The sequence below is a fragment of the Streptomyces sp. NPDC032721 genome, assembly GCF_055579625.1.
Map to the genome: position 1 here is coordinate 47,799 of NZ_JBVIMX010000014.1, position 55,393 is coordinate 103,191.

Annotated in this window: 52 protein-coding genes, 1 pseudogene and 1 riboswitch (1 of these 54 running past the window's edge); of the genes and pseudogenes, 30 read left to right on the forward strand and 23 right to left on the reverse strand. The window is 72.5% G+C overall.

Translation table 11 applies throughout. The features are described 5' to 3' along the window. Positions 1-250: 250 nt before the first annotated feature. From ACZ5PB_RS27675 to ACZ5PB_RS27700, 6 genes are all read right to left on the reverse strand, one after another. On the reverse strand, positions 251-466 hold the full coding sequence (locus ACZ5PB_RS27675) for a hypothetical protein (RefSeq protein WP_468694670.1): 216 nt from the start codon (positions 464-466) through the stop codon (positions 251-253). 154 nt (positions 467-620) lie between these two features. Further along, on the reverse strand, positions 621-1,133 hold the full coding sequence (locus ACZ5PB_RS27680; RefSeq protein ID WP_468694672.1) for an Asp23/Gls24 family envelope stress response protein: 513 nt from the start codon (positions 1,131-1,133) through the stop codon (positions 621-623). Positions 1,134-1,371: 238 nt separating this feature from the next. Beyond that, positions 1,372-2,163 carry an enoyl-CoA hydratase/isomerase family protein gene (locus ACZ5PB_RS27685; RefSeq protein ID WP_468694673.1) on the reverse strand — a complete coding sequence of 264 codons (792 nt, stop codon included), beginning with the start codon at positions 2,161-2,163 and terminating at the stop codon, positions 1,372-1,374. Positions 2,164-2,378: 215 nt separating this feature from the next. After that, positions 2,379-2,597 (reverse strand): helix-turn-helix domain-containing protein, encoded by a 219-nt coding sequence (locus ACZ5PB_RS27690; protein ID WP_019060653.1) that lies wholly within the window; start codon positions 2,595-2,597, stop codon positions 2,379-2,381. Between the two features lie 393 nt (positions 2,598-2,990). Beyond that, positions 2,991-4,589, reverse strand: coding sequence for an ABC-F family ATP-binding cassette domain-containing protein (locus ACZ5PB_RS27695; protein ID WP_468694675.1), 1,599 nt, complete (start codon positions 4,587-4,589; stop codon positions 2,991-2,993). Positions 4,590-4,689: 100 nt separating this feature from the next. Continuing rightward, complete coding sequence (locus ACZ5PB_RS27700; RefSeq protein ID WP_468694676.1) at positions 4,690-5,445, reverse strand: hypothetical protein; 756 nt, start codon at positions 5,443-5,445, stop codon at positions 4,690-4,692. Positions 5,446-5,645: 200 nt separating this feature from the next. Between ACZ5PB_RS27700 and ypfJ the strand changes: the two genes are divergently transcribed. Further along, a complete protein-coding gene (gene ypfJ, locus ACZ5PB_RS27705; RefSeq protein WP_468694678.1) occupies positions 5,646-6,536 on the forward strand; it encodes a KPN_02809 family neutral zinc metallopeptidase in 891 nt (296 codons plus the stop codon). A gap of 116 nt (positions 6,537-6,652) precedes the next feature. Next, positions 6,653-7,066 carry a VOC family protein gene (locus ACZ5PB_RS27710; RefSeq protein WP_468694679.1) on the forward strand — a complete coding sequence of 138 codons (414 nt, stop codon included), beginning with the start codon at positions 6,653-6,655 and terminating at the stop codon, positions 7,064-7,066. 52 nt (positions 7,067-7,118) lie between these two features. On the opposite strand, the gene ACZ5PB_RS27715 is transcribed toward ACZ5PB_RS27710, so the two are convergent. From ACZ5PB_RS27715 to ACZ5PB_RS27725, 3 genes are all read right to left on the reverse strand, one after another. Then, positions 7,119-8,516 carry a hypothetical protein gene (locus ACZ5PB_RS27715; RefSeq protein WP_468694681.1) on the reverse strand — a complete coding sequence of 466 codons (1,398 nt, stop codon included), beginning with the start codon at positions 8,514-8,516 and terminating at the stop codon, positions 7,119-7,121. Between the two features lie 116 nt (positions 8,517-8,632). Then, entirely contained in the window at positions 8,633-9,760 is a 1,128-nt protein-coding gene (locus ACZ5PB_RS27720; protein WP_468694683.1) for an alpha/beta hydrolase, read from the reverse strand. 85 nt (positions 9,761-9,845) lie between these two features. Then, complete coding sequence (locus tag ACZ5PB_RS27725; RefSeq protein ID WP_468694917.1) at positions 9,846-10,526, reverse strand: class II aldolase/adducin family protein; 681 nt, start codon at positions 10,524-10,526, stop codon at positions 9,846-9,848. Positions 10,527-10,769: 243 nt separating this feature from the next. Between ACZ5PB_RS27725 and ACZ5PB_RS27730 the strand changes: the two genes are divergently transcribed. The 8 genes from ACZ5PB_RS27730 (at position 10,770) to ACZ5PB_RS27765 (ending at position 20,183) form a co-directional block, all read left to right on the forward strand. Continuing rightward, positions 10,770-11,573, forward strand: a complete 804-nt coding sequence (locus ACZ5PB_RS27730; protein ID WP_468694685.1) for a lysozyme — start codon at positions 10,770-10,772, stop codon at positions 11,571-11,573. Between the two features lie 157 nt (positions 11,574-11,730). Continuing rightward, a complete protein-coding gene (locus ACZ5PB_RS27735) occupies positions 11,731-13,011 on the forward strand; it encodes an inorganic phosphate transporter (RefSeq protein WP_468694686.1) in 1,281 nt (426 codons plus the stop codon). 12 nt (positions 13,012-13,023) lie between these two features. After that, entirely contained in the window at positions 13,024-13,245 is a 222-nt protein-coding gene (locus tag ACZ5PB_RS27740; protein WP_468694687.1) for a hypothetical protein, read from the forward strand. 106 nt (positions 13,246-13,351) lie between these two features. Continuing rightward, positions 13,352-13,501: riboswitch (cobalamin riboswitch) on the forward strand. Positions 13,502-13,534: 33 nt separating this feature from the next. Beyond that, positions 13,535-14,518: a cobalamin biosynthesis protein gene (locus ACZ5PB_RS27745; RefSeq protein ID WP_468694688.1), complete on the forward strand. Its 984-nt coding sequence runs from the start codon at positions 13,535-13,537 to the stop codon at positions 14,516-14,518. Beyond that, positions 14,515-16,062: a cobyric acid synthase gene (locus ACZ5PB_RS27750; RefSeq protein ID WP_468694690.1), complete on the forward strand. Its 1,548-nt coding sequence runs from the start codon at positions 14,515-14,517 to the stop codon at positions 16,060-16,062. The genes ACZ5PB_RS27745 and ACZ5PB_RS27750 overlap by 4 nt, the downstream gene beginning before the upstream one ends. Positions 16,063-16,150: 88 nt before the next feature. Continuing rightward, entirely contained in the window at positions 16,151-18,235 is a 2,085-nt protein-coding gene (locus ACZ5PB_RS27755; protein ID WP_468694692.1) for a putative cobaltochelatase, read from the forward strand. Further along, positions 18,235-18,834, forward strand: a complete 600-nt coding sequence (gene cobO / locus ACZ5PB_RS27760) for a cob(I)yrinic acid a,c-diamide adenosyltransferase (protein WP_468694693.1) — start codon at positions 18,235-18,237, stop codon at positions 18,832-18,834. The genes ACZ5PB_RS27755 and cobO overlap by 1 nt, the downstream gene beginning before the upstream one ends. Continuing rightward, positions 18,828-20,183, forward strand: coding sequence for a cobyrinate a,c-diamide synthase (locus ACZ5PB_RS27765; RefSeq protein ID WP_468694694.1), 1,356 nt, complete (start codon positions 18,828-18,830; stop codon positions 20,181-20,183). Before cobO ends, ACZ5PB_RS27765 begins: the two co-directional genes overlap by 7 nt. 65 nt (positions 20,184-20,248) lie before the next feature. Here ACZ5PB_RS27765 and ACZ5PB_RS27770 read toward each other — a convergent pair whose 3' ends face one another. Further along, positions 20,249-20,983 (reverse strand): ZIP family metal transporter, encoded by a 735-nt coding sequence (locus ACZ5PB_RS27770; protein ID WP_468694696.1) that lies wholly within the window; start codon positions 20,981-20,983, stop codon positions 20,249-20,251. Positions 20,984-21,096: 113 nt separating this feature from the next. On the opposite strand from ACZ5PB_RS27770, the pseudogene ACZ5PB_RS27775 reads away from it, so the two are divergent. Together ACZ5PB_RS27775 and cobC are read left to right on the forward strand one after the other, a co-directional pair. Then, a pseudogene (locus tag ACZ5PB_RS27775) lies at positions 21,097-21,537 on the forward strand (cobalamin biosynthesis protein); the annotation flags it as partial. Beyond that, positions 21,537-22,655 carry an Rv2231c family pyridoxal phosphate-dependent protein CobC gene (gene cobC / locus ACZ5PB_RS27780; RefSeq protein ID WP_468694697.1) on the forward strand — a complete coding sequence of 373 codons (1,119 nt, stop codon included), beginning with the start codon at positions 21,537-21,539 and terminating at the stop codon, positions 22,653-22,655. The pseudogene ACZ5PB_RS27775 and the gene cobC, both read left to right, overlap by 1 nt. A gap of 65 nt (positions 22,656-22,720) precedes the next feature. Here cobC and ACZ5PB_RS27785 read toward each other — a convergent pair whose 3' ends face one another. Beyond that, positions 22,721-23,200, reverse strand: a complete 480-nt coding sequence (locus tag ACZ5PB_RS27785; protein ID WP_468694699.1) for a MarR family winged helix-turn-helix transcriptional regulator — start codon at positions 23,198-23,200, stop codon at positions 22,721-22,723. Between the two features lie 139 nt (positions 23,201-23,339). On the opposite strand from ACZ5PB_RS27785, the gene ACZ5PB_RS27790 reads away from it, so the two are divergent. After that, positions 23,340-24,416, forward strand: a complete 1,077-nt coding sequence (locus ACZ5PB_RS27790) for an alkene reductase (protein WP_468694700.1) — start codon at positions 23,340-23,342, stop codon at positions 24,414-24,416. Between the two features lie 68 nt (positions 24,417-24,484). Here the strand turns inward: ACZ5PB_RS27790 and thpD are convergent, their stop codons facing one another. The 5 genes from thpD to ACZ5PB_RS27815 all read right to left on the reverse strand — a co-directional run bounded on the left by thpD (position 24,485) and on the right by ACZ5PB_RS27815 (position 29,205). Beyond that, on the reverse strand, positions 24,485-25,399 hold the full coding sequence (gene thpD / locus ACZ5PB_RS27795) for an ectoine hydroxylase (protein ID WP_468694702.1): 915 nt from the start codon (positions 25,397-25,399) through the stop codon (positions 24,485-24,487). A 3-nt stretch (positions 25,400-25,402) separates the two neighbouring features. Continuing rightward, a complete protein-coding gene (locus tag ACZ5PB_RS27800; RefSeq protein ID WP_362415251.1) occupies positions 25,403-25,801 on the reverse strand; it encodes an ectoine synthase in 399 nt (132 codons plus the stop codon). Between the two features lie 51 nt (positions 25,802-25,852). Beyond that, positions 25,853-27,121 carry a diaminobutyrate--2-oxoglutarate transaminase gene (gene ectB / locus ACZ5PB_RS27805; protein WP_468694705.1) on the reverse strand — a complete coding sequence of 423 codons (1,269 nt, stop codon included), beginning with the start codon at positions 27,119-27,121 and terminating at the stop codon, positions 25,853-25,855. A gap of 74 nt (positions 27,122-27,195) precedes the next feature. After that, positions 27,196-27,750, reverse strand: coding sequence for a diaminobutyrate acetyltransferase (gene ectA, locus ACZ5PB_RS27810; RefSeq protein WP_468694706.1), 555 nt, complete (start codon positions 27,748-27,750; stop codon positions 27,196-27,198). 348 nt (positions 27,751-28,098) lie between these two features. Beyond that, a complete protein-coding gene (locus ACZ5PB_RS27815) occupies positions 28,099-29,205 on the reverse strand; it encodes a pyridoxal-phosphate-dependent aminotransferase family protein (protein WP_468694707.1) in 1,107 nt (368 codons plus the stop codon). Positions 29,206-29,312: 107 nt separating this feature from the next. Between ACZ5PB_RS27815 and ACZ5PB_RS27820 the strand changes: the two genes are divergently transcribed. Both ACZ5PB_RS27820 and ACZ5PB_RS27825 read left to right on the forward strand, forming a co-directional pair. Then, on the forward strand, positions 29,313-30,401 hold the full coding sequence (locus ACZ5PB_RS27820; protein ID WP_468694709.1) for an amidohydrolase family protein: 1,089 nt from the start codon (positions 29,313-29,315) through the stop codon (positions 30,399-30,401). Positions 30,402-30,695: 294 nt separating this feature from the next. After that, positions 30,696-31,661 carry an SCO1860 family LAETG-anchored protein gene (locus ACZ5PB_RS27825; protein WP_468694710.1) on the forward strand — a complete coding sequence of 322 codons (966 nt, stop codon included), beginning with the start codon at positions 30,696-30,698 and terminating at the stop codon, positions 31,659-31,661. 193 nt (positions 31,662-31,854) lie between these two features. Here the strand turns inward: ACZ5PB_RS27825 and ACZ5PB_RS27830 are convergent, their stop codons facing one another. Together ACZ5PB_RS27830 and ACZ5PB_RS27835 are read right to left on the reverse strand one after the other, a co-directional pair. After that, the gene (locus ACZ5PB_RS27830; RefSeq protein ID WP_468694711.1) at positions 31,855-32,913 is read right to left on the reverse strand and encodes an aminotransferase class V-fold PLP-dependent enzyme; all 1,059 of its coding nucleotides are present in this window, start codon (positions 32,911-32,913) and stop codon (positions 31,855-31,857) included. Between the two features lie 47 nt (positions 32,914-32,960). Further along, positions 32,961-33,674, reverse strand: coding sequence for a DsbA family oxidoreductase (locus ACZ5PB_RS27835; protein ID WP_468694920.1), 714 nt, complete (start codon positions 33,672-33,674; stop codon positions 32,961-32,963). 174 nt (positions 33,675-33,848) lie between these two features. On the opposite strand from ACZ5PB_RS27835, the gene ACZ5PB_RS27840 reads away from it, so the two are divergent. The 4 genes from ACZ5PB_RS27840 (at position 33,849) to ACZ5PB_RS27855 (ending at position 38,523) form a co-directional block, all read left to right on the forward strand. Continuing rightward, positions 33,849-34,874, forward strand: a complete 1,026-nt coding sequence (locus ACZ5PB_RS27840) for a hypothetical protein (protein ID WP_468694713.1) — start codon at positions 33,849-33,851, stop codon at positions 34,872-34,874. Continuing rightward, positions 34,871-36,259: a sensor histidine kinase gene (locus tag ACZ5PB_RS27845; protein WP_468694714.1), complete on the forward strand. Its 1,389-nt coding sequence runs from the start codon at positions 34,871-34,873 to the stop codon at positions 36,257-36,259. The genes ACZ5PB_RS27840 and ACZ5PB_RS27845 overlap by 4 nt, the downstream gene beginning before the upstream one ends. Further along, entirely contained in the window at positions 36,256-36,936 is a 681-nt protein-coding gene (locus ACZ5PB_RS27850) for a response regulator transcription factor (RefSeq protein WP_468694716.1), read from the forward strand. Before ACZ5PB_RS27845 ends, ACZ5PB_RS27850 begins: the two co-directional genes overlap by 4 nt. Positions 36,937-37,062: 126 nt before the next feature. Continuing rightward, the gene (locus ACZ5PB_RS27855; RefSeq protein WP_468694717.1) at positions 37,063-38,523 is read left to right on the forward strand and encodes a peptidoglycan D,D-transpeptidase FtsI family protein; all 1,461 of its coding nucleotides are present in this window, start codon (positions 37,063-37,065) and stop codon (positions 38,521-38,523) included. A gap of 54 nt (positions 38,524-38,577) precedes the next feature. Here ACZ5PB_RS27855 and ACZ5PB_RS27860 read toward each other — a convergent pair whose 3' ends face one another. Both ACZ5PB_RS27860 and ACZ5PB_RS27865 read right to left on the reverse strand, forming a co-directional pair. Then, positions 38,578-39,930 (reverse strand): S28 family serine protease, encoded by a 1,353-nt coding sequence (locus tag ACZ5PB_RS27860; RefSeq protein WP_468694719.1) that lies wholly within the window; start codon positions 39,928-39,930, stop codon positions 38,578-38,580. A 112-nt stretch (positions 39,931-40,042) separates the two neighbouring features. Then, on the reverse strand, positions 40,043-40,660 hold the full coding sequence (locus ACZ5PB_RS27865; RefSeq protein ID WP_468694721.1) for a TIGR03086 family metal-binding protein: 618 nt from the start codon (positions 40,658-40,660) through the stop codon (positions 40,043-40,045). A 132-nt stretch (positions 40,661-40,792) separates the two neighbouring features. Here ACZ5PB_RS27865 and ACZ5PB_RS27870 point away from each other — a divergent pair, with 132 nt between their 5' ends. The 5 genes from ACZ5PB_RS27870 (at position 40,793) to ACZ5PB_RS27890 (ending at position 44,321) form a co-directional block, all read left to right on the forward strand. Next, on the forward strand, positions 40,793-41,497 hold the full coding sequence (locus ACZ5PB_RS27870; RefSeq protein WP_468694723.1) for an N-acyl homoserine lactonase family protein: 705 nt from the start codon (positions 40,793-40,795) through the stop codon (positions 41,495-41,497). Positions 41,498-41,617: 120 nt separating this feature from the next. Then, positions 41,618-42,424: an NAD-dependent epimerase/dehydratase family protein gene (locus ACZ5PB_RS27875; protein WP_468694725.1), complete on the forward strand. Its 807-nt coding sequence runs from the start codon at positions 41,618-41,620 to the stop codon at positions 42,422-42,424. Between the two features lie 70 nt (positions 42,425-42,494). Further along, positions 42,495-42,713, forward strand: coding sequence for a hypothetical protein (locus tag ACZ5PB_RS27880; RefSeq protein ID WP_468694726.1), 219 nt, complete (start codon positions 42,495-42,497; stop codon positions 42,711-42,713). A gap of 91 nt (positions 42,714-42,804) precedes the next feature. Then, complete coding sequence (locus ACZ5PB_RS27885; protein WP_468694728.1) at positions 42,805-44,037, forward strand: TerD family protein; 1,233 nt, start codon at positions 42,805-42,807, stop codon at positions 44,035-44,037. Between the two features lie 101 nt (positions 44,038-44,138). Further along, entirely contained in the window at positions 44,139-44,321 is a 183-nt protein-coding gene (locus tag ACZ5PB_RS27890; protein ID WP_468694730.1) for a hypothetical protein, read from the forward strand. Between the two features lie 109 nt (positions 44,322-44,430). Here ACZ5PB_RS27890 and ACZ5PB_RS27895 read toward each other — a convergent pair whose 3' ends face one another. Together ACZ5PB_RS27895 and ACZ5PB_RS27900 are read right to left on the reverse strand one after the other, a co-directional pair. Then, complete coding sequence (locus tag ACZ5PB_RS27895; protein WP_185025425.1) at positions 44,431-44,658, reverse strand: hypothetical protein; 228 nt, start codon at positions 44,656-44,658, stop codon at positions 44,431-44,433. Positions 44,659-44,743: 85 nt separating this feature from the next. Continuing rightward, a complete protein-coding gene (locus ACZ5PB_RS27900) occupies positions 44,744-46,381 on the reverse strand; it encodes a TROVE domain-containing protein (protein ID WP_468694731.1) in 1,638 nt (545 codons plus the stop codon). A gap of 678 nt (positions 46,382-47,059) precedes the next feature. On the opposite strand from ACZ5PB_RS27900, the gene ACZ5PB_RS27905 reads away from it, so the two are divergent. From ACZ5PB_RS27905 to ACZ5PB_RS27930, 6 genes are all read left to right on the forward strand, one after another. Further along, positions 47,060-49,405, forward strand: coding sequence for a protein kinase domain-containing protein (locus ACZ5PB_RS27905; protein WP_468694732.1), 2,346 nt, complete (start codon positions 47,060-47,062; stop codon positions 49,403-49,405). A 43-nt stretch (positions 49,406-49,448) separates the two neighbouring features. Next, on the forward strand, positions 49,449-51,785 hold the full coding sequence (locus tag ACZ5PB_RS27910) for a protein kinase domain-containing protein (RefSeq protein ID WP_468694733.1): 2,337 nt from the start codon (positions 49,449-49,451) through the stop codon (positions 51,783-51,785). A 116-nt stretch (positions 51,786-51,901) separates the two neighbouring features. Next, the gene (locus ACZ5PB_RS27915) at positions 51,902-52,705 is read left to right on the forward strand and encodes an SDR family NAD(P)-dependent oxidoreductase (RefSeq protein WP_468694735.1); all 804 of its coding nucleotides are present in this window, start codon (positions 51,902-51,904) and stop codon (positions 52,703-52,705) included. A 157-nt stretch (positions 52,706-52,862) separates the two neighbouring features. Further along, entirely contained in the window at positions 52,863-53,114 is a 252-nt protein-coding gene (locus ACZ5PB_RS27920; RefSeq protein ID WP_468694737.1) for a hypothetical protein, read from the forward strand. A gap of 169 nt (positions 53,115-53,283) precedes the next feature. Then, on the forward strand, positions 53,284-54,444 hold the full coding sequence (locus tag ACZ5PB_RS27925) for a chymotrypsin family serine protease (RefSeq protein WP_468694739.1): 1,161 nt from the start codon (positions 53,284-53,286) through the stop codon (positions 54,442-54,444). Between the two features lie 34 nt (positions 54,445-54,478). After that, entirely contained in the window at positions 54,479-54,940 is a 462-nt protein-coding gene (locus tag ACZ5PB_RS27930) for a hypothetical protein (RefSeq protein WP_468694741.1), read from the forward strand. Positions 54,941-55,010: 70 nt separating this feature from the next. Here the strand turns inward: ACZ5PB_RS27930 and ACZ5PB_RS27935 are convergent, their stop codons facing one another. Continuing rightward, a protein-coding gene (locus ACZ5PB_RS27935) for a hypothetical protein (protein ID WP_468694742.1) crosses the window boundary here: on the reverse strand, positions 55,011-55,393 show its 3' portion. Its footprint extends 1,096 nt past the window's final position; the window shows 383 of its 1,479 coding nt (coding positions 1,097-1,479); its start codon lies off the right edge, out of view; its stop codon occupies positions 55,011-55,013.

A 55,393-nucleotide genomic window follows, 5' to 3' on the forward strand; every position in this document is an offset into this window, starting at 1 on the left:
CTACCCCTGCAGGAGGGGAGGGAGGTTGCGTCTCCCCCCTTTCCTTGCTCCATTTTGCAACGCGGGCCCCCCTGTTCTTTTGCCCCCCCTCCCCCCTTGGGCGGCCCCCCGAGCGCCTCGCGGACCGCCTGTTCGGCGATCTTCGTGACGACCCGGTCCGCGATCCGCAGCGCGCCCCGTTCGCCGGGCGGCACGGCGGCGCGGGCCGCCGCCGCCCCGGAAACCGCCTCACCGGCGGCCACCACGGGGGTCACCGCGGCCGGGGCCTGGACCGGGGCCGCTCGTCACGGTCGCGCCCGCGCGGGCGGAAGAGGTCACCGGGATCCAGATCGCCCTCCAGGTACCGGCCGACCAGGAACCCGATCAGACCGAGCGCGGCGACGATCACGAATGCTCCGAACCCGCCGAAGTACCCGGCGAATCCCAGCGCGATGCCGACCCCGAGGCCGACCACGGACAGACTCATCGAACCGTCCTCACTCTCGTCGTTGCGAAGTAGGTGGTACGCCGTTGGCCCGCGTGCGGGCGGCCGGCCGCGCGGCATCCGTCGTCCGCCGCCCGCCACGGGCCGATCCGCCGCGTGCCGCCGGATGCCGGGCCGGTGCGCCCGGAGGCCGGGGTCACTGGAGCCTCGGCTCCGGCTCGTCCTCTTCCTCGTCGGGCAGCTTCACGTCGCCGACCGCGATGTTGACCTCGACGACCTCCAGGCCCGTCATCCGCTCGACGGCGGAGATCACGTTCTCCCGTACCGCACGTGCGACATCGGCGATGGAGACGCCGTACTCGACGACGATGTCCAGGTCGAGTGCCGTCTGCACCTCGCCGACCTCGGCCTTCACGCCCCGGCTGACGGACTTGGTGCCACCGCCGCCCGGCACCCGGTCGCGGACCGCGCCGAAGGTGCGGGAGAGGCCGCCGCCCATCGCGTGGACGCCGAGCACTTCGCGGGCCGCCATCCCGGCGATCTTCTCGACCACGCCGTCCGCGATGGTGGTCTTGCCGCGGGAGCCGGGATCACCGCCGCCGCGCTGTGGACTGCTCGCGCCGGAGGCGGCGGCGTTCCGTCCGCCGCCGGCAACTTCCTTGTCCAGGCCACCGGGCCGGGGGGAGTTCTGTCGTTCGGTGTCAGCCATCGCCGTTCGTCCCTTTCCTGGGGGTACGCGGTACTGGACTCCGTTGCCACATTAAGTCGGATTACCCGATGTCGCGCCGGGGATGCGGCCGGGCGGGCGAGCTCTGCCGGGCAGGCCGCGGGCACCACGACGACACGGCGCCCCCCGGGCCGCGGGTCCGTGCCGGACGGGCGGTTGCCGGGGAGCGCCGTGCGCTGTGCCGAGGTGTGGGGTTGTCGCGCTGCCTGCGCGGGGTGGGTCAGTCGGAGAGGCCCGCGAGGTCCCGCAGCCGGCGGCCCTGTGCCGCGCGCTCGGCGACGCGCTGGTCCTCGTAGCTGCGGCCGGAGGCACCCTGGAGCAGCGCCTTGGTCTCGATGACCGCGTCGCGCGGCGCCGCGAGCAGGGCGGCGGTCAGGTCGCGCACCGCACCGTCGAGTTCGTCGTTCGGTACGACGAGGTTGGCGAGGCCCGTGCGCTCGGCCTCCGGCGCGTGGACGAACCGCCCGGTGGCGCAGATCTCCAGCGCGCGGGCGTAGCCGACGAGACCCACGAGGGGGTGCGTGCCGGTGAGGTCGGGCACCAGACCGAGGCTGGTCTCGCGCATGGCGAACTGCACGTCCTCGGCGACGACCCGCAGGTCACAGGCGAGGGCGAGCTGGAAACCGGCCCCGATGGCATGGCCCTGCACTGCGGCGATGCTGATCAGGTCCGGGCGCCGCCACCAGGTGAATGCCTCCTGGTACACGGCGATCTCCGCGTCGAGGTCCGCTTCGGAACCACGCGCGAGGTCGAGGAAGGACGGCTCACCGTCGAAGCCCTCCGGAGTGAACGCCTGCCGGTCGAGGCCGGCGGAGAAGGATTTGCCCTCTCCGCGCAGCACGACCACCCGGACATTCCCGGGCAAAGCCTTCCCGGCCGCCGTCAACGCCCGCCACAGAGCGGGAGATTGGGCGTTGCGCTTGGCCGGGTTGGCCAGGGTCACCGTGGCTACGGCGTCCTCGACGGTGAGTTGCACGCCGTCTTTGTCGAGTACGGGGTCGAGCGAAGCCATGGGGTGCCTCCGGGTTCGGTTACGTATGCCGTCACCAGCTAAGTGACTGCACAGTAACCACCCGGCCGGCCGCGCGAACGACCGGCCCCACACACTGCGACCACGCAACTGCCCGCGTAAGCGCGTACAGGAAGAGCCGTACGCCTCATGCGGTATGGGTAATGCACGTAATGCAGGTAATGCGCGAAATGCCGGTGGATCCGTGGACGCGACGGTCAGGCCGAGGCCTTCTTGCCGCGCGTCGCCCCGCCGCGTCCCCGCAGCGTGACGCCGGATTCACTGAGCATCCGGTGGACGAATCCGTAGGAGCGGCCGGTTTCTTCGGCCAACGCCCGGATGCTCGCACCGGAGTCGTACTTCTTCTTCAGGTCTGCCGCGAGCTTGTCGCGCGCGGCGCCGGTTACCCGGCTGCCCTTCTTCAGAGTCTCGGCCACCCGTGCCTCCTCAAGGAAGTGCGCTCTGGACTTCTCATGATCACCCCTTGCGGGCTTCCTGGCCACCCATTCGGCAAGGTCCGTACAACAAGGTTCCCCGTGGAGGAAGTGCGAACCGGGCCCTGAATGCCGGATTCCGCGTGTCCTTCGCCATACCGGAATCCGGTGACCCCCGGGAATGACCAGGTCAGCGCCGTAAAACGATCAGTGGTGCGCGAAGGGCCCGCCCCGGTGCGGGGCGGGCCCTTCGATGTCGTGCGGCGCGCCGGGGTACGAGAGGCACTCACTCAGATGAAGGATCACGCGTAGGCCGAATGATCCAGCCGAAGTGGATCAGAGAGCCGATCGAACGGGGCATCTTCCGGGGCCATGGCCAGGGTCTTTGCCGCCGGACTATGCCAGGGCCACCAGGTCCGCGTAGTCCGGACCCCACAGGTCCTCGACGCCGTCGGGCAGCAGAATGATCCGCTCCGGCTCCAGCGCGTGGACGGCGCCCTCGTCGTGGGTGACGAGGATGACGGCGCCCTTGTACGTACGGAGCGCGCCGAGGATCTCCTCGCGGCTCGCGGGGTCGAGGTTGTTGGTGGGCTCGTCGAGGAGCAGGACGTTCGCGGAGGAGACGACCAGCGTGGCCAGGGCCAGTCGGGTCTTCTCGCCGCCGGAGAGGACCCCGGCCGGCTTGTCGACGTCGTCGCCGGAGAAGAGGAACGAGCCGAGCGTCTTGCGCACCTCGACCAGGTCCAGGTCGGGGGCGGAGGAGCGCATGTTCTCCAGGACGGTGCGCTCCGGGTCGAGCGTCTCGTGCTCCTGCGCGTAGTAGCCCATCTTCAGGCCGTGGCCCTCGATGACCTCGCCGGTGTCGGGCTTCTCGGCCCCGGCGAGCAGCCGCAGCAGGGTCGTCTTGCCCGCGCCGTTGAGGCCGAGGATGACGACCCGGGAGCCCTTGTCGACGGCCAGGTCGACGTCGGTGAAGATCTCCAGCGAGCCGTACGACTTGGACAGGCCCTCGGCCATCAGCGGGGTCTTGCCGCAGGGCGCGGGCTCCGGGAAGCGCAGCTTGGCTACCTTGTCGGAGACCCGGACCGCGTCCAGACCGGCGAGCAGGCGGTCGGCGCGCTTGGCCATGTTCTGGGCGGCGACGGTCTTGGTGGCCTTGGCGCGCATCTTGTCGGCCTGCGAGTTGAGGGCCGCGGCTTTCTTCTCTGCGTTCTGCCGCTCGCGCTTGCGGCGCTTCTCGTCGGCCTCGCGCTGCTGCTGGTAGAGCTTCCAGCCCATGTTGTAGACGTCGATGGCGGCGCGGTTGGCGTCCAGGTAGAAGACCTTGTTGACGACCGTCTCGACCAGCTCCACGTCGTGGGAGATGACGATGAAGCCGCCGCGGTAGGTCTTCAGGTAGTCGCGCAGCCAGACGATGGAGTCCGCGTCGAGGTGGTTGGTCGGCTCGTCGAGGAGCAGGGTGTCGGCGTCCGAGAAGAGGATCCGGGCGAGCTCGACGCGGCGGCGCTGACCGCCGGAGAGGGTGTGCAGCGGCTGGCCGAGCACCCGGTCGGGCAGACCGAGCGCGGCGGCGATGGTGGCGGCCTCGGCCTCGGCGGCGTATCCGCCCTTGGTGAGGAACTCCGTCTCCAGGCGCTCGTACTTCTTCATCGCCTTCTCGCGGGTGGCGCCCTGCCCGGTGGACATCTTCTGCTCGTTCTCGCGCATCTTGCGCAGTACGGAGTCGAGGTCGCGGGCGGACAGGATGCGGTCCTTGGCGAGGACGTCCATGTCGCCGGTGCGCGGGTCCTGCGGGAGGTAGCCGACCTCGCCGGAGCGGGTGATGGTGCCGCCGGCGGGGGTGCCTTCGCCCGCGAGGCACTTGGTGAGGGTGGTCTTGCCCGCTCCGTTGCGGCCGACGAGGCCGATGCGGTCGCCCTTGGCGATGCGGAAGGACGCGTTCTCGATGAGGATGCGGGCGCCGGCGCGCAGCTCGATGCCGGAGGCGGTGATCACGGAAGTACTCCTGTGCGGGTCTGACGACGGAAGAGTGGGGGTGGGCGGACTACTGCTTCGACGCCGCTAATGCGCAAGGAGAAGAGCCATACGGCCCAGTCTAACGGGCCCGGGCAAGCCGAATTCGGGGTGTGCCGGTGCCTGCCGCGCGGTGCCCGGCCGTCCGCCCCTCGCCGAGCGGGGTGCGGTCCGGGGTGACGCGGCCGAGGCGGTCGACGGCGATCAGCTGCTCCGTCCAGGCGACGGGCTCCGCGCAGGGCTGGGCGACGAGGAGGGTGTACGACGCCCCGAAGGTCCTGCGGACCGTCCCGGGGGCGGCGAAGGAGCAGCCCGGGCGGGCCGGCAGCACCCAGCGGAGGTCGCCGTCGGCGGTGCGGTAGCCCGCGATGTGGCGCGGGGTGACGACGGCGAGCACGGCGGCGGCCGGGTCCAGCGGCTGGAGCACGCCGGTGGCGCGGCCGTCGAAGCCGGGGATGGCACGGTGCCAGCGGACCGCGCGGCCGTCGGCGCGGACGGTGTCGGTGAACAGTCCGTCGTCCCAGAGGACGAAGGCGTGACCGGGCGCGGGGCGGACGGCGAGCGGGCGGCGCCCCGTCCGGGTGTACGTCCAGCGGATGCGTCCGTTCGTCCTGTCGTACGCCTCGACGGCAGCGCCCCGGATCCGCAGCGGCGGGTCGGGGGCGGCACCCGGTGCGTGCGTGCCGAGGCGGTCGCCGTAGGGGGTGGGGCGGGCCTGGTGGGCGGCGGTGAGCAGCGGGACGGCAAGGGCCGCGGCGAGGACCGGGAGCAGCAGCCGGGCCGGGCGGGACGGGCGGCGGGGCAGGCGGAACGGGCGGCGGGGCGTGCGGCGGGACATGCAGCGGAACGTATCGGCGCCGGGGACGGGGAGGCGGCGGGAGGCAGGGCGACACGGCGGGGCGGGACGCGGCCGGTCCCCCGTTCGGCGGCACACCCGCGAAGCGGGCAAAGGGCGTATCGGGAGGAATTGGCCGATACTCGGCGCAAAGCGGTGGATTCCCGTCGCAGTCAGCACCAGCAGAGGGTGGGTGTGGCCCCGTGCAGTTCGACGACGACGCCAATCTGGACTCATCGGAGGTCCGGGACGTACGCGGCAGCCGCATTCCCGGCGGAAAGGCCACGATCGGCGGAGGCATCGTCGGCTTCATCGCGCTGATCATGGGCGTGCTGTTCGGGGTGGGCCCGGAGCAGCTGGGGCTCTCCTCGGGCGAGGAGGAACCGGCCGTGTCGGCGTCCTCGCAGGCCCAGGTGCAGCAGTCCTGCCGCACGGGCCGGGACGCGAACACCAAGGACGACTGCCGGATCCTCGGCGTGGTCAACAGCGTGCAGGACTTCTGGCGGCAGGAGTTCGCGCGGCGGGGCGCGAGGTACGAGGGCGCGAGGACGGTGTTCTTCACCGACCGGGTCAACACGGCGTGCGGCGCGGCGTCCTCGGCGGTCGGCCCCTTCTACTGCCCCGGCGACAAGCAGGTCTATCTGGACCTGGGCTTCTTCAACGAGCTGCGGACCAAGTTCGGGTCCAGCGGCGGGCCCTTCGCGCAGGCGTACGTGGTGGCGCACGAGTACGGGCACCACATCCAGAACCGGATGGGCACGCTGTCCCGGTCGCAGGACGGCCGGCAGGGCGCGAACAGCAACGCGGTGCGCGTCGAGCTCCAGGCGGACTGCTACGCCGGGGTGTGGGCCAGGCACGCGACCCGTACGCCGGACGAGAAGACCGGGAAGCCGCTGATCACCCAGCTGACGGAGGCGGACATCCGGGACGGTCTCGACGCGGCGGCGGCGGTCGGTGACGACCGGATCCAGGAGAAGTTCCAGGGGCGGGTGACACCGGAGTCCTGGACGCACGGGTCGGCGGCGCAGCGGCAGCAGTGGTTCTACACCGGCTTCAAGTCTGGCGACATGGCGCAGTGCAACACCTTCCGCTGAGCCCGCATCCCCCTCTTTTTCGGCGTTCGCGCAGGTCAGGGCGATTGTCAGTGCCGGCTGCAAGACTTGTGTCGTGGGTCACAGCGGTGGCTCGTACGAGTGAAGGGATGAGCGGCATGAGCAACGCACCGAGCATGTACCCGACGTTCCTGTACAAGGACGCCCAGGCCGCGATCGCCGCCCTCACGGAGGCCTTCGGCTTCGTGAAGGGCGCGGTGTACGAGAGCGACGACGGCCTCGTCCAGCACGCCGAGCTCAGTTACGGCAACGGCACGGTGATGCTGGGCAGCAAGGGCCGGGGCGGCGTTTTCGACCAGGCGATGGCGGGTGCGGGACCCTCGGGCGTGTTCGTGGTGGTCGCGGACGTGGACGCCCACCACCGGCACACCGTGGAGCACGGCGCGGCGCACGGGGTGAAGGTCCTGATGCCGCCGACGGACCAGGACTACGGCGCCCGGGACTACATGGCGCAGGACGCCGAGGGCAACATCTGGTCCTTCGGGACGTATGTACCGGAGGCGCACGGCTGAGCCCCCGGCGGCGGGCGGGACCGGCCGCGGCGCACGGCTGAGCCCCCGCCGGTCAGGCTCCGCCGGTGTGCACCTGGAACGCGGCGCGGCGCACGGCCTTCGCGAGGGCCGGGTCCGGGTGGGCGGCGGCGAGTGCGACCAGTACCTGCACGGTGCGCGGGTGGCCGACCGCGCGGACCGCGTCGAGCAGGGCGGGGACGGTGCCCTGGACCGCCGATTCCAGGTGGCGGACCAGGAGTTCGCTCTCGCCGTGGTCGGCGACGGCGGCGGCGGTGTCGACCCAGAGCCAGGTCGACTCGTCGCGGGTGAGCCGGTCGTGGGCGTCCTCGGGGTCGATGCCCTCGTGCTCGGCGAGCCAGAGCAGGGCGTAGGGGCGCAGGGCCACCTCGTCGGCGGCGGCGCGCACCTCGGCCTCCGCGGGGGCGCCGACGACGCGGAGCGCCTCGAAGGCGAGGCCGCGCAGGAGGGCGTCCTCGCCGCGGGCGACCTCAAGGAGTTCCAGGACGGCGGTGCCGATGGTGCGGGCGGCCAGCCAGGCCCGGTACTCGGCGCGGGCGGGGCCGGGGGTGAGCCGGGCGCAGCCGGCCAGCATGGCGTCGGCGGACTGCTCGATGTTCCCGGCGGGGCTCTGCGCGGCGACGCAGATCTGCTCCAGCTTGACCCAGACCGCCCAGCTGCCGAGCGGGGTCAGGGTGGCCTGCCCTTCGCCGAGGGTCAGGGCGCCGACGGAGGCGAGGCCCGCGAGGGCCCAGTCCAGGAGCGAGGAGAGCGGGACGGGGGTGACGTGCGGGGTGGACTGGGCGGGGATGCCGTGCAGGTGCGGCGGCACCTCGCAGCGCTCCTCGTGCAGTTCGGCGACGCGCTGTTCCAGCAGGTCGAGCAGGGCGGGGACCAGGACGGGGCCCGCCGAGAGCTGAAGGAGGGAGAGCACCTGGGGGACGGACTCCACGACCTCCGCGACGGTGACCGGGGTGATGCCCTCGGGTGCCGGGTGGACGATCGACCAGGCGTCGAAGAGGGCGACCCAGCCGCGCAGCACGGCGGCGTCGTCGCGGTCCCAGGCGCGCAGCCGCCAGCCCGGGCGGGCGTTGGCGCCGTGGATCTCGACGAGTCCGGCGAGGCGGGCGCGGTCCCAGCCCGCACGGACCTGGGCCTCGGTCAGGCGCAGCGCTTCGGCGGCGCGCTCGGCGGAGGCGTCGGAGAGGGTGCCGGCCTGGCCGGGGCGGGGTGCCGCCCCACGGGCGCGCTCGGTGTCGGCCCAGCGGGCGACACGGGCCGCGTCGGCAAGGACGGCCCTGGCGTGACGTGCCAGTTCCGCCTGGGCGGGGGTGCCCTCGGGAGGGCGGGGTGCCGGGCGGGTACGCCGGTTCGTCACGGCACGGCGGGCTGTGGCGAGGGGTCGCGGGCGGACAAGTCGGAGCCTGGAGTCGCGCGGTGTACGGGACGTCACGTGGAGCAGTGTCTCCGCTCACCGCCCGAAAGCCCAAACGGAACCGCTCCCCCCGCCGCCTGACGGGATGACGGCGGGGAGTGTGACAGGGACTACGGCGGCGGCTGTGGCGCGGATTACATCAAGGGAGTGAGGAAGCGGCGGAGGGCTTCCTCGTAGCCGGCCGGGTCCGCGTTCCACATGGCGGCGTGGGAGGCGTCCGGGACCGTGTGCAGGGTGACCAGGTCGGGGCGGGCGTCCGCGAGGGCCCGGGAGGGGGCCCACGGGGCGACCGTGTCACCGGGGCCGTGGAAGATCAGGGCGGGCACGCGGAGGCCGTCCGGGGCGGCGGCCTCGCGCAGCCGGTCGCCGTGCGGTCCCGTGCTGCCCTGGGCGGCGCGGACCGCGAGCGGCAGGATCGCCGCCGGGGTGCCGCGTGCCGAGGCGAGGGAGCGGACGGTGGCTTCCCAGTCGAGGACCGGGGAGTCGAGGATCAGTCCGCGCACCAGGTGGCGGACGGCCGAGGAGGTCGCCGTGTGCAGGGCCATCGCGGCGCCGGTGGACCAGCCGTAGAGGATGACCCGCTCGGCGCCCTGCCGTACGGCGTGGCGGATCGCGGAGTCGAGGTCGCGCCACTCGGAGTCCCCGAGGTGGCCGAGGCCGTCCGGGGAGCGGGGTGCGCCGGGGTCGCCCCGGTAGGCGAGGTCGAGCACCGGCAGCCGGTAGCGGTGCAGGAGGCCCATCACGTTGAGGGGGTGTTCGCGGGTGGCGCCCAGGCCGTGGGCGGTGATCACCCAGGTGTTGCGGCTGCCCGGCACGAACCAGGCGGGCAGCGCGCCGAGTTCGCCCATGATCTCGACGTCCTGGAAGTCGAGGCCCAGGGCGGTGCCCGGGTCGCCGGTGTGGACGTACGGGGTCAGACGGACCTTGGCGCCCGGTTCGAGGGAGCCCCGGTCGACCCGGTCCAGGCGGCGTACGACCGTGTGCGCCTCGTGCGGTGCGGCCTCCAGGACGGGGCCGACGACCGCGTGGACGCCCTCGCCCTCCAGTCCGTACACACCGGGCCGCAGCGTGGCCAGGCCCCGGGTCAGGGTGACCTGTCCGGGGGCCGTGGCGTGCACGGTGACGCGGGGGTCGCTGGGCAACGGCCGGCCGGGCGATGCCTTGAGTGCGGCGTCGCCGGCGTACCGGGCCGCTGCGACCGCAGCGGCGCCGATGCCGATCAGAGTGGTGACGGCCGCTGCCGTCGCTTTAGCCGGGTGCACCGCTTCAGTGTCCGTACAGCGGGCGGCGACGGCCAGTGGGCGGGGGCCGGTGGAGGCATGCCAGGCGCCCCGGCCGCACCGCCGTTCACCCCTGTTGGCCGTAGCCCCGCAGCCGCTCCTTGACCTCGTCGAGCTGGAAGTCCGACAGCAGGCTCGGAGAATGGCCGGGAACGGTCGATGCGGTGATCCACAGCCGGCACATCCACTCCAGTTGGGCCGTGCGGTCGTACGCCTGGTCGAGGGTGTCGCCGTAGGTGAGGGTGCCGTGGTTCCTCATGAGGCAGCCGGTGCGCTCACGCAGTGCCCGCAGCACATTCTCGGCCAACTCCTCGGTCCCGTACGTCGCATAGGGCGCCGTGCGCACCTGACCCCCCAGGGCTGCCGCCATGTAGTGGACCAGCGGCAGCCGGTCGACCAGGGTGGAGACGGCGGTGGCGTGCACGGCGTGGGTGTGCACGATCGCGACCGCCGGGGTGTTCCGGTACACGGCGAGGTGCAGGGGGAGTTCGCTGGTCGGGGTGAGCTCGCCGAGCACCTGCCGACCGTCCAGGTCGACACCGACGGCGTCGGCGGGGCCGAGCCTGTCGTAGGGGACGCCGCTCGGGGTGACCAGCACCAGTGCGCCGGTCCGGACCGAGACGTTGCCCGAGGTGCCGACGACCAGGCCGTCCGCCACCGACCGCCGGGCGGTGTCCACCAGGTCCCGCCAGGCGCGGGCCACCGCGTCCCGGGTTCCGGGCGCCCCGGCACCGCCGGTCGTGCCCATTCCGGTCGTGCCCGTTCCGTACGCCGCGTCCGCCGCATCGCTCGTCATGGGCCGCATCCTGCCAGCCGGGCCCCGGACCCGGCCCGGCCCCGGCGCACTGTAGCCCGGAGGCAAAAGCTCCGTAAGCCCTCGGGCCCCTCGCCTCCCACCCGTGCCGGAATTGGCCGGAGATCGACCGGCTTCTGACGATCTTCCAGTAGCGTCTGCCCAGATTTGTCATGCACGTAGCCATCGGGGGGAAACATGGCCCGTGATCACAAACCGTCCCTTCACCACGCCTCGCGCCAGGCCCTGCGGCACGCCCGCGTCCGGGCCCGCGCACTGTCCGCCGCCGCGGGTGCCACCGCCGTACTGACCCTGGGGACGACGGTCCTCCTCGGCGGTACGGAGGCGGCCGCCGCGGCCAAGCCGCGCGGGCACGACGTCTCCAGCCACCAGAAGAACGTCGACTGGCGGAAGGCCAGGAAGAAGGGCGCGACCTTCGTCTACGTCAAGGCCACCGAGTCCCACACCTACCGCAACCCCTACTTCGGCCGGCAGTACAACGGTTCTCGCCGGGCCGGCATCGCGCGCGGCGCGTACCACTTCGCGCTGCCGCACCAGTCGTCCGGGCGGACCCAGGCGTCCTTCTTCGTACGCAACGGAGGGGGCTGGCGGGCCGACGGGTGGACTCTGCCGCCGGCCGTCGACCTGGAGAACAACCCGTACGGCAAGACCAACGGGAAGAACCGCTGCTACGGGCTGAAGCCGGACCGGATGGTGTCCTGGATCAGGTCCTTCAGCGACGAGGTGCGCCGCAGGACCGGGCGCCGCCCGGTCATCTACACGACCACCCTGTGGTGGAACGAGTGCACCGGGAAGAGCCGGGCGTTCGGCGGGAACCACGCGCTGTGGCTGGCGCGGTACAACTCCTCGCCCGGGCCGCTGCCGGCCGGCTGGTCGTACTGGACCTTCTGGCAGTTCAACAACGCCCGGGGTTCACTTCCGGGTGACCAGAATCTCTTCAACGGGTCGCTCGGGCGGCTGAGCGCGTTCACGCGCCGTTGACGACCCTTTGGTGGCCCGGCCCCGCTGCCGTTCCGGTGAGAACCGGAACGGCAGTGCCGCGTTCCGGGTCACCGCAACGCCCTTCCCAGTTCACCTTCCGTTCACTCGGGTTACCTACGTTCCAACAGCCACTGACCTCAAACGATTGCCTGGGTAAATGGAACACATCACGCTCCTTCTCGGAATCGTGATCGTGACCGCACTCGTGTTCGATTTCACGAACGGTTTCCACGACACTGCCAACGCGATGGCCACCACCATCTCGACCGGCGCACTCAAGCCCAAAACGGCGGTGGCCATGTCCGCCGTGCTGAACCTCGTTGGTGCCTTCCTCTCCGTCGAGGTCGCCAAGACGATCTCCGGTGGACTCATCAACGAGAGCGGCATCACCACGGAAGTGATCTTCGCGGCGCTCGTCGGCGCGATCCTCTGGAACCTGATGACCTGGCTGATCGGCCTGCCGTCCAGTTCCTCCCACGCACTCTTCGGCGGCCTCATCGGCGCCACCCTGATGTCGGTCGGCGCCTCCGGCGTCAACGGCAGCGTCGTCATCACCAAGGTGCTGCTGCCCGCGATCGCCGCGCCGATCGTGGCCGGTGCCGCCGCGTACCTCGCCACCAAGCTCACCTTCAAGCTGGCGGACAAGACCGACGAGAAGGCCACCGCCAAGGGCTACCGGGCCGGTCAGATCGCCTCCGCCGGTCTCGTCTCGCTCGCCCACGGCACCAACGACGCGCAGAAGACCATGGGTGTCATCACCCTGGCCCTGGTCACCGGCAACGTGCTGGCCCCCGGCGCGAACCCGCCGATGTGGGTCATCGTCTCGGCCGGTGTGGCCATCGCGCTGGGTACCTACCTCGGCGGCTGGCGCATCATCCGCACCATGGGCACCGGCCTCACCGACCTGAGGCCGCCGCAGGGCTTCGCCGCCCAGACCGGTGCGGCCACGGTCATCCTGGCCTCCTCGCACCTCGGCTTCTCGCTCTCCACCACCCAGGTCTGCTCCGGCTCCGTGATGGGCGCCGGTCTCGGCCGCAAGGGCGGCGTGGTCCGCTGGTCGACCGCGACCCGGATGTTCGTCGCCTGGGGTCTGACGCTGCCGGCCGCCGGACTGGTCGCCGCCGCCGCGGAGTTCCTCACCGGTCAGGGCACCTGGGGCGTCACCGCCGTGGCGATCCTGCTGGTGGGCGGCTCGGCCGTGATCTGGGCGCTGTCGCGCCGCAAGCCGGTCACCGCCGACGACCTCGACTCGACCGGCACCGCGCCCCAGGCAGCGGCCACCGGCGCCGCCGCCGAGCCCGCCGGTGTGGTCACCACGGCCATCGCGGCCGTCACCCCGCCGCCCGCCGGTGTGCTCACCACCGACGACATAAAGGCCACCCTCCACTCCCCCTCCGGGGCCTCCGCCGAACCGGCCCGCCCGGCCGCCTCGGTCTAAGGAAGCGACGACATGAACATCGACTGGGCAGCTCTCGGCACCGTCTTCGGCGTCAGCCTCGTGGCCACCGTCGGCCTGGTGGGCCTCTTCACCCTCGGCATCGTGGGCCTCTCCAAGCAGGAGGCGGCCGCCGCTTCCGGCGGCTCCGCGACCATGGCGCGCACCGGCGCGTACGCCTGCTTCGCGCTCTGCGCGGCGGCCGTCGCGTACGGGATCTTCCTGATCGTCGCCTGACGCACGCATCTCCCCCGGACCGCCCCGCGCCCCGTGCGCGGGGCGGTCCGTCGTGTGCGGGGCGGTGCTTCCGTGCGCCGCCTCCTGCAGGTCAACCCCAGGTTGACGGTTGTTCGCGGCGCATGGTGGACTGCCCGAGCCAATACGGCGGCATGGAGAGGAAGCCGGTGCGAATCCGGCGCGGTCCCGCCACTGTCACGTGCGACCTTTGGTCGTCACGAAGCCAGGAACTCCCAGCCGCTCGTCACGTCGAACCAGGGCGCGGACCCTGAGTGAGGACAACTTCGCCATGCCCGGCTGCGGTCCACGCGGTTCAGCTGTTTCGCCTGCCCATGTCTTCGCGTACGGTGCCGCCGCCGGCCTCCTCGGCGACCTGCTGCTCGGCGATCCGCGCCGGGGCCATCCGGTGGCCGCCTTCGGCCGTGCCGCCGGGGCCGTGGAGAAGGCCCTGTGGCGCGACGACCGGGGCCGGGGCGCCCTGCACACCCTCCTGTGCGTCGGCGGGGCCGCCGGGGCCGCCGCGCTCGCCGCGCGTGCCGTGCGCCGCTCCCCCGCCGCTTCCGTCGCCCTGACCGCCGCCGTCACGTGGTCCGTCGTCGGCGGTACGTCGCTGGGGCGCGAGGCCCGTGCGATCGGCGGGGCGCTGGCCGCCGGGGACCTCGACGTGGCCCGCGAGCGGCTGCCGCACCTGTGCGGGCGCGACCCGCAGGCCCTGGACGGGCAGCAGATGGCGCGTGCCGTGGTGGAGTCCGTCGCCGAGAACACCTCCGACGCCGTGGTGGGCGCGCTGGTGTGGGGGGCGGTCGGGGGCGTGCCGGGGCTGGTGGCGTTCCGCGCGGTGAACACCCTGGACGCGATGGTCGGGCACAGGTCGGCGCGCTACCGGCGCTACGGGTGGGCCTCGGCGCGGCTGGACGACGTGGCGGGCTGGCCGGGTGCCCGGCTGACGGCCGCGCTCGCGGTGCTCGCCGGGGAGGACCGGCGCGGTGCGCTGCGTGCCTGGCGTACGGACGCCGCGGCCCATCCGAGCCCCAACGCGGGCCCGGTCGAGGCCTCGTTCGCGGGTGCGCTGGGGGTGCGGCTCGGCGGGACGCTGTCGTACGCCGGGCGGGTGGAGCACCGGGCGGTGCTCAACGGGGCGGCGGGCCGGCCCGTCGCCACGGCGGACATCGAACGTGCGGTGCGGCTGTCGCGCCGGGTGGGTGTGCTGGCGCTGGCCGTGTGTGCGGCGGGGCGCGTGCTGGCGGGCCGAGTGAAGGGACGTACGTCATGAGCGGCGGTGGACTGCTGGTCGCGGGGACCACGTCGGACGCGGGCAAGAGCGTGGTCACGGCGGGGATCTGCCGGTGGCTGGTGCGGCAGGGGGTGAAGGTCGCCCCGTTCAAGGCGCAGAACATGTCGCTGAACTCGTTCGTGACCCGTGAGGGCGCGGAGATCGGGCGGGCGCAGGCGATGCAGGCGCAGGCGGCCAGGGTCGAGCCGACCGCGCTGATGAACCCCGTACTGCTGAAGCCGGGCAGCGACAGGTCCAGCCAGGTGGTGCTGCTCGGCAAGCCGGTGGGCGAGATGAGCGCGCGCGGCTTCTTCGGCACGGCGGGCGGCAAGGAGTACGGCAAGGGCGTCCAGGGCGGGCACCGCGAGGCGCTGCTCGGCACGGTCACCGAGTGCCTGGCGGAGTTGCGCGGCCAGTACGACGCGGTGATCTGCGAGGGCGCCGGGAGCCCCGCCGAGATCAATCTGCGGCGTACCGACATCGTGAACATGGGGATCGCGCGGGCCGCCGGCTTCCCGGTGGTCGTGGTCGGCGACATCGACCGGGGCGGGGTCTTCGCGTCGTTCTTCGGGACGACGGCGCTGCTGGCGAAGGAGGACCAGCGGCTGGTCGCGGGCTACTTGGTGAACAAGTTCCGGGGTGATGTGTCGCTGCTGGAGCCGGGCCTGGACATGCTCCAGGACCTCACCGGGCGCCGGACGTACGGGGTGCTGCCCTTCGCGCACGGGCTCGGCATCGACGAGGAGGACGGACTGCGGGTGTCGCTGCGCGGCGCCGTCCGCGAGTCCGTGGTGGCGCCGCCGGTCGGCGAGGACGTGCTGCGCGTCGCGGTGTGCGCGGTGCCGCTGATGTCGAACTTCACCGATGTGGACGCGCTGGCGGCCGAGCCGGGTGTGGTGGTGCGGTTCGTGGACCGGGCGGAGGAACTCGCCGACGCGGACCTCGTGGTCGTCCCGGGCACCCGGGGCACGGTGAAGGCGCTGGAGTGGCTCAGGGAGCGCGGACTCGCCGACGCCCTGGTGCGGCGGGCGGCCGAGGGGCGGCCGGTGCTGGGGATCTGCGGCGGTTTCCAGGTGCTCGGCGAGCGCATCGAGGACGAGGTGGAGTCGCGCGCCGGGACGGTGGACGGGCTCGGACTGCTGCCGGTGCGGGTGCGGTTCGCCCGGGAGAAGACCCTGGCGCGCCCGGTGGGCGAGGCGCTGGGCGAGACGGTGACGGGGTACGAGATCCATCACGGTGTCGCCGAAGTGCTGGGCGGCGACGCCTTCCTGGACGGCTGCCGGGTGGGCTCGGTGTGGGGGACGCACTGGCACGGGTCGCTGGAGAGCGACGCGTTCCGGCGCGCCTTCCTGCGGGAGGTCGCCGCCGCCGCGGGGCGTCGCTTCGTACCGGCGCCCGACACCAGCTTCGAGGCGCTGCGCGAGGAGCAGTTGGACAAGCTGGGCGACCTGATCGAGCACCATGCGGACACGGACGGGCTGTGGCGGCTGATCGAGTCCGGCGCGCCGGCGGGGCTGCCGTTCGTGCCGCCGGGGGCGCCGTGAGACCCCCCGGCGGATGCCCCGCCTCCGCCCGTACGGAAAGCGTCTTCTCAGCGGATCACCACACCTCCCTCGAAAGGGGAACCCGTTAATGGCCACGGCTCCTTATCCGTTCACCGCAGTCGTCGGGATGGACGACATGCGGTTGAGCCTGCTGCTCAACGCCGTGTCCCCGGCCATCGGCGGGGTGCTCGTCCGGGGCGAGAAGGGCACCGCCAAGTCCACGATCGTGCGTGGTCTCACGGCGGTGCTGCCCGCGATGGACGTCGTCGAGGGGTGCAGGTTCTCCTGCGCTCCCGGTGCGGCGGACCCCCACTGCCCGGACGGGCCGCACGAGCCCGGCGACGGCGTCACCCGGCCCACCCGCATGGTGGAGCTGCCGGTCGGCGCGTCGGAGGACCGCCTGGTCGGCGCGCTCGACATCGAGCGGGCGCTGAGCGAGGGCGTGAAGGCCTTCGAGCCGGGGCTGCTGGCCGACGCGCACCGGGGAATCCTCTACGTCGACGAGGTCAATCTCCTCCACGACCACCTGGTCGACCTGCTGCTCGACGCCGCCGCCATGGGCGCGTCGTACGTCGAGCGCGAGGGGGTGTCCGTGCGGCACGCCGCGCGGTTCCTGCTGGTGGGGACGATGAACCCCGAGGAGGGCGAACTGCGGCCGCAGTTGCTCGACCGGTTCGGGCTGACCGTGGAGGTGGCCGCGTCCCGCGACACCGACCAGCGGGTGGAGGTGGTGCGCCGCCGGCTGGCGTACGACGACGATCCGGCCGGTTTCGCCGCCAAGTGGGCGGGCGAGGAGGCCGATCTGCGCGAGCGCGTCGTGGCCGCGCGGGCGCTGCTCCCCCAGGTCCGCCTGGGCGACGACGCGTTGCGGCAGATCGCCGCGACCTGCGCCGCCTTCGAGGTCGACGGGATGCGGGCCGACATCGTGATGGCGCGCACCGCGACCGCGCTGGCCGCGTGGGCGGGCCGGGAGGACGTACGGGAGGAGGACGTACGGCAGGCGGCGCTGCTCGCGCTGCCGCACCGCAGGCGCCGCAACCCCTTCGACGCACCGGGGCTGGACGAGGACAAGCTCGACGACACGCTGGCCGAGAACAGCCCGGCGGACGACGGCGAGGGCCCGGACCCCGACCCCGGCACGGACCCGGACACGGACCCCGACGGGCCCGGTGGCGGCGGCCTTCCGCCGCAGCGCGACAGCGACGGCGGCGGCGCCCCCGACGCGCCGCAGCAGGGCGGGACGGAGCAGGGCGACACGCCCGAACCGCCCGCCCCGCAGGAGCAGGAGCCCGCGCAGGGCGCGCCGTCCGGCGCCCGTGAGCAGCCCGCCGCGAAGGCGGCGGAGCCGTTCCGCACGAAGATGCTGAGCGTGCCGGGCCTCGGCGAGGGCGCGGCCGGGCGCAGGTCCAGGGCGCGTACCGAGCACGGCCGTACGACCGGTGCCGTACGTCCCCGGGGTGCGCTGACCAAGCTGCACCTGGCCGCCACCGTGCAGGCCGCCGCCCCGCACCAGCGGGCGCGCGGGCGGGCCGGGCGCGGGCTCGTGGTGCGCAGGGACGATCTGCGGCAGGCGACGCGGGAGGGGCGCGAGGGGAACCTGGTGCTGTTCGTGGTGGACGCCTCGGGGTCGATGGCGGCCCGGCAGCGGATGAGCGCGGTGAAGGGCGCGGTGCTCTCGCTGCTGCTGGACGCGTACCAGCGGCGGGACAAGGTCGGTCTGGTCACCTTCCGGGGGAAGGAGGCGGAGGTCGCCCTTCCGCCGACGTCCTCGGTGGACGCGGCGGCGGCCCGGCTGGAGACGCTGCCGACCGGTGGGCGCACTCCGCTGGCCGCCGGGCTGCTCAAGGCGCACGAGGTGCTGCGGATCGAGCGGCTGCGGGATCCCTCGCGGCGGCCGCTGCTGGTCGTGGTGACGGACGGGCGGGCGACCGGTGGTCCCGAGCCGGTGGCGCTGGCCGGGCGGGCGGCGCGGCTGCACGAGGCGGAGGGCATCGCCTCGGTGGTGGTGGACTGCGAGTCGGGGATGGTCAGGCTCGGTCTCGCGGGCGAGCTGGCGAGGGAGCTGGGCGGCACGGCCGTCACGCTGGACGAGCTGCGGGCGGATTCGATCGCCGGACTCGTCAAGGACGTTCAGGGTCAGGGTTCACGGAGCACTTCGAGGAAGGCCGCGTAATGCCGCAGGGACAGCCGGAATCCGTACCGAACGACGGGCTCACCACCCGCCAGCGCCGCAACCGGCCGCTGCTCATGGTGCACACGGGCATCGGCAAGGGGAAGTCGACGGCGGCCTTCGGGATGGCGCTGCGGGCCTGGAACCAGGGCTGGCCGATCGGGGTGTTCCAGTTCGTGAAGTCGGCGAAGTGGAAGGTCGGCGAGGAGAACGCGCTCAAGGCCCTCGGCGCCACGGGCGAGGGCGGCACCGTCGCCTGGCACAAGATGGGCGAGGGCTGGTCCTGGGTCCAGCGCGACGATCAGGTCGACAACGAGGAGAAGGCCAGGGAGGGCTGGGAGCAGGTCAAGCGCGACCTGGCGGCCGAGACCTACAAGTTCTACGTGCTCGACGAGTTCGCGTACCCGCTGCACTGGGGGTGGATCGACGTGGAGGAGGTCGTGCAGGTGCTGCGTGACCGTCCTGGCACGCAGCACGTCGTGATCACGGGCCGCAACGCTCCGCAGGCGCTGCTGGACGCCGCCGATCTGGTGACGGACATGTCGAAGGTGAAGCACCCGATGGACGCGGGTCAGAAGGGTCAGCGGGGCATCGAGTGGTAGCACGGATCGTGGTGGCCGCGCCGTCGTCGGGCAGTGGCAAGACCACTGTCGCGACGGGGCTGATGGCCGCCTTCACGGAGCGCGGGCTGAGGGTCTCGCCGCACAAGGTGGGTCCTGACTACATCGATCCGGGGTACCACGCACTGGCGACGGGGCGGCCGGGGCGGAACCTGGACGCCTACATGTGCGGGCCCGAGCAGGTGGCTCCGCTCTTCGAGCACGGGGCGGCCGGCTGCGACCTGGCGATCGTCGAAGGCGTGATGGGGCTGTACGACGGGGCCGCCGGGCAGGGCGAGCTGGCGTCCACGGCGCAGATCGCCAAGCTGTTGCGGGCACCGGTGGTGCTGGTGGTGGACGGGTCGTCGCAGTCGCGGTCGGTGGCGGCGCTCGTGCACGGCTTCGCGTCCTGGGACCCGGAGGTGCGGATCGGGGGCGTGATCCTGAACAAGGTCGGCTCCGACCGGCACGAGGAGCTGCTGCGGGAGGCCCTGGACGGGTCGGGCGTACCGGTCCTGGGTGCCCTGCGGCGGGCCAGGCAGGTGCGCACGCCGTCCCGGCACCTCGGTCTTGTGCCGGTCGCCGAGCGGCAGGCCGAGGCGGTGGAGGCCGTCGCGGCGCTGGCGGAGCAGGTGCGCGGCGGGGTGGACCTGGAGGCGGTGCTCGGGCTGGCGCGCGGGGCGGGCGGCGGCCCCGGGAGTGCGGCGTGGAGCCCGGCCGGGGGCGGTTCCGCCCGCAATGGTGGGGGCGGCCCCGTGGTCGCGGTCGCCGCCGGGGCCGCGTTCACGTTCTCGTACGCCGAGCACACGGAGTTGCTGGCCGCTGCCGGGGCCACCGTCGTACCGTTCGACCCGCTGCGTGACGAGGGGCTGCCCGAGGGGACGGCCGGGCTGGTCATCGGGGGCGGGTTCCCCGAGGTGTACGCGCCCGAGCTCTCCGCGAACGAGCCGCTGCGCAAGGCCGTGGCGGAGCTCGCACGGAGCGGGGCGCCCATCGCCGCCGAGTGTGCGGGGCTGCTGTACCTGGCCCGGTCGCTGGACGGGCAGCCGATGTGCGGGGTGCTCGACGCCGAGGCGCGGATGTCGGAGAAGCTGACGCTCGGCTACCGGGAGGCCGTCGCGATCGGGGACAGTGCGCTGGCCGGGGCAGGTACGCGGCTGCGCGGTCACGAGTTCCACCGGACGGTGCTCGAACCGGGTGCCGGGGCCGCCCCCGCCTGGGGGTTCACGCATCCGCAGCGCCGCGTCGAGGGTTTCGTACAGGACGGTGTGCACGCCAGCTATCTGCACACGCACTGGGCAGCAGCCCCGCAGATGGCGTACCGGTTCGTGGAGCGGTGCGCACAGCCGTGAGCAGAGGAGTGCGCACAGCCGTGCGCGGAGGAGTGCGGACGGCCGTGCGCAAAGGAGTCCCGCGCTCAGCCCGCGATGCCCACCACCAGCCAGATGAAGCCCACGCCCGCGACCGTGCACAGCAGGGTCGAGCGGGCCGGGTGGTCGTGGTGGGCCTCGGGCAGGATCTCGGCCGCCGCCAGGTACAGGAGTACGCCGCCGAAGAAGCCGAGATAGCTGCCGAGCAGTTCGGCCGGCAGGGTGAACAGGAGTGTGGTCGCGGCACCGACCACCGGAGCCGCCGCGTCCGCGAACAGCATCGCCAGTGCCTTGCGCCGGGCGTTCCCGTACAGGCGGGTCAGCGTGTACGTGTTGAAGCCGTCGGCGAAGTCGTGTGCGACCACCGCGAGCGCCACCGCCACGCCCATGCTGCCGCCCACCTGGAAGGCGGCGCCGAGCGCGATGCCGTCCATCAGGCTGTGGCCGACCATGGCGGAGCCGGCGGCCAGGCCCACCTCGGGGACGCGTTCGCCGGGGTCGGCCCCGTGGGCCGCCTGGTGGCGGGCGAGCAGGTGCTCGGCGACGTGCGCGGCGAGGAATCCGCCGACGAACAGAAGCAGTGCCTCCGGTACGCCGAAGACCTCCCGGCCGGCCGCCTCCAGGGCCTCCGGCAGCAGGTCCAGGCCGACGACGCCGAGCATCAGCCCGCCCGCGAGGCCCAGCACGAGGTGCCGCCGGTCGGTGACGCGCTGGGCGACCCAGCCACCGAACAACGTCATCAGGAACGCGCCGAGCGCGACGAGGAGCGCCGTGTACGCCATGCGCCCTTGCTAGCCGATGGGCGCGGGGTGGCGCACCTCGAACTGGGCCGGTTCGCCGTGCGGAGGGAAGTCCGTTGAGTCTTTCGGTGAGTCCTTCGGGCCCGGTGGGGCGGGTCGTGGTGGGCGTCGGGGCGTGCGAGGACGCGCCCGTCGACGAGCTGTACGAGCTGGTCGCGGACGCCCTCGCGGAGGCCGGGCTGCCGCTGGCGGCCGTCGGCGCGCTCGCGACCGTCGACGTCAAGGCGGCGGAGCGGGCGATCGTGGAGTGCGGGCGGCGGCTGGGGGTGCCGGTGCTGGCGTACGGGGCGGCGGAACTGGCCCGGGTGACGGTGCCCCATCCGTCCGGGCGGGCGCTCGCCGCGGTGGGCACGCCTTCGGTGGCGGAGGCGGCGGCGCTGGCGGGGAGCACGGCCGGCGGGACCGGTGGGACGAGTGGTGCGGGGGAACTCCTCGTACCGAAGAGGAAGTCGAGCCCTGCGGGCAGGCCTGCCATGGCGACATGCGCGGTGGCCCGGGTACGGGGACGGGACGACGAGCGCGAGGGCCGGGGACGATGAGCGTGGACGTGCGGGCAGCAGATCCGGTGGCGGAACCGGTGGGGGAAGCGGAGGCGGCGGGCGCTTCGCCGGTGCACGACCTCCGGCATCACGGTGATGCCGAGGTACGGGGTGCGGCGGCCGGGCTGACCGATCTCGCGGTCAACGTCCGCTCGCACACCCCGCCGGGCTGGCTCAAGGAGCGCATCGCCGCCAGCCTCGACGACCTCGCCGCGTACCCGGACGGGCGGGCGGCCCGGGCCGCGGTGGCTACGCGGCACGGGCTGCCGGTGGAGCGGGTGCTGCTGACGGCGGGGGCGGCGGAGGCGTTCGTGCTGATCGCGCGGGCGGTGCGGGCGCGGCGGCCCGTGGTCGTGCACCCGCAGTTCACCGAGCCCGAGGCGGCGCTGCGCGATGCCGGGCACGAGGTGGGGCGGGTGCTGCTGCGGGCGGCGGACGGGTTCCGGCTGGACCCGGCGGCGGTGCCCGAGGACGCGGACCTGGTGGTGATCGGCAACCCCACCAACCCCACCTCGGTGCTGCACCCGGCCGCCCTGCTGGCCCGACTGGCCAGGCCGGGGCGGACGTTGGTGGTGGACGAGGCGTTCATGGACGCGGTGCCGGGCGAGCCGGAGGCGCTGGCGGGGCGGACGGACGTGCCCGGTCTGATCGTGCTGCGCAGCCTGACCAAGACGTGGGGGCTCGCGGGGCTGCGGATCGGCTACGTGACGGCCGCGCCGGAGACGGTGGCCCTGCTGGAGCGGGCCCAGCCGCTGTGGCCGGTGTCCACGCCCGCGCTGGTGGCGGCCGAGGCCTGCGTGTCGGCGCGCGGGCTGCGGGAGGCCCAGGAGGCGGCCCGCTCGCTGGACCTGGACCGGGCGCACCTGCTCGCCGGGCTGGCGGGTCAGGAGGGCGTGCACGTGGCGGGCGAGGCGCGGGCGTCCTTCGTACTGCTGCGGCTGGACGAGGCGCCCCGGGTACGTGCGCTGCTGCGCACGGCGGGCTTCGCGGTGCGGCGCGGCGACACCTTCCCGGGGCTGGACGAGCGCTGGCTGCGGGTGGCGGTACGGGACCGGACCACGACGGACCGCTTCCTGCGGGCACTGACGGAGGCACGCGGGACCCTCCCGTCCTGACCACCACGCCCGCCCCGAGCGCCCCGCCCTCTCGGCGGCACCGTCCCCTCCGCCGCCCCGCCCCCTCAGCCGCACTCCCCCGCTTCGTCGCCCGCCAGCGGGCACAGGTTTCCCCGTACCCTCTCCAGCAGCGTCAGCAGCTGGCCCGCTTCCTCGTCCGTCAGCCCCGCCAGCGTCGTCCCCTCCAGCTCCGCCCATGCCTCGCGCACCCGTGCGCGCAGGCCACAGCTCTTGTCCGTGGCTTCCACCAGGGACGCCCTGCGGTCCTTGGGGTCCGGGCTGCGGCGTACGTGGCCCGCCTGTTCCAGGCGCTGGAGCGACTTGGTGACCGTCGAGGGGTCCAGGGCCACCGCCTTGATCAGCTCCGACTGCCGCATCGGGCCCGCCTCCCACAGCAGCATCATCACGAACTCCTGCCCCGGGTAGAGCCCCAGCTCGCGCAGCACCCGCCCCGCGGCGATCCGGTGCAGCCGGGCCACCACCGACAGGGAGTGGCTGACCGGACCGCCTGCGGTCAGGCCGGGACAAGCGGGCTCTTGCGACATCAGGAGTTCCTCGTGCTTCTTCGGGTGCTTCAGGCGTTTCCCACACTTTAACTTGGTCGGCCAATTAATGCGCTACAGTGACACCGACGCCAGTTACTTGGCCGACCAAACATTACCTGCTCGCCCTGGGAGCCCCGCCATGTCCAGCACCGCTTTCACCAGCCACGACCTCGCCGGCACCACCCTCGCCAACCGCATCGCCATGGCCCCGATGACCCGCAGCCGGGCCGGTGCGGGCGGGGTGCCGACCGAGCTGGTCGCCGAGTACTATGCCCAGCGCGCCTCGGCCGGGCTCATCGTCACCGAGGGCGTCCAGCCGTCGGTGGTCGGGCAGGGCTACCCGTGGACCCCGGGGCTGCACAGCGACGAGCAGGTCGCCGGGTGGCGCAAGGTCACCGACGCCGTGCACGCCGAGGGCGGCGTGATCTTCGCGCAGATCATGCACGCGGGCCGGATCGGCCACCCCGACCTGCTGCCCGAGGGGCTCACCCCCGTCGCCCCGTCCGCCGTGACCCCGGCCGGCCAGCTCTTCACCGGCACCGGCATGGCGGACTTCACCGAGCCCCGCGAGCTGACCTCCGACGAGATCCACGAGACGGTACGGGACTACGCCCGCGCCGCCCGCAACGCCGTCGACGCGGGCTTCGACGGGGTCGAACTGCACGGCGCCAACGGGTACTTGATCCACCAGTTCCTCTCCGGCAACGCCAACCTCCGCACCGACGAGTGGGGCGGCTCCGCCGCCAACCGGGCTCGGTTCGCCATCGAGACCGTCAAGGCCGTCGCCGCCGAGATCGGCGCTGCCCGCACCGCCCTGCGGCTCTCGCCCGGCAACCCGTTCAACGACATCACCGAGAGCGACGAGGTCCACGCCGTGTACACGGCGGTGGTCGAGGCGATAGCACCGCTCGGCCTCGCCTATCTGCACGCCGCCGAGAACGCGCCGGAGCAGCGGGAGTTCACCGAGCTGTTCCGGGAGAAGTTCACCGGCACCCTCGTCCTCAACCCGGTCACCGAAGGACCGACCGACCACCGCGCGCTCGGCCTGCTGGAGGACGGCACGGCGGACGTGCTCGCCTTCGGCGCGCTGTTCCTCGCCAACCCGGACCTGCCCGCCCGGCTCGCGACGGAAGGCCCGTACAACACCCCCGACCCGGCCACCTTCTTCGGCGGTACGGAGCAGGGCTTCACGGACTACCCGGCGCTCGCCAAGTAGCACCGGGCAGCACGACGAGTGGGGGCGGGACTCCGAGAAGTCCCGCCCCCACTCACGTACCAACAGCCCTACCGCACCGGCGTGAAGTCCCGCGCGCCGATGTAGTCCGGCCGCCGCACGGGCGCCGCGAAGGGCTCGACCGCCGCGTTCTCCACGCTGTTGAACACGATGAAGACGTTGCTGCGGGCGTACGGCGTGATGTTGTCGCCGGAGCCGTGCATGCAGTTGCAGTCGAACCAGGTCGCCGAACCGGCCCGCCCCGTGAAGAGCTTGATGCCGTGCGCGTCGGCCATCCGGGTCAGCGCCTCGTCGGACGGGGTGCCCGCGTCCTGCATCTGCAGCGACTTCTTGTAGTTGTCCTTGGGCGTCTCACCCGCGCAGCCGAGGAAGTGCCGGTGCGAACCGGGCATGATCATCAGCCCGCCGTTGGTGTCGAGGTTCGGCGTCAGGGCGATGGACACCGACACGGTCCGCATGTTCGGCAGGCCGTCCTCGGCGTGCCAGGTCTCGAAGTCCGAGTGCCAGTAGAAGCCCGAGGCGCCGAAGCCCGGCTTGACGTTGATCCGCGACTGGTGGACGTAGACGTCCGAGCCGAGGATCTGGCGGGCCCGGCCCACCACCCTGGGGTCGCGCACCAGCTGGGCGAAGACCGTGCTGAGCCGGTGGACCTCGAAGACGGACCTGACGTCCTGCGACTTGGGCTCGATGATGGAACGCGGGTCGGCCCGTACCGCAGGGTCGGCGATCAGCCGGTCCAACTCGGCCCGGTACAGGGCCACTTCGTCGTCCGCGATCAGCTGGTCGACGGCCAGGAAGCCGTCCCGCTCGAACCCCGCCAGATCACTCGACGTGATCGGGCCCTCCGTCCCGGGCGCCGACCAGACGACCGGGTCCTGGCGCGGGGTGGTCACCTCGGTGGCGCCTCGCGTCGGATAGAGGTCGCCGGTCGCGGAGCCCGTGGGGCTGGTGAGTACGTCCGTCATGGTTCAGGCCTCCTCGGTCAGCAGCGGGTATACGCCGTTCTCGTCGTGGTCCTCCCGTCCGGTGACGGGAGGGTTGAAGACACACACGCACCGGAAGTCGGTCTTGGGGCGCATGGTGTGGCGCTCATGACCGTCCAGCAGGTACATGGTGCCGGGCTCGATCCAGTGGGTCTCGCCCGTTTCGTCGTTGGTGAGTTCCGCCTCGCCCTCGACGCACAGCACGGCCTCGATGTGGTTGGCGTACCACATCTGGGTCTCCGTACCCGCGTAGAGGGTGGTCTCGTGGAGGGAGAAGCCGACCTTCTCCTTGGCGAGCACGATGCGCTTGCTCTCCCAGGTTCCGGTCTTCGCCTTCACATGGCGGTCGGTTCCTTCGATGTCCTTGAACGAGCGGACGATCACGGTGACTTGAGCCCTTCTCCTACGTAACGGTAATGACGTGCCGGTGGTGCGTCAGGCGGTCTCGCGGACCGCGCGGGCCAGGATGCGCAGGCCCTCGTCGAGCTCGTCGGCGGAGATGGTGAGCGCGGGCAGCAGCTTCACGACCTCGCTCTCCGGGCCCGAGGTCTCCAGGAGCATGCCGAGCTCGAAGGCGCGGCGGCAGACGGCGGTGGCACGGTCCTTGTCGGTGAACTCGATGCCCCAGACCAGGCCCCGGCCGCGGAAGCTGACGCCGGCCTCGGCGTTCTCGTCGGCGATGGCCAGCAGGGCGCGCTCGACGAGTTCGCCGCGGGCCAGGGTCTGCTTCTCCATCTGGCCGTCGGCCCAGTACGCGTTGAGCGCGGCGGCGGCGGTGACGAAGGCGGGGTTGTTGCCGCGGAAGGTGCCGTTGTGCTCGCCCGGCTCCCAGACGTCCAGCTCCGGCTTGAACAGGCAGAGCGACATGGGCAGTCCGTAGCCGCTGATGGACTTGGAGAGGGTGACGATGTCCGGCTGGATGCCCGCCTCCTCGAAGGAGAAGAACTCGCCGGTACGGCCGCAGCCCATCTGGATGTCGTCGACGATCAGCAGCATGTCCTGGCGGTGGCACAGCTCCTGGAGCGCGCGCAGCCACTCGGCGCGGGCGACGTTGATGCCGCCCTCGCCCTGCACGGTCTCCACGATCACGGCGGCGGGCTTGTTGAGACCCGAGCCCTGGTCCTCCAGGAGGCGCTCGAACCACAGGAAGTCCGGGACCTGGCCGTCGAAGTAGTTGTCGAACGGCATCGGGGTGCCGTGCACCAGCGGGATGCCTGCGCCGGCCCGCTTGAAGGCGTTGCCGGTGACGGCGAGCGAGCCCAGCGACATGCCGTGGAAGGCGTTGGTGAAGGAGACGACCGACTCGCGGCCCTTGACCTTGCGGGCCAGCTTCAGCGCGGACTCGACCGCGTTGGTGCCCGTCGGGCCGGGGAACATCACCTTGTACGGCAGGTCACGGGGGCGCAGGATCACGTTCTGGAAGGTCTCCAGGAACGCGCGCTTGGCGGTGGTCGCCATGTCCAGGCCGTGGGTGACGCCGTCGCGCTCGATGTAGTCGATCAGGGCGCGTTTGAGGACCGGGTTGTTGTGCCCGTAGTTGAGCGAGCCTGCGCCCGCGAAGAAGTCGAGGTAGGTGTGGCCGTCCTCGTCGAACATGCGGGAGCCCTGCGCGCGGTCGAACACGGCGGGCCAGCTGCGGCAGTAGCTCCGGACCTCGGACTCAAGGGTTTCGAAAACGCTCAGTGCGGGGGGCGTGATGGTCACAGCGATCTCCTGGGATGGGGAGAGGGCGGATGTACGTGTGCGTCGTGCGCGGGGGGGGGCGGGGCGGCGGGACGTCAGCCGGCCGCTACCGGACTGATCCGGTAGAGCACCTCGGGCAGGTGCGCGTCGCCGGACTCGGCGGGGAAGAGCGCTCCGTCGAAGAGGACCTCGCGGGTCAGTTCCGCGCCACGGCGCTCGGCGTAGGAGGTGAACAGCCTGTCGGACGGGACGTTGTCCGGGGTCACGGTCGTCTCGACCGTGCTGATGCCGTGGCTGGCGGCGGCCTTCGTGGTCAGTGCGTCGAGGAGCGTTCCGGCCAGGCCCCGGCCGCGGTGCTCGCCGTCGACCGCTACCTGCCAGACGACCAGCGTCTCCGGGCGCTCCGGGCGTACGTAGCCGGTGATGAACGCGATGGGGTCACCGCCCGGCCGGTCGCGGGCGACGACGGAGGTGGCGGCGAAGTCGCGGCACCACAGGAGGTAGCTGTACGAGGAGTTGAGGTCCAGGACCTCGGAGTCGCGGGCGATGCGCCAGATCGCGGCTCCGTCCTCCACTCGTGGGCTGTCGATCTCCAGGCTGTCGTTCGGCAAAAGGGTTGCGGTCGGTAGGTCTGCTTGTGCGGCAGTCATGTCGATGAAATTTACCGAGCAAATTCAAAAAATGCATCGTGGGCCAGGGTTGGGCGAAATCCGCGCTTGTGATATCGCGCGGGCGCGAAACCGTCCGACTCCGGTCGCAAATCAAGCTGATTTGCCCGGAAATTACCGGGCAAATCTCCTTCCATGTGGGGTCGGTCACAGGCTCGTAACTCCTGCGAGACGTGCCCGAATTGCACGATTCTCCCTTATCGAAAACTTAGCGTTTAGCCTCGGAAGAAGCGGGCATAAGAAAACGGGAAGCTGCGCCGAATAAGCAGCTTCCCGTTTTCCGTGAATTCCGGTGTGGTACTCGGATTTCCTTTGTAATTCCTCTGCGAATTATTCGGCGGGCCAGGTTTCCGTCACTGCCTGCTGGGCAGAAGCGAGGTCCGCGCTCCGTCCGAGCCCGGCCAGCGCCCCGCCCAGGGCCGCTAGCGAGGCCCGTACGACGTCGGCGGTGGCGTCCTGCCCGTAGTGGTTGACCCGGATCATCTCCTTGGCGAGCGCCCCGCCGCCCGCGATCAGCGGCACCGCCGGGTCGAGCGCCAGCGCCTTCGCGACCACCTCGGACGCGTCGAGCCCGCCCGTGACGCGCAGGGTCGTGGCGACGGGCGCCGCGTCCTTCGCCTCGTACACGAACGGCTCGATCCCGCCGCCCAGGGCGAGCGCACCGGCCCGGGCCGCGGCGGCTGCCGCGGCGTGCCGCGCGGTCACGGAGTCGATGCCCTCGTCCGCGATCCGCTCCAGGCAGGCCTCCAGCGCCAGCATCTCCAGCTGCGCGGGGGCGAACATCAGCGCCTTGCGTCCGCCGTCGACCCACCGCTGCTTCCAGTCGAGCAGCGAGAGGTACGAGGCCCTGGGCGCGTCCGGGTTGGCGGCGAACCGCTCCCAGGCGCGGGCGCTCACGGACACCGCGGAGACCCCGGCCGGGCCGCCCATCGCCTTCTGGGCGCCGATGACGCACATGTCGACGCCCCACGCGTCGGGGAGGACCGGCTCCGCGCCCACCGAGGCGACGGCGTCGAGGTAGAACAACGCCCCGTGCGCGCGCACCACTTCACCGATCTCCGCGACCGGGTTGGTGTTGCCGGTGGCCGCCTCGGCGTGCACGAGCGACACGAAGGAGATCTCCGGGTGGGCGGCGAGGGCTTCACGCACCGCGTCGGCGGTGACCGCCGTGTGGAACGGCACGTCGAGGTCGGTCACGGTGGCACCGCAGTCCCGCAGCCAGTTGCCGAAGGTCTGCCCGTAGGGACCGGTGACGATGTTCAGCGCGCTCGAACCGCGCGGGGCGCCGGCCCGGATGCACGCCTCCAGCGGCAGCAGCGCCTCGCCCTGCATGATCACGACGTCCTGCTCGGTGCCGAGCAGGGCGGCGACTTTCCGCTCGATGCGGGCGAAGTCCGCGGCGGTGACGGGAGGCAGGTCCAGCAGGGGGTGGGTCACGGGTGCGCTCTCTTCGGATCTTCGGATCGGTTCTTCGGATCGGTGTTCGGTGCTCGGTGTTCGGTGCTGCTCGGCCGAGGGTAGCCCCCGCTCGTACAGTGCTGGACATGAGCGATCACGAAGTGCTGCACGTGAAGGGGCGGGTGCTCGCCGGGCCCGAGGACGTACGGGAGGAACTCTGGGCGGTCGACGGCCGCATCACCTTCGAACGGCCCCCCGGCGACGGCTTCGCGGTGGTCGAGGGCTGGGTGCTGCCGGGCCTGGTCGACGCGCACTGCCACGTGGGGCTCGACGCGCACGGCGCGGTGGACGCGCAGACCAGCGAGAAGCAGGCGCTCACCGACCGGGGCGCGGGAGCGCTGCTGCTGCGGGACGCGGGCTCGGCGGCCGACACCCGCTGGATCGACGACCGCGAGGACCTCCCGAAGATCATCCGCGCGGGCCGGCACATCGCCCGCACCCGCCGTTACATCCGCAACTACGCCCACGAGATCGAGCCCGGCGACCTGGTCGCGTACGTGGCGGCCGAGGCGCGGCGCAGCGACGGCTGGGTGAAGCTGGTCGGCGACTGGATCGACCGCGAAGCCGGTGACCTGACGCCGTGCTGGCCGCGCGGCGAGGTCGAGGCGGCCATCGCCGAGGCGCACCGGCTGGGGGCCCGGGTGACCGCGCACTGCTTCGCGGAGAACTCGCTGCGGGACCTGGTCGAGGCGGGCATCGACTGCGTGGAGCACGCGACGGGCCTGACCGAGGACACCATCCCGCTGTTCGCGGAGCGCGGCGTCGCGATCGTCCCGACCCTCGTCAACATCGCGACGTTCCCGCACCTCGCGGACGGCGGCGAGGCCAAGTTCCCCCGCTGGTCGGCCCACATGCGGGAGCTGCACGCCCGCCGCTACGACACGGTGCGCGCGGCCTACGACGCCGGGATCCCGATCTTCGTCGGCACCGACGCCGGGGGTTCGCTGGCGCACGGACTGGTCGGCGAGGAGGTCGCCGAGCTGGTGAAGGCGGGCATTCCGGTACGGGACGCGCTGAACGCGACCGCGTGGGGGGCGCGGGAGTGGCTGGGGCGGCCGGGCCTGGAGGAGGGGGCTCCGGCGGACCTGGTGGTGTACGAGGCGGACCCGAGGGCGGACGTACGGGTGCTGGGGGCGCCTCGGCACGTGGTGCTGAACGGGCGGGTGGTGGGCTGAGCGGGGTAGTGGGTTGAGCGGGGTGGGGGGCTGAGCGGGGTAGTGCGCGCGCCGGATTCGCGGGTGCGCCCCTCGGGAGGGTGAGCGGGGTGGGGCTGCGGGGAACGTCCGTGCCTGGAGATCCGAACGTAGGGCCGGAAACACCCCTTTGGGGTGAACTGACGTCAGGTGACTGTCCATTCACCCTCAGTGCGTAAAGATTCCCCGTGTCCCGGCCGTCCGGCTGCACCCACGGTGTCCCCCGTGGCGGGTGCCTGTCCGGCGGTCCCTTTCTCCTGTGGGGGTTCCACCACCTTGAACAGCTCTCTCTTCCGCATGCCCGCACGCCGTTCCGTCGCGGGTGCGGCGGCGCTCGTCCTGGCCGCCGGGCCCGTGGTGCTCCTGTCGGCGGGAACCGCCTCGGCCACCGGCGGTGACCCGGGGAAGGCGAACGCGTCCGTGCTGCGGGCCGGGCTCGACGTGTCGCTCCTGAACAAGACGGTGAACGTGCCGGTGCGGGCGTCCCTCAACGAGGTGCACGCACCGGCGAGCGCCGGACGCACCGCACTGACCGTGACGGTCGACGGTGTCGACAAGGGACGGCCGGTGTCGCTGCTGCGGGCGGACGTCGCCACCGCAAAAGCGACGGTCGAGGGCGACCGGGCCGAGGGGCGTTCCGAGCTGGCGCACGCCAGGGTGCATGTGCCCGGACTGCCGCTGCTCTCGCTGATCGAGCTGGAGAAGGTCACCTCGAAGGCGGTGTGCGTGGCGGGGGCCAGGCCGGTGGCGGAGGCGAACGTACTGGGACGGGTGACCGTGCTGGGCAAGCGGGTCACGCTCACGGCGGGCGGGCGGACGAGGGTGGCGGTGCCGGGGGTGGGCGAGGTCGCGCTGACCCTGTCGAAGACGCACACGACGACGCGGAGTGCGGCGGCGGCCGCGCTGGAGCTGAAGGTGTCGGTGAATCCGCTGAAGCTGAATGTGGCGGAGGTGGAGGGGGTGGTGACGGTGGCGGAGGCTGGGTGCACGGTGCCGGATGTGCGGACGGTGGGGGCGGGGCCGGTGCCTGCGGGAGGGGCTCCTATGGCTGGGGCTCCGGCTCCGGCTCCGGCTGCTGCACCGGCTGCTGCTCCGGCGGAGCTGGAGCCGCAGGGGGCGGTGAACTTGGCGGAGACCGGGGGGAGTTCGGTGACGCCGTATCTGGTGGGGGGTGGCGTGGTGCTGTTGGCGGCGGGGGCCGGGGCGGTGGTGCTGGCGCGTAGGGGGAGGGCGGGGGCGTAGGGCGCGGGGCGGGGGCGGAGGGCGGGCGGGGCGAGTTGTGCGGCTCCGCCGGGGGCCGCCCCCTTGCCCGCCCGTTCCGCCCCCGGGGGGCGGCCCCGCCGCCCAAGGGGGCTGGGGGGGGTGGGGGCAGGGGCGGCCCCGCCGCCCAGGGGCTCGGCGCGCGGCACCGCCGCCCGGCGGGGGCGGGGTGGGGTTAGAGGGTGTTGAGGAGGTGGTCGACGTCCGTCGTGGTGTTGTAGAGGTGGAAGGAGGCGCGGAGGTTTCCCGCTCGGGCGGAGACCCGGATTCCGGCTTCGGCCAGCCGCTCCGCCTGTCCGCCCAGGCCGGGTATCGCCACCACCGTGGAACCCGGCGAGGGCACCGGGACGTGGCCCAGGTCGGCCAGGCCCGCGCGGAAGCGGTCCGCGAGGGCCACGTCGTACGCCCGGACCGCTTCGGTCCCGAGCTCCTCCACCAGCGCCAGCGACTCCACCGCACCCTCGTAGCAGAGGAACGGCACGGACACGTCGAACCGCCGTGCGGAGTCGGCGAGTTCGGCGACCGGGCCGTATGTGCTGGCCCAGGGGTCGGCCGCCGCCGCCCACCCCGCCTGCGCCGGCAGCGTGTACTCCTGTGCCTCCTCGGACACCGTCAGGAACGACACCCCGCGCGGGCACATCAGGTACTTGTAGCCCGCCGCCACCGTGTAGTCGTACTCCCCTGCCGAGGACGACAGCCAGCCCGCCGACTGCGACAGGTCCGCCAGGGTCCGCGCCCCGTGCGCCGAGGCGGCCGCCCGGATCGCCGCGTCGTCCGCGAGCCGCCCGTCCGCCGACTGCACGGCCGTCCAGGCCACCAGCGCCGTCTCCGGGCGCACCTCGGCGGCCAGCTCCTCCAACGGGACGTACCGCACCTTCAGTTCGTCCCGTACGGAGAAGGGGGTGACCAGCGAGGAGAACTCCCCCTCGGGGATCAGCACCTCGGCCCCGGCGGGCAGCGCGCCCGCCACGAGCGACACATGGGCCGCGACCGAGGAGCCCAGGGCGACCCGCTCGCCGGGCACCGACACCAGCCGCCCGTAGGACTCACGCGCCCGCTCGAAGGACTCGAAGGACCCGGGGTTGGCGGAGGTCCCGGTGGCGCTCCGCTCGGCCAGGGCCTTGACGGCGTCGACGGTGCGGCGCGGCAGCAGCCCGTACGACGAGGTGTTGAGGTACGTCGCCTGCGGGGCGAACTCTTCCGGGGCGAGGCCGTGGAGGGGAGAAGTCGTCATGCGGCCACTGTGCCGCGTGCGTCAACTCCCCGTCCACAGCGTTTCGTTCAGGAGCAGTTGCCGTCCACGTCGCAGCTCGCGCCGTCGGCGGGAGCGTCGGACGCGGCGATCGTCATCAGCGGCCCCCGCCCCTGCCAGGCCTGCTCCAGCGCCTGGGTGAAGACCTCGGCGGGCTGCCCGCCGGAAACCCCGTACCGCCGGTCGAAGACGAAGAACGGGACGCCGTTGGCACCCAGTTCGGCCGCCTCGCGCTCATCCGCGCGCACGTCCTCGGCGTACGCCTCCGGGTCGGCCAGCACCGCCCGCGTCTCCGCCTCGTCCAGCCCCGCCCGCACCGCGAGCCCCACCAGTACCTCGGAGTCGAAGACGGAGGTCTCCTCGGCGAAGTTGGTCCGGTAGGCCAGGTCGAGCAGTTCGCTCTGCAGACCGCGCGCCTTGGCGAGGTGCAGTACGCGGTGGATGTCGAAGGTGGAGCCGTTGTCGCGGCCCTCGGTGCGGTAGCCAAGCCCCTCGGCGTGCGCCTGGGAGGCGACGGTCTCCTCCATCGCCCGCGCCTGCTCGCGGGTCCGCCCGTACTTCTTGGCCAGCATGTCGATCACCGGCTCGACGTCGCCCTTGGCGCGGCCGGGGTCCAGCTCGAAGGAGCGGTGCACGACCTCGACGTCCGCGCGGTGCGCGAACGCCTCCAGGCCCTTCTCGAAGCGGGCCTTGCCGACGTAGCACCAGGGGCAGGCGATATCGGACCAGATTTCCACGCGCAGGGCGGCGGGGGCGGGCGTGACCATGGGTTTCTTCTCTCGATTCGCACAAGTACAAGTCTCAACAAAGAGGGCAACGGGGCGGACCCGCGTTCCATTCCCGCTCCCCCGCACGGCGGAGGCGGATCGTCGCCCGGCAGGACGCGGCGCGGCCGCCCGCCCGGAAGCCTGAGGGGCATGGCACACACACCGCTCACCGCACGCGCCGCGGCCGCCCCGGAGCTCGCCCTCCCCCGGCCCCTCTCCCCCGCCCGCCACGTCCTGCGGGCCGTGGCCATCGCCTCCTGCGTCCCGTACCTGGCGCTCAAGGTCAGCTGGATCGGCGGCGGCCGACTGGGCATTCCCGACGGGAGTGTCCTGCTGGACCGCCCGGAGATGATGGCCGTCGGCAACGCGCTGACCGTCCTGATGGACGCGTGCGTGATCGTGCTGGCGCTGCTGCTCACGCAGGGGTGGGGCCGCCGGGTCCCCGCCGTGTTCCTGCTCCTGCCGATGTGGGCGGCGATCGGGCTGCTGGCGCCGATCATGGCGGGGTTCCCGCTCCAGCTGGCGGTGGAGGCGTTCGCCGGGGGCGCGCCCACTCCCTCGGACAGTGCGCCGTTCCTTCAGGAGTGGGTCTTCATGGTGGTGTACGGCGGCTTCATCCTCCAGGGCGTCACGCTGGGATCGCTCTTCGTGCCGTACGCCCGTGAGCGGTGGGGCCACCTGTGGCAGGGCCGGGTCGGCACGCTCGCGCCGCTCGGTGGCGGGCTGCGGACCACCGCCCTGACGGCCGCCGCGCTGGCCGTGCTCGCCGCCGTGCCGTGCGTGCTGCGGGCGGTCGGGGCCGCGGAACGGTTCGGGCTGGGCGACGGTCCTGACGGGAGCGGCGCCCTGCCGGTGAGTGCGCGGGTCGTCGCCGGTGCGCACGCCGGATTCGCGCTGGCCCTGGCCGCGAGCCTGCTGGTGCTCGTGCTGCGGATCGGCGGCGGGCTGCCGCTGAAGGCACCCCTGGCGGTGGCCTGGGTCAGCGGCGGGGCGCTCGGCTGCTGGGGCGGCTGGCTGCTGCTCAGCTGGACGATCGGCGGCTTCGACGGGGAACGGCCCGCCACCGTGCAGGCGTTGTCCTACGCTGTCCAGATGATCACCGGTCTTCTCGCCCTCGGCGGCGGCACCGCGTTCTTCCTGGGGCGGCGGCACGGCGGGCGGCGGCTCGGCGCATGAACCGTGCACCGCGCGTGAACCGTGCACCGCGCATGATCCGCGTGCTGCGGGGGCGGCTGTTCGGCCGCCCGGCCCGGGCGGGCTGGCTCCATCTGGTCGTGGGCGGTGCCCTGTTGATGCCGTTCTACCTGGTCGCGGTCGTGGTGGTGGGGCCCGCGACCGGTGCGCCCAACGTCTTCGTCTCCGTACCGACGCAGTTCGGGGCGTTCCTGGCCACGCTGCCGATGATCGCCGTCTTCGGGCTGCTCGCTCCGGCCAGGCCGTTCTCGGTGGCGGCGATCCGTTCGCTGAAGCTGCTGCCGGAGGCGCCGGGCGGCGGCGACGGGCTCGCGGAAGGGGCGGCCGGGACGCGGGCGGCGCGGGTGCGGACCGCCGGGTGGTTCGTGCTGCACCTGGGGCTCGGCGGGATCATCGCGGGGGCGTCGCTGGCGCTGACCCCGTTCGCGGCGCTGCTAGTGGTGCTGCCGTTCGCGCCGGGGCTGCGGGGCAGCGGGTTCGACGTCCCCCCGTTCAGCGACCGGACCTGGACGCTGGCGCTCTCCCCGGTGGCCGGGGTCGTGTCGATGCTGCTCCTGGCCGCCGCGAGCGCCGCGTGTGCGGCGCTGCTCGTCCGGGTCGCACCCGTACTGCTCGGGCCGAGCCCCACCGACCGGCTCGCGGCGGCCGAGCGGCGGGCCGCCGACCTGGCCGCCCGCAACCGGCTCGCCAGGGAGCTGCACGACTCGGTGGGGCACGCGCTGAGCGCGGTGACGCTCCAGGCGGGTGCGGCGCGCAAGGTGCTGGACAGCGGGCGGCCCTCGGACGTGGAGTTCGTACGGGAGGCCCTGACCGCCATCGAGGAGACCACCCGGCGTACGGTCGGTGAACTCGACGCCGTACTGGGGGTGTTGCGCCGGGGCGAGGAGAATTCGGCGGACCTCGCGGGCCCGGCCCTCGACGCGCTGGACGACCTGGTGGCGCGCAGCGGTGTCGCGGTGGCGCGCACCGGGGACGGCGACCTCACCGAGGTGCCGGAGCCGGTGTCCCGGGAGGCGTACCGGATCGTCCAGGAGGGCCTGAGCAACGCGCTGCGGCACGGCGGCGGGGTACCCGTGTCGCTGCGTCTCGCCCTGGAGGACGGCACATCGGAGAAGGACGGGGAATCGAACGACGGGGAACCGAGGATCTTGAGCATCGTGATGGAGAACCCACTGGCCGCCCGCGCGCCCGTGGCGCGCCCGGGAGGCGGTCGCGGTCTGCGCGGCGCGGCGGAGCGGGCAATCCTGCTCGGCGGGCGCACCGAGGCCGGACCGCACGACGGGGTCTGGCGCCTCACGGCCCGGCTGCCGCTCGCGCCCCGCCCACGTACCGACAGCCATGACCGCACCGAAGGCGGCACCCGATGAACGAGCCCCGCACTCCCTCCGCCCCTCCCGTCCGCCTCGTCCTCGCCGACGACGAGCGCATGGTCCGCACCGCCCTGCGCGTCATCCTCGACGCGGAACCCGATCTGGAGGTCGTCGGTGAGGCGGCCACCGGTGCGGAGGCGGTCTCCGTGGTGCGTGCGCTGCGCCCGGACGTGGTCCTGATGGACGTACGGATGCCCCAGATCGACGGCATCCGCGCCACCGAGCAGATCCTCGCCACCCTCGACCCGCCGCCCCGGATCGTCGTCGTCACCACCTTCGAGAACGACGCTTATGTGTACGACGCGCTGCGCGCGGGCGCGGCCGGGTTCCTGCTGAAGCGGTCGGCCGCCGAGGACCTGGTGCAGGCGGTCCGGCTGGTCGCCCGCAGCGACAGCCTGCTCTTCCCGGCCGCGGTCCGGGCGCTGGCCGCCGAGTACGGCCGGCAGGCCGAGGCGGCGGCTCCGCCCTGGGTGCACCGGCTCACCGAGCGGGAGTCGGAGGTGCTGCGGCTGATGGCCAAGGGCCTGACGAACGCGGAGATCGCCGCCGCCGTGGGCTTCGGCGCCGCCACCGCGAAGACCCATGTGGCTGCGGTGCTGGCGAAGACCGGGGCCAGGGACCGCACCCAGGCGGTGATCCTGGCGTACGAAACCGGATTCATCCGCCCCGGCTGACCGCCCGCCGCGCCTCCGCCGTACCCCCGCCGCGCCTCCCCTGCCCCACTCCCCTCATGAGGAAACCATGAGAAGTGGGGCACAACGGGAACATCTGACCGGTCTTCGCTCGTCCTCCCCCACAGGATGAACAAGACGATCAGGCACGCCTCGGTCTTCTGTCTCCTGCTCGTCCTCGCCCTTCTGGTGCGGGTGACCTGGGTGCAGGCGTACGAAGGCAAGGCTCTCGCAGACCACAAGGACAACCGGCGGAACATCATCGCGCAGTACGCGAACCCGCTCGGGAACATCATCGTGGCCGGTTCCCCGGTCACCGGATCGAAGAAGACGGAGGGCAGCGACCTCGCCTACAAGCGCACCTACACCGACGGCGAGCTCTACTCGGCGGTGACCGGCTACAGCTCGCAGGTGTACGGCTCGACGCAGCTGGAGGGCGTCTACAGCCACATCCTGGACGGCACCGACGACCGGCTGAAGAACCCCTCCGACCTGCTGACCGGCAAGCACACCCGGCCCGGCAACGTCGTCACGACCATCGACCCGGCCGTCCAGAAGGCGGGCTACCGGGCGCTCGGCAACAAGAAGGGCGCCGCCGTCGCGATCGACCCGAAGACCGGCCGGATCCTCGGCATGGTCAGCACCCCGTCGTACGACCCCTCCAAGATCAGCGGGCAGAGCGACGGCGAGGAGTGGCGGCGGCTGACGTCCGGCGAGGACGAGGACAAGGCGATGACCAACCGGGCGATGCGCCAGCCGCTGCCGCCCGGCTCCACGTTCAAGCTGGTGGTGGCCTCGGCCGCGCTGGAGGAGGGGCTCTACGGCTCGGTGGACGTGCCCACCAGCAGCCCCGACCCGTACACCCTGCCCGGCACCCGGACCGTGCTGCACAACGAGAACCGGTCCGCGCCCTGCGAGAACGCGACGCTGCGCGCGGCGCTCAAGTACTCCTGCAACAACGTCTTCGCGAAGCTGGCCGTGGACCTGGGCCAGGACAAGGTGAAGGCGATGGCGGAGAAGTTCGGCTTCAACAACGCCAAGCTGGACGTGCCGGTACGGGCGTACGCGAGCGTCTACCCCAAGGGCATGGACAAGGCGCAGACCGCGCTGACCGGCATCGGCCAGTTCGACGTGACGGCGACGCCGCTGCAGATCGCGATGGTGTCGGCGGCGCTTGCCAACGGCGGTGAGATGCCCGCCCCGCACATGGTGTCCGAGGTGCTGGCCGCGGGCGGCGACGTCCTGGAGAAGTTCGAGGACGGGGACGGCGCCAAGCGCGTCGTCTCGGAGCAGACCGCCAAGCAGTTGCAGAGCGCGATGGTGACGGTCGTCGAGGAGGGCACCGGCACCAACGCCCGCATCCCGGGCGCGGAGGTCGGCGGCAAGACCGGCACCGCGCAGCACGGCGTGAAGAACAGCAAGACGCCGTACGCCTGGTTCACCTCGTACGCGAAGGACCCGTCGAGCGGCAAGGAGGTCGCCGTGGCGGTCATGATCGAGGACTCGGGCGCGGCCCGCTCCGAGGTCAGCGGAAACGGTCTGGCGGCCCCGGTGGCGCAGAAGATGATGAAGGCGGCGCTGGGGAAGTAGCGGCGGAGTTGACCGCCGTGGCACGCACGGCGGTCAACTCACCGGACGGGAGGGCTACTTGACGCCCGCCCACCGCTTGACGGTCGCCTCGGCCTCGGCCCGCTGTTCCGGCACCAGCTTGGAGATCAGGGCGCCGTGGTTGGTGTTCGGGGCCACGTACAGGTGCGAGTCCTTGCGCGAGGGGCGGTAGCGCTCCGCGCTCCACGGGTCATTCTGCCCGTAGACGAACATCATCCGCTGGCCGTGCTTGTTGACCCAGCGGTCGACGTCCTTGGCGTCCCAGCCGCTGTAGCGGGTGCGCATGTCGGCGGGGAGCAGGGAGTTGGGCTGGTAGATGTCCGGGTAGTTGCGGACGTCGCGCAGGTGCTTGAACTTGAGGTCGGCCCAGCCGAGCTGGGCGGCGGCCTGGCGGTAGTACGGGCCGGTGCCGGCGGGGCCCGCGTCGGCGTCCGAGTAGATGCTCAGACCGTGGCCGAGCGACCAGTCGTAGAGCTCTTTGTCGGTGGCCTTCTTGGCGTCGGGGACGCCGGGGCAGTTGGTGTAGGAGCCGGACTGCCAGAAGTTCCAGACCTGGTCCAGGACGGAGAACTCGTAGGCCCGGTCGGTGGTCCCGAGCTGCTTGAAGGTGAGGCCCTGCTCCTTGGAGGTGGCCTCGAAGAGCGGGAGGATCGCCTTGCGGCGGACCAGCATCTCGCGCTGCACGGCGTCCAGCGCGGTGCGGCACTCGGGGGTGCCCACGGTGGCGAAGAAGTCGTCGTAGACGCGGTCGTCGCGGTTGTTCGCGTCGTTGGGGGCGACATAGGCGACGACGGCGTCGAGGTCGTCCGGGTAGAAGCGCTCGTGGTAGACCTGCGTCATGCCGCCCTTGCTGGCGCCGGTGCCCAGCCACTTGGCCCGGTAGATCGTCTTGAGGGCCTGCACGATGTTGTGCTCGTCGGCGGCCTGCTGCTGGATGGTCAGCTTGCGCCAGTCGACCTTCCCGGCGGGCACGGACTTGTCGAAGAAGCGGTGCTCGACGCTGACCTGGTTGGCGCCCAGGAGCGTGGTGATCTCACGGGTGCCGGAGGACAGGGTGTAGCCGCCGGTGTAGTGGACCATCGGGGCGGTCTCGGCCTTGTGCCACAGCGTGAACCGCTGCTCGAAGGTGCCGCGTCGCGGGTTGTCGTGGTCGACGGGCTGTCTCAGGGTGAGCGTGAAGAAGGGGCGGCCCTCCTTCTGCGTCTCGGAGACGATGCGCAGTCCTTCGATGCGCTCCAGCTTCTCGCGAATGCTCGTGGCGTTCGCGTCCGCGGCGGCCTTCGCGGTGGACGCCGGGGTGGGCGCCGCGGTGGCGGCGCTGCCGGTGAGCACGCTGGTGGCGGCTATGACTCCGGCGCAGAACAGGCTGGGAAGTACCTTGGTACGCAAGCTGATTCCCCTCGGGCGGATGGTGACGCTGTGCCGGGGCACGCGTCGCGGCCACGCATGGTAGGCACGGCACTGAGCCCGTTGTCAGCCCCCCGAGGGATTCGGCCGGGCACTACACGGCCGGGGGCACCCACTTCGGGTCGCGCCCGCCGAGTCCCACCACCCGGTCCAGGAACGGCGATCCGTACGGTACGTCGACGACGGGGCCGAACATCGGGGCCCGCGCCGGGTTGTCCGCCTCGGGCGCCAGCAGCGCGTACACCACCTGGAGGCTGGAGCGGTCGCAGCGGTACGGCTGCCCGGTGGCGCGCGCCAGGTCCCAGCCGTGCAGCACCAGTTCGTCGAGGGCCACCTGTGCGGCGACCCCGGCGGGCAGGGTGATCCCGCCGGCCCGGGTGGTGCCCTGCCAGGCGTCCCGCCCGTGCCAGGCCTCGGCGAGCGCGAGCAGCCGGCGCGGCAGCCTGCGCCGCCAGTCGGCGGGCAGCCGCGCCCCGTCGGCCGGCTCCGCCCCCTCCGCCTCCTCCCCGGTCCGCTTGTCCGCCGCGTCGCGGAACGCCGTGGCCAGTCCCCACAGATGGGCCAGCAGGTCCCGTACGGTGAACCCCGCGCAGGGCGTCGGCGCGTCCAGGCGCCCGTCCGGGACGCCGTCGAGGAGCCGGACGACCTGCCGGGCCGCCGGTTCGAGGTCGAACACGACTGCGGTGGAAGCGGCGGTCGCGGTGGTCGTCATGACATCCCTCTCCTGAAGCCGGAAGGCCCCGCACGGAGCCGTACCAGGGAAGACCGGAGCCAGTGCCAAAACTCATCGCCGCACGCGGGAATTGCTCCGGATTCATGCGAACTCCCATGTCAGGATGGGGAGATGACGAGTGAGAACGGCCCGACAATCCGGCTGGACCTCGGCCACTTCATCCGCCCGGCGAGCGAGACCGGCACCGGGCACGCGCGCGTGGAGGCGGTCCTCGCCTATCTGGTGCGGCGCCCGGAGGGCCTGCTCCTCTTCGACACCGGCCTGGGCGCCGGGAGCGCGGAGACCGATGCCCACTACCGGCCCCGGCGGCAGGAGCTGACGGCCGCGCTGGCCGCCGTCGGGGTCACCCCCGGCGACCTCTCCGCCGTCGTCAACTGTCACCTCCACTTCGACCACATCGGCGGCAACCCGCTCCTCGCCGCCCACCGGCTCCCCGTCTTCGTACAGGCACGGGAACTGGCCCTCGCGCGCGCAGGCGGCCACACCATCGACGCGCTGGTGGACCCGCCGGGGCGGCCGGTGGCGTACGAGGTGCTGGACGGGGAGGCGGAGATCTGGCCGGGCGTGCGTGTCGTGCCGACGCCGGGGCACACGGCCGGGCACCAGTCGCTGGTGGTGGAGTCGGGCCGGGCCCGGGGCGGCACCGTCGTACTGGCCGGGCAGGCCTACGACTTCGCCTCCGACTACGGGCACGCCGAGCTGGCCGCCCGGACCGGTCACCCCGGCCCCGGGCACCGGCCGTGGCTGGAGCGGCTGGCCGAATTCGCCCCGGAGCGGGTGCTTTTCGCACACGACCGGGCGGTCTGGACCCCGTAACGACGCCACAGCAGGGTGAATCGCCCAGTTCTGCACCGTACTTGACGTGACGCCGCCCTGTCCCTACCGTCGCGACGGTCGTCGGCCCCACGACGGCACCCTGCCGAGGAGCCCTCTCCCATGTCCGACCCTTCCCGCACCCTTCTGCTCACCGGCGCGGCCGGTGGCATCGGCACGCTGATGCGGGGGCTGCTCCCGGCGTACGGGTACACGCTGCGGCTCTTCGACGCGACGCCCATCGAGGGCGAGCCGACGGCGGTGACGGCGGACCTCGGGGACAAGGAGGCGCTGCGCGAGGCGGTGGCGGGGGTCGACGCGGTGGTGCACCTGGCGGGAATCTCGCTGGAGGCGCCGTTCGAGAAGATCCTGCGGTCGAACATCGAGGGGACGTACAACCTCTACGAGGCGGCGCGGGAGGCGGGTGTGCGCAGGATCGTGGCGGCCTCCAGCAACCACGCGGTCGGCTTCACCCCGCTGTCCGGCGGGCCGCCGGTGCCCGTGGACACCCCGCACCGGCCGGACAGTTACTACGGTCTTTCCAAGGCGTTCGGCGAGGACCTGGCGCAGCTGTACTGGGACCGGGACGGGCTGGAGACGGTGTCGGTGCGGATCGGCGCGTGCTTCATGGAGCCCACTTCGGTGCGGATGCTGGGTCTGTGGCTGAGTCCGGGCGACGCGGCCCGGCTTTTCGTCGCCGCGCTGACCGCACCCGGGGTCGGGCACACCGTGGTCAACGGCTCCTCCGCCAACACCCGGCTGCCCTGGGACCTCTCGTCGGCGAAGGCGCTGGGCTACCTGCCGCAGGACGACTCCGAGCAGTACACCCAGAAGCTGCTGGCCGAGCACGGCGAGCTGCGGCCCGGGGACCCGGACCACGACCTGCTGGGCGGTGCGTTCTGCGTGGACCCGCCGCAGTGGCCGTACTGACACCCGCGGGGCGCGGAGAACGGCGGAAAAGGGTTCGCGGTACGGGGAGGTGCCGGGGAGGATTCGCCGTATGCCGAGACCTCAGGGATTCAGTTACGAACAGCGTGCCGACGGCACCGTCACCATCACCCACCGCTCGCGCGCGGCGACCACGCTGCGCGGCGGCCGGGCGGAGAAGTTCCTGGCCGAGGTGGGGTCGGGGGACGCGCAGCTGGTGATGGCGCGCTGGACGGGTGCGTACAAGTTCGGCAATGAGCGCACGGCCCGCAATCACCCGCGAAACCGCTGATCCCCGGCGCGCCGGGAGACGGATTCCCGGCGTTCGGGGAATTGGTCGCAAGGTAAGGGAACGGCAAAGCGTTCCCGGTCGTTACCCCGGCATGACCGCAATGACCCCTGGCTCGAACATTCCGCTTCCCACCGCCCGCGTGGCCGTGGACGTTGCCGCTCCGGTGCGGCTCGACGTGTCGGGCCTGCTGCTCACCGCCGACGGCAAGGTGCGCTCCGACGACGACTTCATCTTCTTCAACCAGCCGCAGGGCCCCGGTGTGACCTACCGCTCCGGCGGCGGCACCGCCCCGGACGCGATCGTGATCGACACCGGTGCGCTCCCGGCCGGCATCGAGCGGATCGTGGTCACCGCGAGCCCGGACGCCGCGGGCCAGTCCTTCCAGGGCATCGAGCCGACCGCCACCGTGCGCGGCGCCGACGACAACGGCGTGATCGCCACGTTCACGCCCCCGCAGCTGGGCACCGAGACGGCCCTGGTGGTCGTCGAGGTCTACCAGCGCAACGGCGCGTGGAAGGTCCGCGCGGTCGGCCAGGGGTACGCGAACGGGCTGGCGGGTATCGCCACCGACTTCGGCGTCAGCGTGGAGGAGCCCGCACCGGCCCCCGTGAGCGCCCCGGCGGCCCCGGCCGCGCCCGCAGGGCCCCCGTCGGCTCCCACGCCGTCCTACGACCCCCGGGTGGCCGCCCCGCAGGCGCCCTCGGCGCCGCCCGCCGCCGCCCCGGCCGCGCCCGCCCCGGGCAACGGCAAGATCAACCTGGACAAGGGCCGGGTCAGCCTCCAGAAGAACCAGACCGTCTCCCTGGTCAAGGGCGGCAAGCCGCTGCTCTCCCAGGTCAAGATGGGTCTGGGCTGGGAGCCGGCGTTCCGCGGCAAGGACATCGACCTGGACGCCTCGGTCATCGCCTACGACGGCAACCGGAAGATGATCGACAGCTGCTACTTCGGCAAGCTGACCATTCTGAACGGTGCGATCAAGCACTCCGGCGACAACCTCACGGGCGAGGGCGCGGGCGACGACGAGGTGATCGTGGTCGACCTGGGCCGGATCCCCCCGGAGGCCACCGGTCTGGTCTTCACCGTGAACTCCTTCACCGGCCAGAAGTTCACCGAGGTCGCCAAGGCCTACTGCCGCCTGCTGGACGGGGCGACGGGCGAGGAACTGGTCCGCTTCGACCTGACGGGCGCCGAGCCGCAGACGGGCGTCATGATGGCCAAGCTGATCAAGCAGTTCAGCGGCGAGTGGGAGATGACCGCGCTCGGCGAGTTCGTGAAGTCGCGCACGGTCCGGGGCATGGTCAAGCCGGCCGGCCAGGCGCTGTAGGCCACGGGCCCCGCCGTCCGCCCGGGCGGCGGGGCCGCACGTGACCGACACCACGCCCACATGGGGTTTGGCCGCCATCCCCCGCACGTAGCCTGAAGAGCATGTCCACCACTTCTCCGTCCGCCGCAGGGGAATCCCCCTCCGGAGCGGACCAGACGAATGCGGCGATACGCCGTCTCGTGGACGCGCAGACGACGAACGAGGCCTGGCCCTCGGAGGAGTACGAACTGCTCCTCGTCGAGTGGGCGGACGCGATGACCGAGACGACGGAGCCCGCCGCCTGACATCCGTAATGCCCGATCTTCACCCAGTACGTGAAACACCTCCGCCCCGTGCCCCAATCGTGATGATCGGGTACGGGGCGGAGGTGTTTTTTCCCGGAGCCGCGGGGGCTCAGAGCTTGGTCAACTTGGAGTAGGGGCTGAGGATCCGCCCCTGACGCCCGGAGAAGTCGATGAGGACGGCGAGGTCTCCCTCGACCCCCACGACTCTTCCGAGTCCGAATTGATCATGCGAAACCCGGTCTCCCACCTCGTAGTTCTCAATGGGCGGGGCGGCCGGGGCCGGGACGTTGAAGGGACTGGACGGCAGGTGTCGCCGGGCTCCGGCTGGCTTTGTCATTACCTTCAGTATGCGCCCACCGGACGGCAGATGCCATGCCCGTCTCCCTGCCGCCTCCCTGGTCCGGGCCGTCACACGCTTCCCGTCAGCCCCTCCAGGGCCAATCCGCCGACCGTCCGGCCTCCAGCAGCGGGACCATCCGGAAGGCCGCGTCCGTAAGCCCGCCGAAGGTGTGCCTGCCGGGCGTGCCGGACGGAGCATGACCGGCCTCGTAGCCCTCCAGGTTCCAGGTGTACGCGGGTACGTGCGCCGGGACCGCCGCGAGGACGTCGGTGTCGCCGCCGTACGCGGTCTGCTCGTCGGTGACGATCAGGACCCGGTCGTGGCCGTCGTAGTGGCGGCGGACGGCGTCGGCGGTGTGGGTGCCGCCCAGGTTGCCGAAGCGCTCCAGGATCTTCAGGACCGACTCACCCTTCGAGTAGGTGACCGCGTTGCTGTTCGAGCCGAATTCGACCAGGTCCGCGGAGTCCGCGCGCAGGGCGAGCGCCGTGCCGAAGATCGCCGCCGCGTCCGCCCGGTTGAGCTGCGACCGCTCGGAGAGCTGCGACCAGAACATGGAGCCGGACCGGTCGACGAGCACCAGCGTGCGGCCCGCCAGCTTCGGCACGTTGGCCAGCGAGTGGCCGAGCGCCTGCTCCAGCGGGTACGCCCAGCGCAGCGACGGTGCGTGCTGGTACGCGGCGAGGTAGCGGAAGGGGAACTGCCGCGACTTCGCGACGACTTCGGGGTCCGAGATCTTCGCGGCGACCTCGGCCGCGACCTTGTCGGACACTCCGGCCTCGTCGAAGTTGCGCAGGTTGCGCAGCAGCGCCATGGCGCCCATCGACGGGATCATCGCCTCCCACGCCTCGGCGTCCAACGGCCCCTGGAGCCAGCCCGCGAGGGACTCCCAGGTCATGCCCGCCTCGGCGAGCCGCTCGGCCGCGTCCGCCTTGCGCAGCACGGCGCGCCGCTTGGCCGGGCGCAGCCGCATCAGGTCGCGGTGCGCGGTCAGCGTCCGGATCGTCACCGGCTCGACCGCGTCCTCGGGGTGGTGCCTGCGGTCCAGCGCGTACTGGAACAGGTCGCCCTGCCACGGCTTCGCCGGATCCGGCGCGGCGTGCACCAGGTTGAGCACGTCGCCGAAGCGGAACCCCTTGGAGGCGGTGTCGTACTTCAGCAGCGACTTGCCGTGGTAGAGCCGCCGGACGGCGTCGGCGACCCCGCGCTTGACGGGCTTGGGGATGGTCCGGCCGTACACCGCGGTCCAGTAGGCGAGCAGCTCGCCGGGCTCGTCGGGGCGCTGGAGGACGGAGTCGATGACGGAGCGGTTCGTCGGGCCCTCGGTGACGCCCGCGTCTAGGCGCGCCTTGACGTACTCGGCGGCGCCGACGACCGAGGCCGTACGCATCCGGCCCTCGCCGCGCAGCCAGCCGAGCAGGCCTGCGGTCCACTCGGGGTCCTCGACGGCGAGCTGCCGCACGAGGGTGGCGAAGCGGCCGTCGCGGTGCTCACCGGTCTCGTAGAAGGTGTTCTGCGCGACGAAGTTGGCGACGGCCAGCAGGAAGAGCTCGGACTTCGCGTCCCGGAGGTGACCGATGCCGCCCTGGTGGTTGACGTCGATCGCGCCGGTCGTCGCGACGGGCGAGACGGTACGGGCCCGTGCCTTCGCGGCGGCCGAGACGGAAGCGGAGGCCGCGGCGGCCGAAGCGGCGGCGGGCTTACGCGCGTTGAAGCGTGCCATGGTGAGTGAATTCCCCCGAATTCGACAATTCGACAAGGGGGAGGCACAGCACGAAGAAGAAGGGGTGCCCGAGGTCGGGAGCGGCGACGGTACAAGCCTGATGCTCTACCCGATTGAGCTACCCCGGCCCAAGGCCGGGAACGGGATTCGAACCCGCAACCCTCAGATCCGATGAAGTAACCGTTGCCTGCGCACCGGGCACCCCTTCTTCTTCGCGCGGGGCCTCCCGAGATCAAGGTGGGCAGCGGCGGTTCGGTGAGAAGGAAGTAGCCGCGGCCCGCGCACCGGGAGGTGCGTGAAGTGAACTGACGTGCAGTCATGCAGTTTGAGCGTGCCCAGAGTTCAGACTCGGCGGAACCGACATAGGTGCTCTGGCCCCTGAGCTACACCGGCACGAGTACCGGCGACGGGATTCGAACCCGTGACCTCCCCGTTAGTAGCGGAAGTAGGTCCTGCCTGCGCACCTGGACACGTCCATGACTCTAGGAGTACGACCCCGGTGCACGCCATGGAATTAACGCAGGGCAGTGTTTCGGCGGGGGCGAAGCGGAGGGCGCTGGGGGGCGGTGCCGGCGTGGAGTGCGTCACCACGCGCGCGACACCGCAACCGCGAGCCCCTTCACTTGCGTCGCACAGAGCGTCCGGGTTCGGCCGGGCGAACGGGAGGGGATCACGGGCATGGCAGCCGCATCATCCGCAGCCGGGCCTTCGCAGTACCGCATCGTGGCGCCGCTGGGCGAGGGCGGCATGGGGCGGGTGCAGCTCGCCCGCAGTCCCGCAGGGCGGCTGGTCGCCCTGAAGACCGTGCATCCGCACCTGGCGGCCGACCCGCGCTTCCGGGAACGGTTCCGCCGGGAGGTCGCGGCGGCGCGGGCCGTCGACGACGTGTACACCGCCGCCGTCCTGGACGCCGGCACCGAGGCGGAGCTGCCCTGGCTGGTCAGCGAATTCTGTGCGGGCCCCTCCCTGGTGGACGCGATCAGCACGCTCGGCCCGCTGGACTCGGCGGCCCTGGGCACGCTCGGCGCCGCCCTGGCCGAGGCGCTCGCCGCGGTGCACGCCGCCGGGCTGGTGCACCGGGACCTCAAGCCCGCCAATGTGGTGATCACCCGGGACGGCCCCAAGATCCTCGACTTCGGCATCGCGAAGGGCGCGGCCGACGCCCACGGGGAGCCGCTGACCGGCACCGGCGAGCTCGTCGGCACGCTCGGCTTCATCGCCCCCGAACAGCTGACCCGTACCGCAGGGGGCGAGAGCGGGGCGGAGGCCGGTCCGGCCGCCGATGTGTTCGCGTTCGGGGCACTGCTCGCCCTGTCCAGCACCGGCCGCAATCCGTACGGCTCGGGCACCGCACCGCAGGTCCTGCACCGCACCCTCAACGAGCCGCCCGACCTGCTGGGCGTACCGGACGACGACTGGCTGGGCTTCCTGCGCCGGTGCCTCGCACTGGACCCTGCGGACCGGCCGTCCGTCGCGGCGGCGCTGGAGTGGTGCGCGGGGCGGGCGGGCCGGGTGCCGTGGTGGGAGGAGGAGCCGATCCTCGGTACGGTCCGCGAGCACGAGGAGGCGATGGCCGAACTGGTGGCCGCGGCGGCGGAGTTGGCGGACGCGGTACCGGAGGCGTTCCTGCCGCCCGCCCCTGTCACGGACGTACCGCCGCCCGCCCCTGTCACGGACGTACCGCCACCGGCCCCGGTCACCGGCGCACCGGCGCCGGAGCCCGGGCCCGCGCCCAAACGCCGCCGGTTTCTGGCCTGGACGGGGGCGGCGGTGACGGCCGCTGCGGGCTCGACGACGGCGGCCGTGCTGCTGCTCGACGACAGCCTGGGCCAGAAGGGCAAGGCGAGCGCCAACACACCCTCAGCGAAGCTGAGTTGGCGCTCCGGCAGTACCTTCTGGTCCCGTGACCTCGACGTGTCGCCGCACTACGGGGGCGAGCTGCTGCGGCACGGCGACGCCCTGTACGTCCGCACCAGCAAGGGCCTGACCTGCCTGGACGCGACGACGGGCGCGGTGCGGTGGACCTACGAGGAGGAGTCCGTCGCGGGCGTACGCGTCCAGGGCGACACGGTGTTCGTCCTGCGGCTGCCGCTGATGCCGGTCCTGGTGGCCCTCGACGCGGCGTCCGGGGCGCGCCGCTGGTCGATCGAACCGCTCGTCCGCAACCGCTTCCGCCCCTTCACCCCGAACCCCCCGGCCAGCGAACTAGAAGGCCAGTCCGCCCACTTCACCGTCTCACCGGCCACGGTCTGCCTGGTCACGTACGCCGCCGACAACACCGCCTGGCAGCGCCGCACCGAGAAGGGCCGGCGCTGGCGGGCGTACGGCTTCGCGGCCCGCGACGGCCGTCCGCTCTGGCACCGGGCGGGCACGGTGACCGGGGTCCCGGCCATCCATCAGTACGGCGGCCGGCTCGCGGTCGCGACCTCCGAGCGCCGGACCTCGCCGCGCGACCCGGCCGACGGCCCCCTCGTCGTCCTGCGGGACCGCGACGGCACGGTGGAACAGGAGGTCCCCGGCGGTTCGGCCCGCCCGGAGGCGCACCCCGGCTCGACCGGGATCGGCTACTTCGCGGGCAGGTCGGCGGTGTCGGCGGTGGACCTGGCCACCGGGACCCGGCGCTGGTCGCGCCCGGCGGGCGACGAGGCGACGGTCACCCCCACGGCCACGGGCGGCCTGGTCCACACCGGCACCAACGGCGACCTGCGCGCCCTGAACGCGGCCACCGGCGACCCGGTCTGGGCCCGTACGGACGTCTGCCGCATCGACGCCGACGGCCCGGCGCCCCCGCTGGTGTCGGACGGCCTGCTGTACGCCTCGGGCTCGGACCCCTCGGTGGCGGCCAACTCCGGTCAGCGGTCGGACGGTTGGGGACTGCACGCCCTGGACGCGGCGACCGGGAAGCTGGTGTGGGCGATGCCGGTGGACCGGATGAGCAAGGTACGGGCGGCGGCGGGCGGGGGGCTCGTCCACCTGTGCGTCGACCGGACCCTGCTGACGCTGCGCGGACCGGGGGCCTCGTGACGGCGACCGGACGGCGGAGCAGCGGCCTCGTGACGGGCGCCGCATGACCGGGCCGCTCCCGCCGGGTGACCCCCTCCTCCCCGGCGACCCCCGTCGCCTCGGCGGCATCCGCCTGCTCGCGCGCCTCGGTGCGGGCGGTATGGGGCTGGTGTACCTCGGGCGGACCGCCGGAGGCCGGCTCGTCGCGGTGAAGACGGTGCACGAGCACCTGGCCACCGACCCGCACTACCGCGAACGCTTCCGCCGCGAGGCCACCGCCGCCCGTGCGGTCACCGGGGCGTACACGGCGGCCGTCCTCGACGCGGACCCCGACGCGGCGGTGCCGTGGCTCGCGACGGCGTTCCTGCCCGGGGTGACGCTGCGGCGTGCCGTCGTCTCCTGCGGCCCGCTGTCCCCTGCCGCCGTACGGGCGCTGGGCGCGGCCCTCGCCGAGGCGCTCGCCGCCATCCACGCGGCGGGCATCGTGCACCGGGACCTCAAGCCGTCGAACGTCCTAGTCACGGCGGACGGCCCGCGCGTCATCGACTTCGGCATCGCCCGGCTGACCGGCGAGGCGCACTCCGCCCACGCCCCGCTCACGGCGGCCGACGACATCATCGGCACCCCCGGTTTCCTCGCCCCGGAGCAGATCCAGGAGTTGCGGGAGGGGGAGACGATCACGGCGGCCGTCGACGTCTTCGCGCTCGGCGCGGTGCTGGCGTTCGCCGCGACCGGCGAGAACCCGTTCGGCCGGGGGAACGCCGCGATCATGCTGTACCGGGCGGTGCACGACGAGCCGGATCTGAGCGAAGTGCCGTGGGATGTAAGGGAGTTGCTGGGGCTCTGCCTGGCGAAGAGACCGGCGGACCGGCCGACCGTACGCCAGGTGCTGGACGCACTGCGGGAGACAGGGGCGCCGCTGTGGTGGCGGGACGGACCCCTGGGCGAACTGATCCGGGGCGACGCGGACACCCCGGAACCGGCCGAAGCGCAGCCACCCCCGCCCCCTCCCCCGCCTCCCCTCGACGACTCACCCGAACCGACACGCGTCACCGACAGCCGAGGCGCCCGTCTCCGGACGTACGGGCGACGCGGCCTGCTGACCACGGCCGTCGGCGGACTGACCGGGCTGGTGATCTGGGCGGCCGGTCGACCGACGGACACCAAGGACAACGAACTTCCCAGCCTGGACTGGGAGTTGACCCCTGGCGCGAAAGGGCCTGGCGCTCTCCGCTGGTCGCGCACCACCAGGAGCGGCAGCGCGGTGAGCGGACTGCTGCTGGCCGCCGCACCCGGCGGGCGAAGTGTCCTGCTGGCCCACGGCACGGCCGACCACAGCACCACCAAGGGGACTCTTCAGGCCCTCAACACCACGGACGGCTCAGGAAGTTGGTCACTCAGGGCGGCAGCCGATGCACCCCGCACGTGGGGCCTCGCGGGCGGCACGCTGATCGCCCCCGACCTGGGCATCCCGGGCGCCTCGACGGCCGACGGCAAGGCGGCGGACGTCAAGGGACTCGGCTCCCTCACCCCTGCCTGGTACGTGGTCGTGGCGGCGGCCACCCGGGCGTCGGCCGCCCAGGTGGTGTCGTACACCGAGAGCGACGACAAGAAGCTGCGCGGCCCCACCTGGCAGCGCTCCGACCTCACTCCCCTCGCCCACCCGGTCCTCGCGGGCGGTGCGCTGCTGCTGGTGCCGCGCGATCCGGACACGTACCTCGTGAGCTGTGTGGGGGTGGCGGACAGCCGCCCCCGCTGGCGGTATCAGGGGCTCGAAGGACCGGTGGTGGCCGCGGGTTCGGACGGCCGCCGCTTCCATCTGCTCACCGCGTCCGGTGAGCTCCACGTCCTGGACGTGCGGGACGGCAAGCGGCTCGCGGTACCCCGGCTCGGGCTGAAGCCGGGGGCCGGGGCGACCGCCCTGTCGTACGCCTCGGGCACCGGGCTCGCCCACGCCGGGGGGAAGCTGACCGGCTTCGACCCGGTGAGCGGCAAGGTGCGCTGGCAGACCGGGACCGCGAGCCTGGAGGCGAGCTGGCGGCCCCTGCCGGGCGGCGCCGGGCACGCCCCGGCCGTCGCCGGGAACCTCGTCCTCCACTGGCTGGATCAGAGCACGCTCGGAGCCGTCGATCCGAGGACCGGCACCGAGAAGTGGCGGAGCCCGATCGGCAAAGGCGACGGCAACGGCACCAGCACCGGCCCCCGGCCGCCGGTCGTCACGGGCAGCACCGTGTACGCGGCGACGGGCAGCACCTGCGTGGCCCTCCACGTGAACAGCGGTCGCAAGCAAGGCAGTTGGACCACCACGGCGACCATCACCGATCTGGCCGCGGACGCGACGGGCTGGTACGCGCGGCTGGACAAGCGAACGGTGCAGGCGGTGAACCGGGCGGCCGGATGACCGCGCCCCGCCCCTCCCCCAACCCTCCCCACACCTCCCCGCCCCTCCCAGGCATGATCGTCGGAACGACCCGCCGCGCCAAGAGTCGGCACTGCTCCACCCCGAGAGGAACCCCGATGACCTCCCCCTCCGCGTCTCCCGCCACCTCCCCCGCCCCCTTCCCCTCCAGCGGTCGCCGGGTCCTCGTCAGCGGCGCCTCGCGCGGTCTTGGCCGTGCCCTCGCCCAGGCCTTCGCCGCCAACGGCGACCGGGTCGCGGTGCACTTCGGCTCGCGGCGCGAGGAGGCCGAGCAGACCTTCGCCTCCCTCGCCGGTACCGGGCACGTCCTGGCCGGTGGCGATCTGGCCACGCCGGACGGGGCGTCCGCCGTCGCGTCGGCGGCGGCCGAAGGGCTCGGCGGTCTCGACGTCCTCGTCAACAACGCGGCCGTGAACCTCCCGCACCCGCTCGCCACCACTCCGTACGAGGAGTGGGCCGCCCTCTGGCAGACCCACGTTTCCGTCAACCTCCTGGCCACGGCCAATCTCAGCCATCTCGCGGCCCGCCGGATGATCGCGCAGGGCGGCGGTGGCCGGATCGTCAACGTCGGTTCGCGCGGGGCGTTCCGCGGCGAGCCCGACCACCCGGCGTACGGCGCCACGAAGGCCGCCGTGCACGCGCTGGGCCAGTCCCTCGCCGTGCACCTGGCGCCGCACGGCATCGCGGTGGCCTCGGTCGCGCCCGGGTTCTTCGAGACGGAGCGCGTCGCGCACCGGCTGAGCGGGGCCGAGGGCGAGGCGATCCGCGCGCAGAGTCCGTTCGGGCGGGTGGCGTCGGCCGAGGAGATCGCGGAGGGCGTGCTGTGGCTCGCGTCGCCCGCCGCGCAGTGGGCGTCGGGCACGGTGCTGGACCTCAACGGGGCTTCATACCTGCGTACTTGAGAGTTTCCTGCCGACAGAAGGTCAAGTCGGGCAGATCGCCTGGATTCCCAAGATTTCATGTGCAATGCCTTGACCGTCGGTGGTGGCGGCAATAGACATTCACTTACGTAAGGCACAGCGATTACGTAAGGCACAGCGACGCGAGGGGGCGAGCCATGTGGATGCCAGGCAGGCTCGTGACCTCCATGAGAGCCGGCTGCTGCAGCTGGCCAATGTGACCGGGATCGGTACCGGCAAGGACGAGTACTCGGGCGAGGACGTGATCATCGTCTTCGTGACCCGGACCGTGCCGCGAGACCAGCTCCGGCCCGAAGACGTGGTGCCCAGGGAAGTCGAAGGCGTGCCGGTGCACGTGCTCGCGATCGGCGATGTCGACGCGCAGGACGGCAGCGGCAGCGACGGGCCCTGAGGAGACCGGCGTCCCCGTACGCCCGGAACATCCGGCCCACCCGTGACGTCCCTGACGTACCGCAGACCCCTGACGTCTCCCGACGCCTCAGGTGTCCCACCAGCCACTCCACGTACCCGCACACGCACTCCCATGCATCCCTTACTCACCGGGGAAGAGGTGGTCTGGCGTGAGCCAGCCCGAGATGATGCGAGGCCCCACCGGCGGGCAGGTCAGTGACAGCTCCCGCCAGCAGGCGATGTCCGACTTCCTGCGTCCGCAGTCACCCATGGCGAACGTCGTCGGCTTCGGCCACGGCGTGAAGTGGGTCAACGGAGAACCCACCGGCGAGCCGGCCCTGATCGTCCTGGTGAACCAGAAGGTTCCCGAGTCGATGCTGCCCGAGCGCGACGTCGTACCGCAGCGGATGGACGACGGCACGCCCACCGACGTGCTCGCGGTCGGCCATGTGTCGGCGCAACGGCAGATGTACGGGCCACGGCGCGGCGGCGCGGCCCACGAGGAGGACAAGTACGGTCCCGACGGCCGCCCCACGGACCAGTCGGCTCGCTACTCGCAGCCGATGCTCGAAGAGCTGAGCGGTCTCGGCGCGTTCGAGCCGCAGCTGCTCAAGCGGCGGCTGCGCCCCTGCCCGTCCGGCTTCTCGGTCGGCAACGTGGCGGTGACGGCCGGCACGCTCGGCAGCGTGGTGTACGACTTCCTGCCCGGCGCGACCGTCGACCCGCCGGTGGCGGGCCTCGGCACCCCGGCGAAGTTCTACATCCTCAGCAACAACCACGTGCTCGCGGACTCCAACCGGGCTCCGGCCGGCAGCGCGATCCTCCAGCCGGGCGCCTTCGACGGTGGCCAGAACCCGGCCGACAGGATCGCCACGCTCGACCGCTTCATCCCGATCCAGTTCGCCCCGCAGATCCCCCTGGAGCGGCACAACAACATCGTCGACGCGGCACTCGGTGCGGTCGACTTCCAGGACGCGACGCGCGAGCAGTACTTCAGCGGCGCCCCGCGCGCCTGGCGGCGCAAGATCAACGTCGGCGTCGGCAACCTGGTCAAGAAGACCGGCCGTACGACCAACATCAGCTTCGGCCGGATCATCGCGGTCGACGCGACGATCGACGTCAACTACGGCACGGCGGGCACCGCTCGCTTCAAGGACCAGATCCTCACCACGAACATCTCCGCGGGCGGCGACTCGGGCTCCCTGGTCACCTCGCCCGACAACGTGGCGCTCGGCCTGCTCTTCGCCGGTTCGCAGTCCGTCACCGTCGTCAACCACATCGAGAACGTACGCAGGCTGCTGCGCGTCGAGATCTCCGAGCAGCTGGCCTGACGGCCGCCGGACAGGGAAGGAGGGACCACCGATCATGACCACTCAGGCACGCAAGTCGTCCAAGGGCCAGTCAGGTCAGCAGGAACACCGCTTCGTGAACCCGATGGGCGCGGAGGTCAAGACCCGCGACGAGGCGTACGCGGCGGACCAGGCCACCCAGGAGGTCACGGCCGAAGCGCTCCAGACGGGCGCCAAGCTCCAACTCCACAACGGGGCCACGACGTTCGAGCTCGAAGTGCGCTACAACCCGAACACGTACCCCTTCGTGATCACCGGCGGCCGCATCGTCTCCGGCATCTGCGGGGCACCGTGGGAGATCACCGGCGGCTCGATGGGCCAGCAGCTCCGCCTCACCGCGAAGCGCACCTCGCAGACCCCGTGCGCGGCCACGATCACCATCCTCGGCGAGTACCAGAACCCGCCGTCCTACCGTGGCACGTACGGCTTCGACGGAGCGTCGACGACGTTCCGCCACACCACGCGCTACGAGGTCTGACCCGTACGGCCGGTGCACCACAGGGCGGGCCGGGGACCTGGGATCCCCGGCCCGCCCGTCTCCTTTGGACCTACCCCCTGGACCTGGCCTTGAAGGCGGCCTTACGGGCTTCCTTGGCGGCCTTCTTCTCCGGGTGCAGCCGCCCGACCGCCTCCAGCACCTCCGCCGTGGCGGGGTGGTCGACGCGCCACACCGCGTCGAAGAACCCCTCGTGGCGGCCGGTCAGTCCGGCGATCAGCTCCCGCAGCTCCGGCGACTCCTCCGCCACGTCCAGCTGCGCCGCGATCGTGTCGACGGCCAGCCAGAACACCATCTCCTCCGGCGGTACGGGGACCTCCGCCACGCCCTGCTCGGCGAGCCAGACCCGGGCGAGGCCGCCCAGTTCCGGATCGTCGAGGCGCTCCCGTACGGCTTCCTCCGCCACCGGGCCCGCCAGCGACAGCGCCTGCTGGC

What these genes read in the sequence shown, in the direction of transcription:
- ACZ5PB_RS27890 (WP_468694730.1), top strand. Translation starts at nt 44,139, where the DNA reads ATGTCCACCACTTCTCCGTCCGCCGCAGGGGAATCCCCCTCCGGAGCG.
- ACZ5PB_RS27790 (WP_468694700.1), top strand. Translation starts at nt 23,340, where the DNA reads ATGTCCAGCACCGCTTTCACCAGCCACGACCTCGCCGGCACCACCCTC.
- ACZ5PB_RS27785 (WP_468694699.1), bottom strand. Translation starts at nt 23,200, where the DNA reads ATGTCGCAAGAGCCCGCTTGTCCCGGCCTGACCGCAGGCGGTCCGGTC.
- ACZ5PB_RS27745 (WP_468694688.1), top strand. Translation starts at nt 13,535, where the DNA reads ATGCCCGGCTGCGGTCCACGCGGTTCAGCTGTTTCGCCTGCCCATGTC.
- ACZ5PB_RS27830 (WP_468694711.1), bottom strand. Translation starts at nt 32,913, where the DNA reads ATGACGACTTCTCCCCTCCACGGCCTCGCCCCGGAAGAGTTCGCCCCG.
- ACZ5PB_RS27930 (WP_468694741.1), top strand. Translation starts at nt 54,479, where the DNA reads ATGACCACTCAGGCACGCAAGTCGTCCAAGGGCCAGTCAGGTCAGCAG.
- ACZ5PB_RS27685 (WP_468694673.1), bottom strand. Translation starts at nt 2,163, where the DNA reads ATGGCTTCGCTCGACCCCGTACTCGACAAAGACGGCGTGCAACTCACC.
- ACZ5PB_RS27880 (WP_468694726.1), top strand. Translation starts at nt 42,495, where the DNA reads ATGCCGAGACCTCAGGGATTCAGTTACGAACAGCGTGCCGACGGCACC.
- ACZ5PB_RS27845 (WP_468694714.1), top strand. Translation starts at nt 34,871, where the DNA reads ATGAACCGTGCACCGCGCGTGAACCGTGCACCGCGCATGATCCGCGTG.
- ACZ5PB_RS27870 (WP_468694723.1), top strand. Translation starts at nt 40,793, where the DNA reads ATGACGAGTGAGAACGGCCCGACAATCCGGCTGGACCTCGGCCACTTC.
- ACZ5PB_RS27740 (WP_468694687.1), top strand. Translation starts at nt 13,024, where the DNA reads ATGAACATCGACTGGGCAGCTCTCGGCACCGTCTTCGGCGTCAGCCTC.
- ectA (WP_468694706.1), bottom strand. Translation starts at nt 27,750, where the DNA reads ATGACTGCCGCACAAGCAGACCTACCGACCGCAACCCTTTTGCCGAAC.
- ACZ5PB_RS27770 (WP_468694696.1), bottom strand. Translation starts at nt 20,983, where the DNA reads ATGGCGTACACGGCGCTCCTCGTCGCGCTCGGCGCGTTCCTGATGACG.
- ACZ5PB_RS27820 (WP_468694709.1), top strand. Translation starts at nt 29,313, where the DNA reads ATGAGCGATCACGAAGTGCTGCACGTGAAGGGGCGGGTGCTCGCCGGG.
- ACZ5PB_RS27735 (WP_468694686.1), top strand. Translation starts at nt 11,731, where the DNA reads ATGGAACACATCACGCTCCTTCTCGGAATCGTGATCGTGACCGCACTC.
- ACZ5PB_RS27750 (WP_468694690.1), top strand. Translation starts at nt 14,515, where the DNA reads ATGAGCGGCGGTGGACTGCTGGTCGCGGGGACCACGTCGGACGCGGGC.
- ACZ5PB_RS27905 (WP_468694732.1), top strand. Translation starts at nt 47,060, where the DNA reads ATGGCAGCCGCATCATCCGCAGCCGGGCCTTCGCAGTACCGCATCGTG.
- cobC (WP_468694697.1), top strand. Translation starts at nt 21,537, where the DNA reads ATGAGCGTGGACGTGCGGGCAGCAGATCCGGTGGCGGAACCGGTGGGG.
- ACZ5PB_RS27900 (WP_468694731.1), bottom strand. Translation starts at nt 46,381, where the DNA reads ATGGCACGCTTCAACGCGCGTAAGCCCGCCGCCGCTTCGGCCGCCGCG.
- ACZ5PB_RS27680 (WP_468694672.1), bottom strand. Translation starts at nt 1,133, where the DNA reads ATGGCTGACACCGAACGACAGAACTCCCCCCGGCCCGGTGGCCTGGAC.
- ACZ5PB_RS27855 (WP_468694717.1), top strand. Translation starts at nt 37,063, where the DNA reads ATGAACAAGACGATCAGGCACGCCTCGGTCTTCTGTCTCCTGCTCGTC.
- thpD (WP_468694702.1), bottom strand. Translation starts at nt 25,399, where the DNA reads ATGACGGACGTACTCACCAGCCCCACGGGCTCCGCGACCGGCGACCTC.
- ACZ5PB_RS27755 (WP_468694692.1), top strand. Translation starts at nt 16,151, where the DNA reads ATGGCCACGGCTCCTTATCCGTTCACCGCAGTCGTCGGGATGGACGAC.
- ACZ5PB_RS27840 (WP_468694713.1), top strand. Translation starts at nt 33,849, where the DNA reads ATGGCACACACACCGCTCACCGCACGCGCCGCGGCCGCCCCGGAGCTC.
- ACZ5PB_RS27710 (WP_468694679.1), top strand. Translation starts at nt 6,653, where the DNA reads ATGAGCAACGCACCGAGCATGTACCCGACGTTCCTGTACAAGGACGCC.
- cobO (WP_468694693.1), top strand. Translation starts at nt 18,235, where the DNA reads ATGCCGCAGGGACAGCCGGAATCCGTACCGAACGACGGGCTCACCACC.
- ACZ5PB_RS27700 (WP_468694676.1), bottom strand. Translation starts at nt 5,445, where the DNA reads ATGTCCCGCCGCACGCCCCGCCGCCCGTTCCGCCTGCCCCGCCGCCCG.
- ACZ5PB_RS27730 (WP_468694685.1), top strand. Translation starts at nt 10,770, where the DNA reads ATGGCCCGTGATCACAAACCGTCCCTTCACCACGCCTCGCGCCAGGCC.
- ACZ5PB_RS27915 (WP_468694735.1), top strand. Translation starts at nt 51,902, where the DNA reads ATGACCTCCCCCTCCGCGTCTCCCGCCACCTCCCCCGCCCCCTTCCCC.
- ACZ5PB_RS27910 (WP_468694733.1), top strand. Translation starts at nt 49,449, where the DNA reads ATGACCGGGCCGCTCCCGCCGGGTGACCCCCTCCTCCCCGGCGACCCC.
- ACZ5PB_RS27850 (WP_468694716.1), top strand. Translation starts at nt 36,256, where the DNA reads ATGAACGAGCCCCGCACTCCCTCCGCCCCTCCCGTCCGCCTCGTCCTC.
- ACZ5PB_RS27725 (WP_468694917.1), bottom strand. Translation starts at nt 10,526, where the DNA reads ATGGGCACGACCGGCGGTGCCGGGGCGCCCGGAACCCGGGACGCGGTG.
- ACZ5PB_RS27865 (WP_468694721.1), bottom strand. Translation starts at nt 40,660, where the DNA reads ATGACGACCACCGCGACCGCCGCTTCCACCGCAGTCGTGTTCGACCTC.
- ACZ5PB_RS27885 (WP_468694728.1), top strand. Translation starts at nt 42,805, where the DNA reads ATGACCGCAATGACCCCTGGCTCGAACATTCCGCTTCCCACCGCCCGC.
- ACZ5PB_RS27675 (WP_468694670.1), bottom strand. Translation starts at nt 466, where the DNA reads ATGAGTCTGTCCGTGGTCGGCCTCGGGGTCGGCATCGCGCTGGGATTC.
- ACZ5PB_RS27875 (WP_468694725.1), top strand. Translation starts at nt 41,618, where the DNA reads ATGTCCGACCCTTCCCGCACCCTTCTGCTCACCGGCGCGGCCGGTGGC.
- ACZ5PB_RS27895 (WP_185025425.1), bottom strand. Translation starts at nt 44,658, where the DNA reads ATGACAAAGCCAGCCGGAGCCCGGCGACACCTGCCGTCCAGTCCCTTC.